At 71.7% G+C, this 47,494-nt stretch carries 48 protein-coding genes; 15 read left to right on the top strand and 33 right to left on the bottom strand.

What is annotated here, in order from left to right; translation table 11 throughout:
* Nucleotides 1-252, bottom strand: a 252-nt coding sequence (locus VMR86_10170) for a hypothetical protein (protein HTO07408.1), incomplete at its 3' end; no start/stop codon positions are given.
* A gap of 66 nt (nt 253-318) precedes the next feature.
* Between VMR86_10170 and VMR86_10165 the strand changes: the two genes are divergently transcribed.
* Nucleotides 319-903, top strand: a complete 585-nt coding sequence (locus tag VMR86_10165; protein ID HTO07407.1) for a hypothetical protein — start codon at nt 319-321, stop codon at nt 901-903.
* Here the strand turns inward: VMR86_10165 and VMR86_10160 are convergent.
* Genes VMR86_10160 through VMR86_10150 form a run of 3 tightly spaced genes read right to left on the bottom strand, consistent with a single transcriptional unit; the run spans nt 882 to nt 4,650 of the window.
* On the bottom strand, nt 882-1,691 hold the full coding sequence (locus VMR86_10160; protein ID HTO07406.1) for a glutathione S-transferase family protein: 810 nt from the start codon (nt 1,689-1,691) through the stop codon (nt 882-884). The two genes, VMR86_10165 and VMR86_10160, sit on opposite strands and share 22 nt — an antisense overlap.
* Nucleotides 1,688-3,949 (bottom strand): molybdopterin-dependent oxidoreductase, encoded by a 2,262-nt coding sequence (locus VMR86_10155; GenBank protein ID HTO07405.1) that lies wholly within the window; start codon nt 3,947-3,949, stop codon nt 1,688-1,690. Before VMR86_10155 ends, VMR86_10160 begins: the two co-directional genes overlap by 4 nt.
* Nucleotides 3,949-4,650 carry an SDR family NAD(P)-dependent oxidoreductase gene (locus VMR86_10150; GenBank protein HTO07404.1) on the bottom strand — a complete coding sequence of 234 codons (702 nt, stop codon included), beginning with the start codon at nt 4,648-4,650 and terminating at the stop codon, nt 3,949-3,951. Before VMR86_10150 ends, VMR86_10155 begins: the two co-directional genes overlap by 1 nt.
* 68 nt (nt 4,651-4,718) lie before the next feature.
* On the opposite strand from VMR86_10150, the gene VMR86_10145 reads away from it, so the two are divergent.
* Both VMR86_10145 and VMR86_10140 read left to right on the top strand, forming a co-directional pair.
* Nucleotides 4,719-5,180, top strand: coding sequence for a helix-turn-helix domain-containing protein (locus VMR86_10145; protein ID HTO07403.1), 462 nt, complete (start codon nt 4,719-4,721; stop codon nt 5,178-5,180).
* Between the two features lie 20 nt (nt 5,181-5,200).
* The gene (locus VMR86_10140; protein ID HTO07402.1) at nt 5,201-6,061 is read left to right on the top strand and encodes a PHB depolymerase family esterase; all 861 of its coding nucleotides are present in this window, start codon (nt 5,201-5,203) and stop codon (nt 6,059-6,061) included.
* Here the strand turns inward: VMR86_10140 and VMR86_10135 are convergent.
* From VMR86_10135 to VMR86_10110, 6 genes are read right to left on the bottom strand one after another with little or no spacing between them, the layout of a single operon-like run.
* A complete protein-coding gene (locus VMR86_10135; protein HTO07401.1) occupies nt 6,058-7,521 on the bottom strand; it encodes a CHAD domain-containing protein in 1,464 nt (487 codons plus the stop codon). The two genes, VMR86_10140 and VMR86_10135, sit on opposite strands and share 4 nt — an antisense overlap.
* A gap of 3 nt (nt 7,522-7,524) precedes the next feature.
* Complete coding sequence (locus VMR86_10130; GenBank protein HTO07400.1) at nt 7,525-8,025, bottom strand: histidine phosphatase family protein; 501 nt, start codon at nt 8,023-8,025, stop codon at nt 7,525-7,527.
* Between the two features lie 27 nt (nt 8,026-8,052).
* Entirely contained in the window at nt 8,053-8,439 is a 387-nt protein-coding gene (locus VMR86_10125; protein HTO07399.1) for a phage holin family protein, read from the bottom strand.
* Between the two features lie 9 nt (nt 8,440-8,448).
* Nucleotides 8,449-9,147, bottom strand: coding sequence for a pirin family protein (locus VMR86_10120; protein ID HTO07398.1), 699 nt, complete (start codon nt 9,145-9,147; stop codon nt 8,449-8,451).
* Between the two features lie 29 nt (nt 9,148-9,176).
* Nucleotides 9,177-9,950: a crotonase/enoyl-CoA hydratase family protein gene (locus tag VMR86_10115; protein HTO07397.1), complete on the bottom strand. Its 774-nt coding sequence runs from the start codon at nt 9,948-9,950 to the stop codon at nt 9,177-9,179.
* Nucleotides 9,947-10,564 (bottom strand): TetR/AcrR family transcriptional regulator, encoded by a 618-nt coding sequence (locus VMR86_10110; protein ID HTO07396.1) that lies wholly within the window; start codon nt 10,562-10,564, stop codon nt 9,947-9,949. Before VMR86_10110 ends, VMR86_10115 begins: the two co-directional genes overlap by 4 nt.
* A 76-nt stretch (nt 10,565-10,640) precedes the next feature.
* Here VMR86_10110 and VMR86_10105 point away from each other — a divergent pair, with 76 nt between their 5' ends.
* On the top strand, nt 10,641-11,750 hold the full coding sequence (locus VMR86_10105; protein HTO07395.1) for an SRPBCC family protein: 1,110 nt from the start codon (nt 10,641-10,643) through the stop codon (nt 11,748-11,750).
* A 23-nt stretch (nt 11,751-11,773) separates the two neighbouring features.
* Nucleotides 11,774-12,619: an SDR family NAD(P)-dependent oxidoreductase gene (locus tag VMR86_10100; GenBank protein HTO07394.1), complete on the top strand. Its 846-nt coding sequence runs from the start codon at nt 11,774-11,776 to the stop codon at nt 12,617-12,619.
* On the opposite strand, the gene VMR86_10095 is transcribed toward VMR86_10100, so the two are convergent.
* The 10 genes from VMR86_10095 to VMR86_10050 form a co-directional block, all read right to left on the bottom strand.
* A complete protein-coding gene (locus VMR86_10095) occupies nt 12,616-13,080 on the bottom strand; it encodes a hypothetical protein (protein HTO07393.1) in 465 nt (154 codons plus the stop codon). The two genes, VMR86_10100 and VMR86_10095, sit on opposite strands and share 4 nt — an antisense overlap.
* Entirely contained in the window at nt 13,077-13,715 is a 639-nt protein-coding gene (locus VMR86_10090) for a sulfotransferase (GenBank protein HTO07392.1), read from the bottom strand. Before VMR86_10090 ends, VMR86_10095 begins: the two co-directional genes overlap by 4 nt.
* A 21-nt stretch (nt 13,716-13,736) precedes the next feature.
* Nucleotides 13,737-14,111, bottom strand: coding sequence for a limonene-1,2-epoxide hydrolase family protein (locus VMR86_10085; GenBank protein HTO07391.1), 375 nt, complete (start codon nt 14,109-14,111; stop codon nt 13,737-13,739).
* On the bottom strand, nt 14,111-15,601 hold the full coding sequence (locus VMR86_10080; GenBank protein HTO07390.1) for an amidohydrolase family protein: 1,491 nt from the start codon (nt 15,599-15,601) through the stop codon (nt 14,111-14,113). The genes VMR86_10085 and VMR86_10080 overlap by 1 nt, the downstream gene beginning before the upstream one ends.
* Nucleotides 15,602-15,615: 14 nt before the next feature.
* Nucleotides 15,616-16,932 carry an FAD-dependent monooxygenase gene (locus tag VMR86_10075; GenBank protein HTO07389.1) on the bottom strand — a complete coding sequence of 439 codons (1,317 nt, stop codon included), beginning with the start codon at nt 16,930-16,932 and terminating at the stop codon, nt 15,616-15,618.
* 81 nt (nt 16,933-17,013) lie between these two features.
* Entirely contained in the window at nt 17,014-17,652 is a 639-nt protein-coding gene (locus tag VMR86_10070) for a response regulator transcription factor (GenBank protein ID HTO07388.1), read from the bottom strand.
* Nucleotides 17,649-18,836, bottom strand: a complete 1,188-nt coding sequence (locus tag VMR86_10065; protein HTO07387.1) for a sensor histidine kinase — start codon at nt 18,834-18,836, stop codon at nt 17,649-17,651. The genes VMR86_10070 and VMR86_10065 overlap by 4 nt, the downstream gene beginning before the upstream one ends.
* A gap of 21 nt (nt 18,837-18,857) precedes the next feature.
* Complete coding sequence (locus tag VMR86_10060; GenBank protein ID HTO07386.1) at nt 18,858-19,355, bottom strand: tetratricopeptide repeat protein; 498 nt, start codon at nt 19,353-19,355, stop codon at nt 18,858-18,860.
* A gap of 8 nt (nt 19,356-19,363) precedes the next feature.
* The gene (locus VMR86_10055; protein ID HTO07385.1) at nt 19,364-20,158 is read right to left on the bottom strand and encodes an alpha/beta hydrolase; all 795 of its coding nucleotides are present in this window, start codon (nt 20,156-20,158) and stop codon (nt 19,364-19,366) included.
* A 9-nt stretch (nt 20,159-20,167) separates the two neighbouring features.
* Nucleotides 20,168-20,719 carry a GNAT family N-acetyltransferase gene (locus VMR86_10050; GenBank protein ID HTO07384.1) on the bottom strand — a complete coding sequence of 184 codons (552 nt, stop codon included), beginning with the start codon at nt 20,717-20,719 and terminating at the stop codon, nt 20,168-20,170.
* A gap of 237 nt (nt 20,720-20,956) precedes the next feature.
* Here VMR86_10050 and ada point away from each other — a divergent pair, with 237 nt between their 5' ends.
* Nucleotides 20,957-22,030, top strand: a complete 1,074-nt coding sequence (gene ada, locus VMR86_10045; GenBank protein ID HTO07383.1) for a bifunctional DNA-binding transcriptional regulator/O6-methylguanine-DNA methyltransferase Ada — start codon at nt 20,957-20,959, stop codon at nt 22,028-22,030.
* Nucleotides 22,027-22,704, top strand: coding sequence for a 2OG-Fe(II) oxygenase (locus VMR86_10040; GenBank protein ID HTO07382.1), 678 nt, complete (start codon nt 22,027-22,029; stop codon nt 22,702-22,704). The genes ada and VMR86_10040 overlap by 4 nt, the downstream gene beginning before the upstream one ends.
* 12 nt (nt 22,705-22,716) lie before the next feature.
* Here VMR86_10040 and VMR86_10035 read toward each other — a convergent pair whose 3' ends face one another.
* The 5 genes from VMR86_10035 to VMR86_10015 all read right to left on the bottom strand — a co-directional run bounded on the left by VMR86_10035 (nt 22,717) and on the right by VMR86_10015 (nt 27,088).
* On the bottom strand, nt 22,717-23,721 hold the full coding sequence (locus tag VMR86_10035; GenBank protein ID HTO07381.1) for an LLM class F420-dependent oxidoreductase: 1,005 nt from the start codon (nt 23,719-23,721) through the stop codon (nt 22,717-22,719).
* Nucleotides 23,722-23,785: 64 nt separating this feature from the next.
* Nucleotides 23,786-24,136, bottom strand: coding sequence for a cyclic nucleotide-binding domain-containing protein (locus VMR86_10030; GenBank protein ID HTO07380.1), 351 nt, complete (start codon nt 24,134-24,136; stop codon nt 23,786-23,788).
* Between the two features lie 62 nt (nt 24,137-24,198).
* A complete protein-coding gene (locus VMR86_10025; protein ID HTO07379.1) occupies nt 24,199-24,771 on the bottom strand; it encodes a TMEM175 family protein in 573 nt (190 codons plus the stop codon).
* A complete protein-coding gene (locus tag VMR86_10020; protein ID HTO07378.1) occupies nt 24,768-26,000 on the bottom strand; it encodes a CoA transferase in 1,233 nt (410 codons plus the stop codon). Before VMR86_10020 ends, VMR86_10025 begins: the two co-directional genes overlap by 4 nt.
* Nucleotides 25,997-27,088, bottom strand: coding sequence for a CoA transferase (locus VMR86_10015; protein HTO07377.1), 1,092 nt, complete (start codon nt 27,086-27,088; stop codon nt 25,997-25,999). The genes VMR86_10020 and VMR86_10015 overlap by 4 nt, the downstream gene beginning before the upstream one ends.
* 92 nt (nt 27,089-27,180) lie before the next feature.
* On the opposite strand from VMR86_10015, the gene VMR86_10010 reads away from it, so the two are divergent.
* From VMR86_10010 to VMR86_10000, 3 genes are read left to right on the top strand one after another with little or no spacing between them, the layout of a single operon-like run.
* Nucleotides 27,181-27,756 (top strand): hypothetical protein, encoded by a 576-nt coding sequence (locus VMR86_10010; protein HTO07376.1) that lies wholly within the window; start codon nt 27,181-27,183, stop codon nt 27,754-27,756.
* Between the two features lie 33 nt (nt 27,757-27,789).
* Nucleotides 27,790-28,620 carry a hypothetical protein gene (locus tag VMR86_10005; protein HTO07375.1) on the top strand — a complete coding sequence of 277 codons (831 nt, stop codon included), beginning with the start codon at nt 27,790-27,792 and terminating at the stop codon, nt 28,618-28,620.
* Nucleotides 28,617-29,450: a hypothetical protein gene (locus tag VMR86_10000; GenBank protein HTO07374.1), complete on the top strand. Its 834-nt coding sequence runs from the start codon at nt 28,617-28,619 to the stop codon at nt 29,448-29,450. The genes VMR86_10005 and VMR86_10000 overlap by 4 nt, the downstream gene beginning before the upstream one ends.
* Here the strand turns inward: VMR86_10000 and VMR86_09995 are convergent.
* Nucleotides 29,398-30,576 carry a hypothetical protein gene (locus tag VMR86_09995; protein ID HTO07373.1) on the bottom strand — a complete coding sequence of 393 codons (1,179 nt, stop codon included), beginning with the start codon at nt 30,574-30,576 and terminating at the stop codon, nt 29,398-29,400. The two genes, VMR86_10000 and VMR86_09995, sit on opposite strands and share 53 nt — an antisense overlap.
* A 29-nt stretch (nt 30,577-30,605) precedes the next feature.
* Here VMR86_09995 and VMR86_09990 point away from each other — a divergent pair, with 29 nt between their 5' ends.
* Nucleotides 30,606-32,540 (top strand): YgiQ family radical SAM protein, encoded by a 1,935-nt coding sequence (locus VMR86_09990; GenBank protein ID HTO07372.1) that lies wholly within the window; start codon nt 30,606-30,608, stop codon nt 32,538-32,540.
* A 4-nt stretch (nt 32,541-32,544) separates the two neighbouring features.
* Here VMR86_09990 and htpX read toward each other — a convergent pair whose 3' ends face one another.
* Complete coding sequence (htpX, locus tag VMR86_09985; protein HTO07371.1) at nt 32,545-33,423, bottom strand: protease HtpX; 879 nt, start codon at nt 33,421-33,423, stop codon at nt 32,545-32,547.
* 79 nt (nt 33,424-33,502) lie between these two features.
* Between htpX and VMR86_09980 the strand changes: the two genes are divergently transcribed.
* Nucleotides 33,503-35,719, top strand: a complete 2,217-nt coding sequence (locus tag VMR86_09980; GenBank protein ID HTO07370.1) for a thioredoxin family protein — start codon at nt 33,503-33,505, stop codon at nt 35,717-35,719.
* Nucleotides 35,716-36,291, top strand: coding sequence for a redoxin domain-containing protein (locus VMR86_09975; protein ID HTO07369.1), 576 nt, complete (start codon nt 35,716-35,718; stop codon nt 36,289-36,291). The genes VMR86_09980 and VMR86_09975 overlap by 4 nt, the downstream gene beginning before the upstream one ends.
* 383 nt (nt 36,292-36,674) lie before the next feature.
* Here the strand turns inward: VMR86_09975 and VMR86_09970 are convergent, their stop codons facing one another.
* Entirely contained in the window at nt 36,675-39,116 is a 2,442-nt protein-coding gene (locus tag VMR86_09970) for a sodium-translocating pyrophosphatase (protein HTO07368.1), read from the bottom strand.
* A 150-nt stretch (nt 39,117-39,266) separates the two neighbouring features.
* A complete protein-coding gene (locus tag VMR86_09965) occupies nt 39,267-40,061 on the bottom strand; it encodes a class I SAM-dependent methyltransferase (protein HTO07367.1) in 795 nt (264 codons plus the stop codon).
* 80 nt (nt 40,062-40,141) lie between these two features.
* On the opposite strand from VMR86_09965, the gene VMR86_09960 reads away from it, so the two are divergent.
* Nucleotides 40,142-41,905, top strand: coding sequence for an ATP-binding protein (locus VMR86_09960; GenBank protein ID HTO07366.1), 1,764 nt, complete (start codon nt 40,142-40,144; stop codon nt 41,903-41,905).
* Here VMR86_09960 and VMR86_09955 read toward each other — a convergent pair.
* From VMR86_09955 to VMR86_09940, 4 genes are read right to left on the bottom strand one after another with little or no spacing between them, the layout of a single operon-like run.
* On the bottom strand, nt 41,902-42,999 hold the full coding sequence (locus VMR86_09955; protein ID HTO07365.1) for a 3-oxoacyl-[acyl-carrier-protein] synthase III C-terminal domain-containing protein: 1,098 nt from the start codon (nt 42,997-42,999) through the stop codon (nt 41,902-41,904). The two genes, VMR86_09960 and VMR86_09955, sit on opposite strands and share 4 nt — an antisense overlap.
* Nucleotides 42,996-44,651 carry a thiamine pyrophosphate-dependent enzyme gene (locus VMR86_09950; protein ID HTO07364.1) on the bottom strand — a complete coding sequence of 552 codons (1,656 nt, stop codon included), beginning with the start codon at nt 44,649-44,651 and terminating at the stop codon, nt 42,996-42,998. The genes VMR86_09955 and VMR86_09950 overlap by 4 nt, the downstream gene beginning before the upstream one ends.
* Nucleotides 44,652-44,667: 16 nt before the next feature.
* Nucleotides 44,668-45,750 carry an LLM class flavin-dependent oxidoreductase gene (locus VMR86_09945; GenBank protein ID HTO07363.1) on the bottom strand — a complete coding sequence of 361 codons (1,083 nt, stop codon included), beginning with the start codon at nt 45,748-45,750 and terminating at the stop codon, nt 44,668-44,670.
* Nucleotides 45,747-46,712: an LLM class flavin-dependent oxidoreductase gene (locus VMR86_09940; GenBank protein HTO07362.1), complete on the bottom strand. Its 966-nt coding sequence runs from the start codon at nt 46,710-46,712 to the stop codon at nt 45,747-45,749. The genes VMR86_09945 and VMR86_09940 overlap by 4 nt, the downstream gene beginning before the upstream one ends.
* Before the next feature lie 459 nt (nt 46,713-47,171).
* Between VMR86_09940 and VMR86_09935 the strand changes: the two genes are divergently transcribed.
* The coding region (locus VMR86_09935; protein HTO07361.1) for a hypothetical protein at nt 47,172-47,494 on the top strand (323 nt) is incomplete at its 3' end.

The raw sequence follows: 47,494 nt of genomic DNA, 5'->3' as shown, positions 1-47,494 counted from the left end.
GAACGCGAAGCACAGGCGCTGCTCCAGGTCACAGATGCCCGCGAGGCCGTCCTCACTCCAGCGGTAGGCGCGCGAGCGCGCCTGGTCGTGCGGAAAGTAGTGCCAGGCCCGGCCGTCCGCGCTGTAGTCCTCGCGCACCGTTCCCCAGGCGCGCTCGGACAGATACGGCCCGATCCGCTTCCAGGGGCCGGGGCCGGCGAGGGACGACGAGGCGAGACGGGCGTGTTCGGCCGTGGGCGGCTGGGGGGGCACGGGGCGTGATCGTACATCGTGGGCGCGGGGGTCAGCTCCCGGCTCCGACTTGCCGATCCGTCCCCCGTGACGGCATCCGTGCCCTCGATCAAGGCGACCGGCTTCCAGGGCGCAGCCGACGACCTGGCGCGGCTCCTGGACTCCGGGCGGCTCTCTCAGGCCGAGCTCGAGAAACGGCTCGAGCAACGCGACCTGCACTATCTCGGCAAACACCTGGCGGCGTCGAGCTGGGTCCCGATCGACACCTACGTGCGCGTGGGAAACATCCTGGGCGAGCTCGAGGCGCGCGGCGACGTGCCGGGTTACTTCCGCGCGCGCGGGCGGCGGGCCGCCGAGCGCCTGCACAAAGCCGGGCTGTACAAGCAGTTCGAGGCCACGGCCGAGAACTGGGGCAAGCGCGCGGGCAGGATCGCCACCACGCTGTCGAGTGTCTTGTACAACTTCACGCGCTGGACCTTCGAGACCCAGGAGGGCCGGCACCCGTTCCAGATCGTGATCGACGACGCGCGCGAGTTCCCGGAGCTGCTGCGCTTCGTGGGCGAGGGCTTCATCGAATACACCTCGCGCAATCAGTCGGGCGGGCGCGAGGTGCGCGTGACGAGCGCGCGCGTCAGCCCGGACCGGATCGTCTACACCGTCGAGATCGACTGAAGCTTGGCGAGATAGGGTCCGAGGTCGGGCGCGAACGCCGGGTGCGCGCACAGCCGGTCGAAGTGGGCGAGGGCCCGCGGGAAGCGCGTGCGCAGCTCGTCGCTCCACAGCGGGGGCAGGCCGGCCTCGTCGAGCAGCTTGCGGTTCGCGCGCTCTGCCGAGAAGAGCGTGAGCTCGGCCGCGAACACCAGGTCGGCCAGGCTGAGTGAGTCGCCGCAGATGAAGGGGCGGTCCGGCGCGAGCGCCTGCTCGATCCCGGCCAGGTAGCCGTCGCGCGCCTCCTGCGTGCGCTCGTGCAGCGGACGCTTGATGCGCCCGCCCGAGAGCTTCAGCAGGTAGACCTGAGCGTCGCGCGCGAACACCAGGCTGGCGTCGAGGAAGGAGTCGATGCGCGAGGCGGCGTACGGGTCCTGGCCGCCGTAGAGGCCCGCCGGGTCGCCACTCACGCGCACCACCGCGCGCAGGATGCTGTTCGACTCGAAGACGCCGGTCCGGCCGTCGGGGCTGAAGGCGGCGGGCACCGTGCCGAACGGGTGTGCCGCGAGGAAGGCGTCGGTCTTGTGCAGCGTGCCGGCGAAGCCGGTGCGCGCGCTGCGCGCGCTGGCTGCGGGCGACTCACCCGGCGCCAGCGGCCGTGCATCGAAGTCCCACAGCCAGCCGCCGAGCTCGCGTGGCGCGGCGCCGCGCACCTCGAGCTCGACCCCGCACAGACGCGCCGCGATCGTGGCCTTGGCCAGGCGCGGGTTCGGCAGATAGGAGAAGACGCGCAGGACCGGCGCGCGACTCACAGCGCCTCGATGCGCGCCGGCGTGTGCTTGTGCCAGGGCGTGCCCGCCAGCCAGTCGCGGTCCTCGCTGGCCGTGAGGTCGTTGGGCGCGACGCCGGTCTTGGCGCGCACCTCGCCGGTCGGGAAGTCCACGCCCAGGCCGTTCGGCAGCGACACGTGGCCCGGCAGCATGCGGTCGGAGAGCTCGACCGTGACTTCGGCGCTGCCGCGCTTGGTGGTGACGCGCGCGCGCCCGCCCTCGGCGACACCGATCCGTGTCGCGTCCTCGGGGTTCATGCGCAGCGCGCCGCCGCGGTCCTTCCGGCGCCAGTCGGGGTTGCGGAAGATGGTGTTGGCGGTGAACGAGCGGCGCTCGCCCGCGGACAGCACGAACGGGAACTCGGCGCTCGAGCCGGGCGGCGGCTCGCCGGCCAGCGCGTCGAGCTCGGGGAAGAGCTCGGGCACCGCGAGCTGGATGCGTCGGTTCGGTGTCGTGACCCGCGCGAAGCTCTCCTCCCAGTCGTCGATCGAGAACACCACCGCGCTCTTCGCCGCGAGCAGCGCGTCGAACAGCGCGTCGGCGGCGTCGGGCGCCTCGCCCAGGAAGCCCGCCCGGTGCAGTGACTCGAGCTGGCGCGGCGCCGCGAGCTGACACAGCGCCCACACGGCGGCGCCCTCCGCCAGGCCCTCGGGCAAGAGGTCTCCGATCGCGCGGTAGAGCAGCGCGGGCGCCACGCCGAGCAGCCGCGGATTGCCGCCCGCCAGCTCGAAGAACTTGTTCCGGAAGGCCAGCCGGCCTTCCTGCCAGGCCGCGCGCAGGGCAGTCACCGCGTCGGCGGGCAGCGCGCCCAGCGCCTCGCACAGGCGCGCGTGCAGCTCGGCCTCCGAGAACAGCCCGGGCAGCGGCGCCATGAGCCGCTTGCGCAGGTGGAAGTAGTTGTGGGGAAACTCGAAGTTGAAGAAGGTGGCCTCGGCCTTCTCGAACTGACTCGCGACCGGAAGCACGTAGTGCGCCAGCCGCGCGGTCTCCGTGAACGCCACGTCGATCACGACCACGCACTCGAGTGACGCGATCGCCTCGCGCATGCGCGCGCTGTCCGCCAGCGAGTGCGCGGGGTTCCCGCTCTCGACCAGGAGCGCCCGGAAGCGCTCTGGGTGGTCGGTCAGGATCTCGTCGGGAATCACGTTGCAGGGCGTGAGTCCGCCGATGATGCGCGCACCGGTGACCGGCGTGCGGCGCCCGTCGTCGCCCCCGCCTGCCAGCGCCACCAGCGTGCTCGGCCGGTAGTCGGCGCCCTGCTTGCCGAAGTTCCCGGTGAGCAGCACGAGCAGCTTGTGCAGGTACGACACGAGCGTGGAGTGCAGGCTCATCTGCACGCCCAGGTCCTCGAAGGTGGCCATGCTCTCGGCGGCGGCGATGCGCCGCGCGGCCGCGCGCACCTGCTCCTCGGGCACGCCGCTCTTCTGGGCGTAGGCCGCCACATCGAGTGACTCGAAGTGAGGCAGGACCTCGTCGAGGCCGTCGGCGTGGGCTGCCAGCCAGTCGCGCTTCGCCAGGCCCTCTTGCACGATCACGGCCACCAGCGCCGCGAGCAGGAACGCGTCGCCGCCCGGGCGCACGCGCAGGTGGATGTCGGCCAGCTCCGCGGTCTCGGTGAGCCGCGGGTCGATCACGACGAGGCAGCGCTTCGGGTCGTTCGCGATCTCGCGCAGCGTGACCCGCGCGCGCGGGATCGAGTGCGAGAACCAAGGGTTCTTGCCGATGAACAGCCCGACCTCGCAGTGCTCGAAGTCGCCGCGCGAGTAGCCGCCGACCATCTTCTGCGCGACCCAGAACTCGCCGGTCTTCTCCTGCGAGAGCGCGCTCGCCTGGTAGCGCATGCCCAGCGCCGACTTGGTCGAGCGCCCGTACGCGCCGGGCAGGTGATTCCCCTGGCCGCCGCCGCCGTAATAGAAGATCGATTCACCGCCGTGCGCGTCGCGCACCGCGGAGAGCTTCTGCGCGACCTCGCGGATGGCGGTGTCCCAGTCGATCTCCTCGAAGCTGCCGTCCGCGCGCCGGCGCAGCGGCTTTGTGAGTCGGTGCGGGCCGTTCTGGTAGAAGTCGAGGCGCGAGGGCTTCTCGCACGCGTAGCCCTTCGAGGCGGGGTGCGCATCGTCGCCGCGCACGCGCACCAGGTTGCGGCCCTCCGGTCCGCCGAGCTGGACCTCGATGCCGCAGTTGCACTCGCACAGGATGCACGCGGTCGACTTCCACTCACTCGTGTTCGCGGCTGCCACTACCAGTTCTCCTTGAAGGGTCGAAGGTCGAGCTCGAAGGTCCAGGCCGAGCGTTCCTGGTGCACCAGGTGGTGCACCGCGTCGGCGATGCCGGCGGGGCGGATGAAGAAGTCGTCGGGCCGGTCGGGATAGGCGCGGCGCGTCCAGGGCACATCGATCACCGCGTCGATCACCACGTAGGCCACGTGCACGCCCTGCGGCCCGAGCGCGCGCGCCAGTGACTGGCACAGGATGCGCTGCGCGGCCTTGGTGGGCGCGAAGCCCGCGAACGCGGCCTTGCCGCGCCAGGCCGAGGTGTTGCCCGTGGCCACGATCGCGCCGCCGCCCGCGGCGACCATGCCGGGCGCCAGCTCCTGGGCCAGCACCAGCAGCGCAGTCACGTTCACGCGGAAGCGCTGCTCCAGATCCTCGGGCCGCACCGTGTCGAACGCGCCGAAGCCGCCCGCGACGGCGTTGTGCAAGAGCACGCTGGGGGCGCCGAGCTCGGCCCGCACGCGCGCGAGTGAGTCGCGCAGCGCGTCCAGGTCCGCCACGTCGACCGGGTAGGGGGCCGTGCCCGGCACTTCGCGCGCCAGCGCCTCGAGCCGCGCCTTGTCGCGCGCCAGCATCGCCACGCGGTAGCCGTCGGCCGCGAAACGGCGCACCAGCGCCGCTCCCGTTCCCGGTCCCACGCCCGTGACGACGGCCGTTCGCTCCGCCACGGCCGGAATCTAGCCCGCCGTGGTTTCTTTATGCAACCGGGACGATTTTCGCCTACAATCCCGCCGGGATGGGTCGCAAGCGTTTCAGCCAGATGAACTGCGGCATCGCCCAGGCGCTCGAGGCGCTGGGCGACTGGTGGACGCTCTTGATCGTGCGCGACGCCTTCTTCGGCACGCGCCGCTTCAGCGACTTCGAGAAGAGCCTCGGCATCGCCAAGAACATCCTCTCGCGCCGGCTCGCGCACCTGGTCGAGCACGGCATCTTCGCGCACGACGGCGCCGAGTACCGGCTCACGCCCAAGGGCGAGGCGCTGCTGCCGCTCCTGACCGCGATGCGCGAGTGGTCCGATGAGTGGGTGTTCGGACCCGGCGGCGAGCCCGTGATCGTGCGCGACCGGCGCACGGGCCGCAGGCTGCCGCGCATGCGAGTCACCGACGCCGATGGCAACGAGGTGACTCGCCGCGACCTGCGCAGCGAGCCCGGGCCCGGTGCGTCGGCCGCGACCCGGCGCCTGCTCGAGCGGCGCTGACGCGCGGCCGATCCAGAGGCGTGCGGCTTCTCGCGCTCGCCCTCGTGTCGTTCGCCGCGGCCGCGCGCGCCGGAGACGCAGGCGACGCGCTGCGCACGCTGCACGCAGCCGGGCTGGAGCGCAGCTACGTGCTGCACGCGCCCGCGCTCTGGCCCGGCACGGACCTGCCGCTCGTGGTGGTGCTGCACGGCTCGGGCGGGAGCGCCGGGGCGATCGAGGCGCAGACCGGCTTCTCGGAAGAGGCCGACTGGCGCGGCTTCGCGGTCGCCTACCCCGAAGCCACGGCGCTCTACCAGCGGCGCTGGAACGCGGGAGTGTGCTGCGGCGCGGCGGACGACGTGGCCTTCCTGCGCGCGCTGGTCGACGACGCCGCGGCCGTGCTGCCGATCGACCGCCGGCGGGTCTTCGCCGCGGGTCTCTCGAACGGCGGCATGATGGCCTACCGGCTGGCGTGCGAGGCGGGTGACACGTTCGCGGCGGTGGGCGTGGTCGCGGGCGCGCTCGTGACTCCCGGCTGCGCGCCGGCCGCGCCCGTCTCGGTCGTGCACCTGCACGGCACGCGCGACGACTTCGTGCCGCTCGCCGGCGGTCCCGGGGCGCTGGGCATAAGCTACCCCACGACCGAGCGCGCGATCGACTTCTGGATCGAGCGCGATGGCTGCGATCCGACGCCCCGCATCGAGTCACCCAACCCCGACGTGACTCGCCGGCGCTACGCCTGCGGCGGCGGGACGGGCGTCGAGCTGTGGGAGATCGAGCGCGGCAAGCACACCTGGCCGGTGGCGAGCCGGCGCTCGCGGCTCCTGCCGCCCCCGCCCAAGAAGCTCGATGCGACGGGCGTGCTGTGGCAGTTCTTCGCCGCGCACCCGCGGCCGGGCTAGCCGGCGGCGATCTGGGCGTTGGAGTACTCGGCCTCGCCGGTGACTTCGCGCACGAGCTGGGGCTCGAGCCAGTCGGGCACGACCACCTCGGTGTCTTCGGTCGGCAGCTCGATCTCGGCCAGCACGAGCGACCGGTCGAGAAACTCGTCGATCTCCCAGGTGAGCGCGCCCTCGGGCACGCGGTAGCGGCGCTTGCGCAGGCGCGCCGACTCGGTGAGCGGCCACAGGCGCGCGAACTCGCCGGGCGAGATCTCCTCCTCGTACTCGGCGCGCACGCGGCCCGTGCCGACCTTCACGGTGCGCGTGCAGCGCGTGCCGCGCGGCCCGACCGCCCGCCGCAGCCGTTCGCGCACGGCGCCGCCCGGGAGGTAGCCCTGCTCGATCTCGATCGCCTCCGCCGCGTGCAGCCGCTCCGGCAGGCCGCGCAGCAGATACTTGCGCTCGATCTCCTGCGGCGGCGCGCCCATGCGGCGCAGTGACTCGACGATCTGCGCGAGCCGGGCCAGGAACGGGGCGTCCTTGCCCGAGAGCCACGAGGCCGCGAGCTCCGCGAACCCCGCGTCGCTCTCCTCGGCGGAGCGGCGCAGGAGCTCGAGCAGCGCCTTCTCCGTGCGCCGGGCGCGCAGCGCGCGCGCGGCGCGCTCGTCGTGGGCGCGCACCGCAGCGAACAAGCCCTGGGCCGTGGCCAGCGCCGCGCGCTCGAGCGCGCCGCGCAGGCGCAGCGCGAGCCGGTCGCGGTCGTGCCGGTCGCCGAGCACGTCCTGCAGGCGCTTGAGCTCGACCAGCACGTCCTGCCCCCCTTCGGTGAGTCGCCGCAGGGGCTCGAGCACGTAGCGCACGCGCTTGGCCGCGATGCGCGCCTGGTGCTCGGCGTGCGCGTCGTTCGGGCCGGTCACCGCCGCCAGCGCATGCTCGAGCTCGGCCGCCGCCGTGCGCAGCGCGTCGCTCGCGGCCAGCGCGAAGCGCGGCCCGGCCGGCGCGGGCCCGGCCGTCACGGGCGCGGCATAGGTCGAGAGACTCGAGCGCAGCTCCGCCTCGAGCTCTTCGAAGCGGTCGCCCAGGCCCTCGAGCGCGTGCGCGCGCTCCAGCCGGAAGGCCGCCTGGAGCTCGGCGCGCAGTGACTCGAGCGCGCTGCGGCGCGCGCGGGGCGCGTGCTCGAGCTGCCCCCCGAGCCAGGCGAGCCACACCTCCGAGTCGCGCGCGCCACCCATCTGACCTGCGATCTTGCCCGCGCGCGCGAGCGCGCCGCCGGCAACCTCGGCGTCGAGAAAGCCGCGGTACGCGGTGAGCGTGCTGCGCAGCCGACGCAGGGCGACGCGCACGTCGTGGATCGCCTCGTCGTCTTCGGGATCGCCCGCGCGCGCGACCGCGAGCCGCGCCTCGTCGAGCTGGCGCAGCGCCACCAGGCGCGCGCCTTCCTCGGCGGGTCGCAGCATCTCGGGGCGCTCGAGCTCCACCATGCGCTAGCCCAGCTTTCGCAGCTGGCCGGGACGCAGCAGCCACAAGAGCCGCCCCTGTCCGGGAGCGATGCGGTCGGGCAGCTCGATCAGACACGCGCCGCCCTTGCCGAGCTCGAGCCACGGCGTCGAGAGACCCGACACCAGCCAGGTCACGAACTCACTCAGGCCCGGCTCGTGACCGACGATCGCCGCCTGCTCGATGCCCTCCTGCTGGCTGAGCCAGCCGGCGAGCTCCGCCGGCGAGTGCCCCGGTGCGAGCGCGTCGGTCTCGGTGAGCTCCACGTCGTCGAGCTCGCGCGCCAGGGCTTCGGCGGTCTCTCGCGCGCGCCGCAGCGGGCTCGTCGCCAGGAGGTCGAGGTCGCCGATCAGCCGCGCCACGGCGCGTCCGGCGCGCGCCGCACGCTTGCGGCCCTCGCCGGTGAGCGCCCGCTTCGCGTCGGCGTCCGGTCCGGCACCTGCCTCGCGCGCCTCCGCGACGTCGTGGCGCAACACGAGAAGCTTCATGTCGAAGCAGTATAGGAGCCGGGCTGGCTAAGGCCGAGGGCGGCGCTCGACGACCAGCACCTCGAACCGGCCGGAAGGTCCGATCCAGGCCGACGCGGCCCACGAGACCACGCTCACGATGATCGCGCCGAGCAGCGCCGCGCCGAAGCCCGCGACGTGGAAGCCCGGCACGAGCGCGGCCACGAGCGCCAGCATGGCCGCGTTCACGACCAGCAGGAACAGGCCCAGGGTCAGCAGGGTGAGTGGGAAGGTGAGCACCACGAAGATCGGGCGAACCAGGGCGTTCACCAGGCCGAAGATCAGCGCGGCGAAGATCAACGAGCCCGTGCCGTCGATCGAAATTCCGTCGAGCAACAAATCGGCAACCCAGAGCCCCAGGGCGTTGACCGCCAACCGGATCAGGAATCCACTCATGAGGTCATCCTACGCGAGATCGAAGACCAGGAGCTGCGCGGCGTCGAGCGCCTCGAGCTCGAGCGCGCGCTCGCCCGAGACCGCGGCGCCGTCGCCGGCGCCGAGCGTCTCGCCGTTGGCGCGCAGCGAGCCGCGCGCGACCTGCAGCCAGGCATGGCGCTCGGTCGCGAGCGGGTGCGCGATCTTCGCGCCCTGCGGCAGCCGGCCCAGGTGGAGTGACACGTCCTGGTGCACGGTGAGCGAGCCCTCGCGGCCGTCGCGCGAGGCCACCAGGCGCAGCCGATCGCGCATCGGGCCCGAGCCGAAGTCACGCTGCTCGTAGCCGGGCTGCAGGCCCGGGGTCTCAGGCAGGATCCAGATCTGCAGCAGGTGCACCAGCGCGTCGCGCGAGGCGTTGAACTCGCTGTGAGTCACGCCGCGGCCCGCGGTCATGCGCTGCAGCTCGCCCGGCCGGATGATCGAGGTGTTTCCCATGCTGTCCTTGTGCTCGAGCGCTCCCTCGAGCACGCAGGTCACGATCTCCATGTCGCGGTGTGAGTGCGGCGGGAAGCCCTTGCCGGGCTGCACCCAGTCCTCGTTGATCACGCGCAAGGCCCGGAAGCCCATGAACTTCGGGTCGTGGTAGTCGGCGAACGAGAAGGTGTGGCGGCTCTCCAGCCAGCCGTGCTGCGCGTGGCCCCGCTCGTCGCTGCGGCGGACCTGCATCATGCGCCCAGGATAGTCCAGGGCGCGGCGACTTACACGCCGGGCTCGCGCCGCCAGGACCCGGCTGCGTAGCGCTCCAGACCCGCGAGTATCTCGCCGCTGCGCAAGCTGGCCATGCCGCGCTCGTACTCGTTGTGGAGCGCGTCGGGAAGCTCGCGCGACCACTCTTCGTAGGACGACAGACGGTCGTTGCGCAGCGCGGCCTGGGGCAGGGCGGCGAGCTGGTGCGCGAGCGAGAGCGCCCCCGCGAGCGCCTGACCCTTCGGCACGAGCCGGTTCACCAGGCCCATGCGCAGGGCCTCGTCACCCGAGACACCCCGTCCGGTCAGGATCAGGTCGAGGGCGTGGCTGTGGCCCAACAGGCGAGTCAGTCTCACCGTTCCGCCATCCATGAGTGGAATGCCGAAGCGCCGGCAGTACACGCCGAACACCGCGTCCTCGGCGGCCACGCGCAGGTCGCACCAGGCCGCGAGCTCCAGGCCCCCCGCCACCGCGTGTCCCTCCACGGCCGCGATCGTCGGCTTGCCGAGCAGGAAGCGCGTCGGGCCGATCGGGCCGTTGCCGTCGGGCCGTACGCGCGGGGCGCGCGCGCCGCCGGGCTCGCGCATCGACTTCAAGTCGTTGCCGGCGCAGAACGTGCCGTTCGCGCCCGTCACGACCGCCACGTGAAGTGAATCGTCGGCGTCGAAGCGCAGCAGCGCGTCGGCGAGCGCCGTGGCGGTGGGCAGGTCGATGGCGTTCCTCACCTCGGGCCGGTCGAGCGTGACCAGCGCGACCGGGCCATCGCTGGCGAAGTGCACGGTCATCGCTGGCCCCGAACCTCGAGCCCGACCGAGGCTGCGACTTGCCGCCACAGCAGCTCGACCACGCGCTCGGGCGACGGACGGGGCGTGCGAGTCAGCGCTTCGACCATGACCATGCGCATGGCGCCGAACATGGCGGCGCCGGCCAGGCGCGCGTCGACGCCCACCGGCAGCTCGCCGCGCCGCTGCGCCTTGCGGATGCTGCGCGCCGCGCGCTCGGCGATGAAGCGTTTGCGCGCCATCTCCTTGCGCGCGACCTCGGGCTCGCGCGCCAGCGGGCCGTAGATCACCGCCGCGATCGGCTCCGCGTAGTGGAAGCGCACGCCGAGCTCGAGCCGGATGCGCTCGTGCTCGGCCCACGTGCCGCGATCGTCGAGATTCACGTCGAAGACCGCGGCCTGCATGCGGTCGTAGTACTCGTCGACCAGCGCAGTCACGAGCCCCGCCTTCGAGCCGAAGTAACGGTGCACGAGGCTCGGCACGACACCGGCGGCCTGGGCGACCTTCGCGAGCTCGACGTCGCCGTCGCTGGCGAGCGCGACGCGGCGCGCCACGTCGAGCAGCCGCCGGCGTGTGGCGCGACCTTTCGGAGTCGCGGGCAGGGCCACGGTTGACATGGCGCACAGGCTGCCGGAAAATAGAATTGAAGTCAATTCTAAATCAGCCCTGGGGGGGCATTTGGAGGACGGAACCGTGTTGCTGGACGACCGAGCCGTGGCGGAGCGCGTGTTCGAGCACATCGAGCGGGGCACGACCGACGCGAGTGACTCGCTGTGGCGCGAGCCGGTCGCGAACTACCGCTCGCAGCCGCGGCTCGAAGCCGAGCTGGCCGTGCTGCGCCGCCTGCCGGTGCCGTTCTGTCCCTCGAGCGCGCTGTCCGAGCCTGGCTCGTACCTGGCGCGCGAGGCCGGCGGCACGCCACTGTTCGCGGTGCGCGGCGCCGACGGAGTGACTCGCGCGTTCCGCAACGCCTGCCGCCACCGCGGCATGGCGCTGGTGTCGGGCGCCGGCTGCGCCAAGGCCTTCGCCTGCCGCTACCACGGCTGGACCTACGGCCTGGACGGCAGCTTGCGTCACGTGCCGCACGAGGACGGCTTCCCCGGCCTCGAGCGCCGCCGGCACGGCCTGGTGGAAGTGAGCGCGCGCGAAGCCGGCGGCATCGTGTTCGTGGCGCAGGACCCGCGGCCGGGCGACCTGGACTCACTCGACGGACTGCCCGAGCTGATCGGCCCCGAGCAGAAGCAGTTCGGCGGCCGCGAGATCCTCGTGCCCGCGAACTGGAAGATCTTCCTCGAGGGCTTTCTCGAGGGCTACCACATCAAGACCACGCACCCCACGTCGTTCCTGCCCTTCGGCTTCGACAACCTGAACGTGATCGAGCATTTCGGGCGCAACAGCCGGGTCACGTTCCCCTTCCAGCGCATCGCCAAGCTGAAGGGGCTTCCGCCGGAGCAGTGGAAGGTGGGTGGGGCGGTCACCTTCGTGTACCACCTGTTCCCGAACGCGCTGGTCACCGTGCTCTCGCACCACACGGTGATGATCGCGCTCGAGCCGGTGTCGCTCTCGGAGACGCGGCTCGTGACCTACCTGCTCTCGAACCGGCCGGCGAGCGATCCCGAGTCCGCCGCCGACGCGCAGCGCGACGCCGAGTTCGTGAACCAGACCGGCGGCGCCGAGGACGCCGCCATGGTCACCGGCATCCAGCGCAGCATCGCCAGCGGCGCGAACGAGTACTTCACCTACGGCCGCTGGGAGGGCGCGATCGCTCACTTCCACCGCGAGCTCGACCGCCTGCTCGGATAGAATGCCTCTCCAGGAGGCGAGTCATGGGCAAGCTCACGGGCCGGGTCGCGCTGGTGACCGGCGCAAGCCGCGGCATCGGCAAGGAGATCGCCAGGCTGTTCGCGCAGGAAGGCGCGCGCGTTGCGTGCACCGCGCGCACCCTCGACGAGGGTGACCATCCGCTCGAGGGGTCGCTCGCCACCACCATCGCCGAGATCGCGCAGGCGGGCGGCCAGGCCGTGCCGATCGCGGGCGACGTGTCGTCGTTCGAGGAGTGCGAGCGCATCGTGCGCGAGGTGCGGGGCGCGTTGGGTCCGATCGACGTGCTGGTGAACAACGCCGCGCTCACCTACTTCATCCCGATCGCCGAGTTCCCGCCCGCGAAGTGGCTGAAGTCATTCGCGGTGAACGTGCACGGTCCGTTCTTCATGACCCGGCTCGTGCTCGAGGACATGCTCGCGAAGAAGGCCGGCGCGATCGTGAACATCTCGAGCGGCGCCGCGATCGGGCCCGGCCGCGGCCCGTACAAGACGCCGCCCCTGCGCGGCGGCACGCTCTACGGCGCCGAGAAGGCCGCACTCGAGCGCTTCACGCAGGGTCTCGCGTCGGAGCTGTACGCGAGCAACGTCAGCGTGACCTGTCTCTCGCCCTCGCAGGTCGTCGCGACGCCGGGCGTGCTGTTCCACAAGCTGGTCGACCGGCCGGACTCGCCGCGCGCCGAGCCGATCGAGCACATGGCGCGCGCGGCGCTCCTGCTCGCCACCGAGCCGCTCGACAAGGTCACCGGGCGAGTCACCTACAGCCAGCAGATCCTGGCGGAGTTCGGCTGGATCGAGAAAGGGCGCGGCATCGGCATCGACGTGCCGGGCTCGGGCTACTCGCAGATCTAGGCGAAGGCCAGCGCGAGCTCGACGGCAATGAAGGCCGCGATGCCCGCGAGACACACCAGGTGGTCGCGGCAGATGCGGCGAGCGAGCGCAGTCTGGGTCGGGGCGTCGTCTTTGCGCGCTCCGAGCCGGACGGCGTCGGGCACCACGCGCGTGGCGGCGAGCGCCACCGGTCCCGCCAGCAGAGTCAGCGCGAGCAGCCGCAGCAGGAGCGCGCCCTGCCCGACGAACAGCGCCGTGACTCCCGCCAGGAGCCCGATGCCCATCACGGCCGCGATCAGCCGGCTCATCGGGAACGAGTCGGTGGTCGCGCGCTTGTAGTACGCGGCGATCGACGCCAGCACGGGCTCGGGCAAGGCGCCTTCCGCGTCGCGCTTCCGGCCCAGCACCTGGGTGTCGAAGATCAGGTCCATCCACAGGATCGCGAGCAGGAACCCGCCGCACGCGGCGAGCAGCGCGCTCACGAGCCGCCTGGAGGGGCGGGCGGCCGGGGCAGCGACGCGAAGCGCGCGAGCCACTCCTCGCGCGTGTTGGTCTTGGGGTAGGGCTCGTTCGGCACCGCCACGCCGAGCGCGTGGCACAGCGGCTCCCAGCCGTCGCCGGGCTGGTACTCGAGCAGCCGCTGCTTCGGCACGCGGGCGCGCACCTCGGCGTTGTGTCTCTCGTAGGCGGCGATCGCTGCCGCGCGGTCTTTGATGTTCGCCGTGAAGCGGTTCCTGAAGAGCGTGTCGATCATGTCCTTCCACACTCCCGGCGGCGCGTGCTCGAGGTTGCGGAAGATGGTCTCGTTGGCGCTGTTCCACCACGTCTCGGACGAGTCACGGGTCGAGAGCAGCACGATCGCGTCGGGGTTCGCCGCCGCGAGCTCGGGCCAGAACGCCGCCGACGGCCAGTCGACCGCGGCCACGTAGCTCTTCAGGAGCTCGTTCCAATCGGGCATCGACCCGCGCGCCGCGGCCAGCCAGTGGGGCACCTGCTCGGGATGCGCGAACAGCTCGAGCATGTGGTGACACGGCTTGCCGAGCAGCTTCTCGAGCGCGGTCTTGAGCGACAGGGTTCCAGTCCGGCCCAAGCCAGCACCGACGATGCGAAGTGACATGCGGTGCAGACTACTACAACGCTACAGCTTGAGTCCGCTCTGCCGCTCGAACGAGGCCAGGTCGAAGTAGTCGCGGAAGGAGGCGATCTTGCCGCCGCGCAGCTCGAACACGCCGTTGACCGGGAGATCGAAGCGCTTGCCGTCCATGTCGAAGCGGTCGATGCGCTCGGTGAAGACCAGGTTCCCCTGGGCGGCCGCGTTCACCACGATCAGCTCGATCGAGAAGGCGCCGAGGAAGCCTTCGAACACCTGGCGGATCTCCGCCTTGCCCTTCACCGGGGGCACCGGGATGTTGTGGTACACGGCGTCGTCGGTGAAGTAGCTCATCAGCTCGTCGATCTTCTTGCGCGGCCAGGCCGCGAGGAAGTCACGCACGGTCTTCTCGTTGTCGGGCATCAGGTCATCCTCCGTATGAATCCGTAAGCGGCGTTGCTGCGGTCGGTGCCGGCGGCCTCGTAGCCGCGCTTGGCCTCGGCGAGTGAGTCGCGCTGGCTCGTCTCGGCCAGCTTCGCCAGGTCGATCCCGTACAGCCGCGCGGCGTTCCCGGCCAGGATCGCATTCTTGACCGGGCCGTCGGCGGCGCCGAGCGGCGCGAAGCGGTGCTTCTTCTGCAGGTCCTCGGGGATCTCGATGCGCCGGAAGGCCTCGATCTGCCACTGCGGCGAGCCGTACCAGACCGAGTCGGTGCCCCAGAGCACGCGCTCGGCGCCCATGCCGCGGATCAAAGTGCCGAGCAGCGCCGCGGCGTGGCGCGGGTGCGTGACCGCCGAAGTCGCGAAGGCCGTGCCGAGCTCGGCGTACACGTTGCTGACTCCGTACTTCGCGGGAATCTCGGCCAGGTCGGTGACCCAGTCCATCCGCCCGGACGACTCGAACTGCGCCAGTGACTCGTCGGGCTCGGTCAGGAATGGCTTCAGGCCCGAGTGATAGATCACGAAGCTGAGCTGCGGCCAGTCCTGCGCGGCTTTGCCCACGTCGTCGACCTTGGCGTGGCGCCAGTGTTTGGTCGAGGTCTCGTAGTCGGCGGGCAGGAGACCCTTGTGCACGCACACGATGCGCCGGTCGGACTTCGCGATCTTGGCCCAGCCCGGATAGGTCGTGTGCTCGTCGTCCATACGCCACGGGAACTCGGACGGCGCGAGCGGGTCGCCGACCGTGTAGCCCTTCCACGAGTCGGGCTGCCACTCCGCGAGCGCGCGGTCGATCTCGTCCAGCCAGCCCGGCTGGCCCGGGCGCAGGATCGAGTGCGAGAGCATACGCCGCGAGCCCGCGACCGCGTTCAGCACGTTGCGCGCGCGCGCCAGCTCGGCGCTGCCGATCACGCCATGACTCGGGTCGTCCGAGGGCGCGCCGCTCACCAGGCCGATGCGCGTCTCGCTGTCGAGGAAGACCTCCTTCACGAAGTTCTCGAACTTGTAGCGGCGCAGAGTGACTCCCTCGCGCTCGAGCACCGGGTTCCAGCGCTTGGCCCACTCGCCCAGCGAGAGGATCCCCTCCCAGGCGAAGTCGTCGCGCACGAAGTGGAGCTGCACGTCGATCACCAGCTGCTTGCGCAGGGCGGCCAGCCGCTCGGCGGCCGCCGCGGGCTCCGCGGCTTCGGCCACGCCCACGTCGAACAGGGCGCCGTACACGCGGTTCATGGCCAGGAACGCCGCGGCCATGCCCGACGCGGTCTTCAGGAACTGGCGCCGGTCGAGGCCCTGGCGGCGGCCGTGGGCGTCGGCGAGCTCGGCCAGCACGAACTCGACCTGTCTCTGCTGCGCGCTCTGCGGGCCGGGCAGATACTCGCCGTTGGAGACCACCTGGGTCGGGATCGGGCTGCGCAGGGCCGCCCGCTCCGCCGGCGCGGTCTGCGCGAGCTGCGCTTCGGTGAGCCAGTGAGACACTCCGCAGCCTCCGTTCAGAGCGCGGTCAGCGCCCGCACGGCGACGCGCGGGTGGAAGAGGGCGGAGGGCCTCCGCACCAGGTGCATGACCTCGAGGAAGCGCTGGGCGGCGAACGGATCGCGCCAGGTCAGCTCGTGCACGCGCGCGGTGTACCAGCCGAGCAGCGGCATCCAGCTCGGACGCGGACCTTCGGCCTTGGGGCTGCGGAAGTCTTCGCCGGTCGCGAGCAGCCAGGGTGAGTCGGTGACCCGGGCCAGGCGCGCCTGGAAGCGGCGCGAGAAGCCGGGCCGCTCCGCGCGGCCTTCCTCGGCCAGGAGTGAGTCGAGCGCGGCCGCGCCGAGCGAGGCGGTCGCCATGCCCTGCGCGTACACCGGGTTGAAGCTGCACGCCGCGTCGCCCAGCACGGCGAGGCCGTCGGGCAGGCGCGCCAGCCGCTCGTAGTGGCGGCGGCGGTTGGAGGGGAAGCGGTGAGTCGCGATCTCGGACACGGGCTTCGCGTCGCGCACCGCCTGCCACAGGTCCGGCACGGCCAGGCTCCTGGCCCAGGCGAGAAACGCGCCCTCGTGGGCGGGTGGGTGGTCGCCGAACCAGCCCACCAGCGTGAGCATCCAGCGCCCGTCCTCGATCGGCAGGAGCACCCCGCAGCGCGTGTCGGGATGGCGCGGGTGACACAGGAGCGCGGTCCAGTCGCGCGGCGCGGCGGTGCGCTCGTAGAAGCGCGTGGCGTAGCCGACGTCGACCTTCACCTCGGACTCGGGTGGCGCGCCCACGCCGAGTGACTCGAGCCAATGCGGCATGCGCGAGCCGCGGCCGCTGGCGTCGACCACGAGATCCGCGGCGAGCGTCTCCGACACGCCCTCGGGCGCCCCACGCCGGCGCAGCCGGACGCCGCGCACACGCTCGGGCGTGGCGTCGAGGCCGTGCACGTCGCCCGCCACGAGCTCGGTCGTGGCCAGCGCGGCAACCCGCCGGCGCAGCGACCACTCCAGGAGCGCGCGGCTCTGGCTCACCATCTCGATGCCGCTGCGGAAGCGCGCCTTCCAGCCGCCGTAGTAGAACCAGCGCGCGTCGCCGGCCGTGTCCACGCGCTGCCCGCCGCGCGCCACCAGCTCTTCGAACAGCCCGGGGAACAGGCGCTCGAGCGCCGCCTCGCCCTGCTTCAGGAGCACGTGCACGTGGCGCGCCTGCGGCGTGCCCTTGCGCACGGCCGGTGACTCGGGGTAGTCGTCGCGCTCGACTAGAGTGACTCGCGCGAAGTGGCGCGCGAGCGCCCCCGCTGCGGCCAAGCCCGCAATGCTGCCCCCGATCACGACCGCCCGCGAGCCCGCCATGTCGCTCACGATACGGCGCGCCGGGTCCCCGGCTCAATCGAGCAGACGGGGGAAGCGGCGCATCCCCTGGATGGGGGAGAGTCAGTCGATCAGCTGCTGGCGCAGCGCGATCGCCACGGCCTGGGCGCGGTCCGACACGCCCAGCTTCTCGAACAGGTGGCGCAGGTGCGTCTTCACGGTCTCGTCCGAAATCGCGAGCTGCGCCGCGATCTCCTTGTTGCTCTTGCCTTCACCGACCAGCTCGAGCACCTGCAGCTCGCGCGCACTGGGCGGGTTGCGGCCCGCGCCGGTACGCGACTCGAGCGCAAGTCTCTGCAACAGGGGCTTGGTGATCTCGGCCTGCAGGAAGCCGGCGCCGCCGTGCACGGCGCGCACGGCCTTGAGCAGCTCGTCCTTGCTGGCGCTCTTCAGCACGTACGCGCTGGCACCGGCGTGCGTGGCCTCGTACACGTAGGCGGGGTTGCCGTACATGGTGAACGCGATCACCGCCGTCTCGGGTGACTCGGCGGTGAGCTGGCGGATGGCGCCGAGTCCGCTCGTGCCGGGGAGCTTCAAGTCCACGATCGCCACGTCGGGCCGCAGCTGCGCGACCTCGCGCACGCCGCTCTCGGCGTCGCCGGCCTCGCCCACCACGGTGAGTCCCTCCTCGGCCTCGAGCATGACCCGCACCGCCTGGCGCAGCACGGTGTGGTCGTCGATCAGATAGATGGAGATGCTCACGACGCCGCTCCGGCCGGCACCACGGCGCGCACGCGCGTGCCGCGGCCGTGGGCGCTAGTGAGCTCGAGCGTGCCGCCGCAGGCCTCGGCGCGCTCGCGCATGGTCATGAGCCCGTAACGCCCGCGCGCGGGCGTGCGCGCGTCGAAGCCGCAGCCGTCGTCGCGCACCGTGAGCACGAGCGTGGCGGCCTCGCGCGCGAGACCGATCTCGAGCTCACTCGCCTCGGCGTGCTTGCGCGCGTTCAGCACGGCTTCCTGCGCGATGCGGAACAGGGCGACGTTCGCCTCGGGGCGCGCGGCGTTCGCCTCGGGATCGATCTCGAGCTTCACGCGCAGCTCGCTGTGCGCGGCCTGGAGCGCCATGCCGTACTCGCGCAGCGCCTCGCTCACGCCGAAGTCGTCGAGCACGGTGGGCCGCAGCTCGTTCATGAGCTCGCGGATCTCGTCGCCGCAGGCGCGCGCGTCGGCGCCGAGCCGCGCCAGGTGCACTTCGGCCTGCGGCCGGTCGGCGCCCAGCGCGGCGCGGGCGCGGTCGATGCCGTACGAGAGCTCGAAGAAGCGCGCGCCCATGCGGTCGTGCAGCTCGCCCGCGATGCGCTTGCGCTCCTCGTCCTCGGCATGGATGAGCCTGCGCAGCAGACTGCGCGCCCGGTCGCGCGCCGCGCGCGCGGCTTCGAGCGCGTCGGCGGCCTCGCGGGAGAGCGCGCTGCCGAGCAGCACCGCGAACGAGAGATAGAACACCCGCAGCGCGAGCGCCCCCCAGCCGGGCGCCGCGGCAGCCGCAGGCGCAGCCAGGAACAGCGCGCCCGAGAGCGCGGAGTTGAAGGCGAACATGGCCAACGCGGGGCCGGGGCCGAAGCGGATCGAGACCGCGATGGTGGTCAGGTAGAAGTACGGATAGAAGTCACTCGCGATGCCGCCCGTGCCCCAGCAGATCGCGGCCACGATCATGGCGTCGCCCACGGTGGTCGCGATCGCGCCCGCGCGCACCGCACGTCCGCGGCGCACGACGAGCCAGGTGAGTCCCGCGTAGACCACGCCGACCGCGAATACGGCGTACACCCGCGGCGCGGGCAGCGTGAGCTCGGCGTGCTGCAGGATCGGGAGCCACGACGCCATGCCCCAGGCGCGCAGCTTCACGAGCAGGCGCTCGGCACGCTGCAGGTGAGCCAGGTCGCTCGTCATTCGGGCAGGATACGCAACTGGCTAGCGCCGCGGGACCTTGCGCAGCTCGGCCAGCTGGCGCCGAACCGTCTCGGTGTAGGGGCCCAGGTCGTGGTGGGCGAGCATGTCCTCGACCAGCGCCACGACCGCCTCGGCCGGCTTGCCCGCGCGCGCCGAAGCCAGGGCCAGGAAGGCGCGCAGCGGCACGTGCTCGGGGAAGCGGCGGCTCCCGCCCGAGAGCACCTCGAGCGCCTCGGCGTGCCGGCCCAGGCTGCCGAGCGAGCTGCCCAGCCCGAGATAAGCGCGGGCCAGGAGCTCGCCGGTGGGGCGCAGCCGGATCGCCTCGGCGTAGACCGGGATCGCCTCGGCTTCGCGGTCGGCGCCGTCGAGCGCGCTGGCCAGCGCGTACTGCGTGCGTGCATCGCGCGGAGCCCGAGCCACCAGCGCACGGAAGTGCTGGAGCGCGTTCTCGGTGAGGCCGGCGTCGAGCAGCATGTGACCCGCCGCGATGTCGGTCTCGATGGGATCCTGTTCCGCCAAGGGCCGCCCTAGAGGAGTTCGTGACTCGCGAGAAACTCTCGCAGTTTCGGCCAGGGACGCGGGCAGTCATTGTGTCCGCAGTCACGGAAGATGACCAGCTCCGACTGCGGCAGCGCGTCGTGCAAGGCGCGCCCGTGCGCGACCGGCACCACCTCGTCGCGCTCGCCGTGCACGATCAGGGTCGGCCCGCGGAAGGCGGCCAGGCGAGAGACACTGTCGAAGGGGTCCGGCACCAGGAAGCCGGGCACGCGCAGGCTCTTGGCGATGTCGCGCACGCTCGTGAACGTGGACTCGAGCACGAGCGCCGCCAGCGTGCGCTGCGCCGCCAGCACGCTCGCGGCGCCGCCGCCCAGCGAGCGCCCGTAGGCGATGATCCGGCCCGGGTCGACCTCGGGCCGCTTCGCGGCCGTGTCGTAGGCGGCGAGTATGGTCGCCGCGATGCCCGCCTCCGAAGGGCTGCCACCGGAGCGCCCGTAGCCGGGATATTCGACCAGGAGCACCGACAGGCCCCAGCTTCGCGGCTCGTCCCAGGCGCTCGCCCAGTCGTCGATCAGCTCGCCGTTGCCGTGCGTGTAGATCACGAGCGCCGCGGGCGCGGACCGGCCGGCGCGCGCGGGCAGGAGCCAGGCCTCGGTGCGCGCGCCGCCGGCGTCGAGCCAGAGCTGCTCGCCGCCCGCGCTCGCGAGCAGCGCGCTCGCGTCGCCGGCGCGCCGCGCGGGGAACAGGATGCGGCGCTCGGCCGCGCGCGCGAGCCAGGCCGCGACACCGATCAGTGTCACGACCAGCAGGAGCACGAGCCCCACGCGCCGCACTCACCCGGCCTCGAGCGCGCGGCCCATGCGCACGATCGGCAGCACCTGCCCGCCGGGCAGCGGCACGTCGACCCGCTCGAGCTCCCGGAAGCCGAAGGCGCGGTACAGCGGCACGCCGGGCAGCGTAGCGCCGAGCTCGAGCGTGCTGAAGCCTGCCGCGCGGGCGGCCTCGAGGCAGGCGTTCATGAGCCGCGTGCCCAGACCGCGGCGCGAGAAGTCGGGATCGACGAAGAACGCGCGGATGCGCGCCGGCTCGAGCGCCGGATCGACCAGCGGGTCCGACTCACCCTTGTGCTGGTCGCCGCCGTAGAGCGTGCGGCGCCGGCTCCAGCCGCCGCAGGCCACGATGCGCTCGCCCGCGAGCACCACGAAGTAAGTGCCGTCGGCGATCAGCTGCGTGTCCGGGCCGAACACGTGCACGATCGAAGCCTCGATCTGCGCGTCGCTGTAGTGCGGGCGCGAGAGGCCGCGCACGGAGCGCGGGATGAGCGCGCGCAGGGCGGGGAGGTCGTCCCCGGTCGCCAGCCGCACGCGCAGCGCCTCGCCTGCCATCGCGCGACAAGATAGACGAGCCGCAGGGCGAGCTCCTGCCGTCGATCGGCATCATTGCGAGCGTCGAGACCGAGTCAGGTCTCGCCCCACGGCGTCGCGCGCAGCATGGCCGGGCCGGGTCACGTCAGCGTTCCGAACCCGAGGCATTCGGCGGGCGAATTGGAAAGCAAGGCTCGGATAGAATTGTGCCGGGTCGGCGCCGATCCTCGCGTCCAACACGAAGCAGGAGACCTCGAAATGCTCGACCCCAAGAAGTGTTGGCAGTCTCTGACCCGGCGCGATCGCAGGGCCGACGGGACGTTCTGGTACTCGGTGCGCACCACCGGCGTGTACTGCCGGCCGAGCTGCGCCTCGCGGCTGCCCCGGCGCGAGAACGTGGCCTTCCACGAGAGCCCGCAAGCCGCCGAGGCCGCCGGCTTCCGGGCCTGCAAGCGCTGCCGCCCGACCGAGCGCACGCCCGTGGAGGCGCAGCTCGCCGCGGTGGCGAAGGCGTGCGCGATCCTGACGCAGTGTGAGTCAGCGCCGACTCTGCGCGAGCTCGCGGCGGCCGTGGGAGTGAGTCCGTTCCACTTCCACCGCCTGTTCAAGCAGGTGGTGGGAACGACCCCGCGCGAGTACGCGCGCGCCGAGCGTGCGGCGCGCCTGGGCAAGGCGCTCGACGCGGGCGAGCCGGTGGCGCGCGCGGCCTACGGGGCCGGCTTCGGCTCGGCCTCGGGCGCCTACGCGGAGGGCTCGGGCCTGGGCATGACTCCGGGCGCGCGCCGGCGCGCGGGGCGCGGTGAGGCGATCCGCTGGGCCGTGGCGAAGACGGCCCTGGGCTGGGTGCTGGTCGCGGCGACCGCGCGCGGCGTGTGCGCGGCCGAGCTCGGTGACTCGCGCGAGTCACTGGTCGCGGGCCTGCACGCGCGCTTCGCCGCGGCCGAGCTGCGCGAGGACCGCGCCGGCCTGCGCGAGTGGCTGGCGCGCATTGCCGGCTTCATCGCCTCGCCCGACCACGCGCTCGAGCTGCCGCTCGACGTGCGCGGCACCGCGTTCCAGGCCCAGGTCTGGCGCGCGCTGCAGCGGGTCCCGCCCGGCAAGACCATCACGTACACGGAGCTGGCGCGCGCGCTCGGCCGGCCGCGCGCGGTGCGCGCCGTGGCGCAGGCCTGCGCGCACAACCCGGTGGCGCTGCTGGTGCCGTGTCACCGCGCGCTGCGCCTCGGCGGCGGGCTCGCGGGCTACCGCTGGGGTCTCGAGCGCAAGCGCGCGCTGCTCGCGCGCGAGGCGGCCGCCGCCGCGCGCCCGGGCGGGCGGGCCGCCGCGCGATGAAGCCCGAGCTGCACGAGTCACTCGACGCGCGCGGCTTCGCGCTGCTGCCCGGCCTGCTGGCGCCGCGCGACTGCGCGGCGCTCGGCGCGCTGTGGAGCGACGCCTCGCTCTTCCGCAAACGCGTGGTCATGCAGCAGCACGGCTTCGGGCAGGGCGAGTACCAGTACTTCGCCTACCCGCTGCCGCCCGCGGTGCAGCGCCTGCGCGAGTCACTCTACGCGGAGCTCGCGCCCGCGGCGAACCGCTGGCGCGAGCAGCTGCGCCAGCCCGCGGACTTCCCGGCCGACCTGGGCTCGTATCTCGAGCAGTGCCACGCCGCCGGGCAGACGCGGCCCACGCCGCTCGTGCTGCGCTACGAGGCCGGCGACTACAACTGCCTGCACCAGGACCTGTACGGCGAGCTCGTGTTCCCGATCCAGGCCACCGTGCTGCTCTCGGATCCGGCGCGCGACTTCAGCGGCGGTGAGTTCCTGCTGGTCGAGCAGCGCCCGCGCGCGCAGTCGCGCGGCGAGGTGGTGCCGCTGGGGCAGGGCGACGCCGTGGCCTTCGCCGTGCGCGAGCGCCCGCGCCGGGGCGCGCGCGGCTTCCACCGCGTGCAGATGCGCCACGGCGTGAGTCGCCTGCGCTCCGGCCTGCGCTTCACGCTCGGGCTGATCTTCCACGACGCGGCCTGAGGCCGCGCTCGCTCAGCCGTGGAGCTGCGCGATCAGCTCCTGCACGGTCGACTTCGCGCCCGCGGCGAAGCCCAGCGTGGTGCGGTCGACCGCGTCGCCGTAGCGCGCCTTGAAGCGCGGAACGATCTCGTCGGGCGTGCCCACGACCGCGAACTGCTCCAGGATCTTGTCGTCGATGAGCGTGCCCATCTTGTCCCACTGGCCTTGCTTCGAGAGCGCATTGAGCTCGGTCTGCAGGCCGCCCCAGCCGTGCAGCTCGAGCACGGGCCGATAGGCGGGCGTCGAGCCGTAGAACGCGATCTGCTTGCACACCCCGCGGCGCGAGTCACTCCAGGCCTTCTCGTCCTTGCCGGTGACCACGAAGCCCGGGAACGAGACCTGGAAGTCGGAGCGCTTGCGGCCCGACTTCGCGAGCCCGCGCTCGATCGCCGGCAGCGTGACTTCGCGCATGTACTTCTCGGTGGTGAACGCGTGGCAGATCACGCCGTCGGCGACCTCGCCCGCGACCTCGGTCATGAGCGGGCCCACGGCCGCGAGAAACACCTTCGGCGCACCGTACTGGGTGTCGGTGGGCGTGAACATGGGAGTCATCAGCGTGTGGGTGTAGAACTCGCCACGGAACTCGAGCTTCTTGCCCTTGTACCAGCAGTCCCAGATCGCGCGCATGGCCAGGATCAGCTCGCGCATGCGCGCCGCCGGGTGCGACCAGGGCATGCTGAAGCGCTTGGTGATGTGCGGCGCGATCTGCGAGCCCAGGCCGAGCACGAAACGCCCCTTCGAGTAGGCGTTCAGGTCGTGACCCAGGTTGGCGAGGGTCATCGGGCTGCGCGCGAAGGCGACCGCGATCGCAGTCACGAGCTCGATGCGCGAGCTGTGCTCCGCCGCGAGCAGGAGCGGGAAGAACGGATCGTGCGCCGTCTCGGCGGTGATCGCACCGTCGTAGCCCAGCGCCTCGAGCTCGCGAATGGCCTTCGGAACGTCGGCCAGGCCACCCATCAACCCTGCATCGACTCGCATGTGGAGCCCTCCCGGCGCGATCCTATCAGCAAGGGAGGGGCGCCTGCCCCGAGGGCCCTCGGGCTCAGGGCCTCCAGCGCCGCAGCCGCTCCGCCATGATGCTCATGACCTGCAGCGCGAAGAACGGCGTCTCCTGGATCATGCCCTGGAACTGCTTGGCGTTGATCGGCACCAGGCGCGTGGCGCTGCGCGCGACGGCGGTCGCGCTGCGCGTCGAGTGATCGATCAGCGCGAGCTCGCCCAGCGTGCTGCCGGCCTCGGCCAGCTCGATCAGCTTGCCGCCGGCGTGGATCTCGACCTCGCCTTCGAGGATCACGTACATGCAGTCGCCGGGGTCGCCCTCGGCGAAGATCGTCTTGCCGGGCTCGAAGCCCAGCCACTTCTCGGTGTGCCGGAACAGCTCGATTCGCGCCATGGGGTGAAGAATGCGACGGCCCGCGCAACGGGACCATGCGGAAACGGTGGAGATTGGGTGAGCTAGCGCGCCGGGCGCTCGAAACGGCGGTCCGGCACGAACCAGAGCAGCGCCACGGCCACGTAGATCGCCTGTGAGAGCAGCGGCGCCACGAAGGCCAGGACGACCGCCCCCGCGTACGCGACCACCGACAGCCACTCCTTGCGGGTGCCGCCCAGGGCCCGGGCCAGCTGCGAGTCACGGCCGTGGTGAGCCACCAGCGTGGACTCGAGCAGCTGGTACGCGGCGCCGGCCATGAACAGCACGCCGCCGTAGAGCGCGGTCGGCAGCGACGCGCCGTGCGCCTCGCCCAGCCAGGCGGTGGCGAACGGAAACAGCGACAGCCAGAACAACAGATGCAGGTTCGACCACAGCACCCAGCCCGTGACCTCCTGCGCGGCGTGCAGCAGGTGGTGGTGGTTGTTCCAGTAGATGCCCACGTAGACGAAGCTCAGCACGTAGCTGAGAAACAACGGCGCGAGCGGGCGGAGTGACTCGAAATCGCTGCCGTGCGGCGGGCGCAGCTCGAGCACCATGATCGTGATGATGATCGCGACGACGCCGTCGCTGAAAGCCTCGAGCCGGCTCTTTTTCATCCCTCGCGCGCGCCGATGGGCGCGTCGCCGATGATGCCGGCCGCCGCCAGCTCGCCGAGCTCGCGCTCGGAGTGACCGAGCAGGCCGCACAGGATCTCGCGGTTGTGCTCGCCGAACAGCGGCGCGTGCCGGCGCGGCAGCGGCTGGGCTTCGACCAGGCGCCAGGCCGAGGCCGGCTGCTTCCAGGTCTTCATCTTCGGCTGCGGCAACTCGACCCAGGAGCCGCGCGCGGCCAGGTGCGGGTCCTGGTGGATCGCGTTGCAGTCGAGCACGGGCGCGGCGGCGACGCCGGCGCGCTGGAGTGACTCCGCCGCTTCGCGCGGCAGGAGCGCGCGGGTCCAGGCCTCGATGCGCCGGTCGAGCTCGTCGTGGCGTGCGCGCCGCACGTCGAGCTCGAGTGACTCGAGCTCGGGCGCGCCGATCGCGCGCGCCAGCGCCCACCACTCGCGCTCGTCGCGCGCCGAGATCGCGACCCACTGGTCGCTGCCGAGGCACGGGTACAGGCCCTGAGGCGCGAAGCGCGGATCCCGGTTGCCGCGGTGCACGGGCGCGGCGCCGCGCAGCGAGGCGGCCGCGAAGGCCGGGCCGAGCATCTGCGCCATGGTCTCGCGCTGCGCGAGGTCGATCCACGCGCCCTGGCCGGTGCGGCGCCGGGCGATCAGCGCCAGCGCCACGGCGCCCGCCGCCGCGATGCCGCCGATCGGGTCGCCGTACGAGATGCCGGTCTTGTACGGCACGCCGTCGTCGCCGTAGCCCGTGGTCGAGGCCATACCGGCCATCTGCTCGATGATGGGGCCGAAGCCGACGAAGCCCTTCTCGGAGCCGGTCTTCCCGAAGCCGGCCATGCTGATCAAGATGATGTCGGGCTTCGCGCGGCGCAGCGCGTCCCAGCCGATGCCGAGCTTGTCGAGCACGTCGGCACGGTAGTTCTCGATCACGCAGTCACAGCGCGCGATCAGCTCGAGATACAGCTCTTTCCCGCGCGGCTGCGACAGGTCGAGCGTGAGTGACTTCTTGTCGCGGTTGTAGTCGTTGAAGTAGTACGACGTGTTCCAGGGCTCGGGCGCGCCCGGCTGCGGCAACAGCGTGCGCACGTTGTCCCAGGCGCGCGGTGACTCGATCTTGATCACCTCGGCGCCCATCTCTCCGAGCAGGCGCGTGCAGAACGGGCCGGCCCACATCATGGAGAGGTCGGCCACGCGGATGCCGGCGAGCGGCAGCTCTTTCACGCGCGCGCTCCCAGCCAGTCCGCCGCGACCGCGTCCGTGTCGGCGGCCGGCCCGTGCAGCGCGCCCGCGCGCCAGGCGAGGCCGAGATAGGGCCGGCCGGGCACGCGCGCCTCGCCTGCGGGCGTGTTCACGACGTCGAAGAACCCGCGCTCGTCGAGACACGCGTTGCCCAGCAGATCGAGCGGCGTCATGACCGCGCCCATCGGCACCTTGTTCGATTCGCCCATTTCGAGCAGGTCACGCTTCTTCTTGTCGCGGAACCAGCGGGCCACGAGCTCACCGATCTCGGCGTCGTGCTCGAGCCGGTACGCAGGCTCGAGGAAGCGCGGGTCGGCCAGCGCCGGGTCGCGCGTCATGGCCAGGAACGCCGGCGCCTGGCGCTGCAGCGCGCACACGCCCGCGAACCCGTCGGCCACCGGGAAGATGCCCCAGAGACAGTTCACGCGGTTCCCGAGCCGCACGGCCGGGGTGTGGTCGAAGGCGGCGCGCGGGCCGTAGTACTCGAGCATGCCCGCGGCGCACTCCTGTGCGGAGATGTCGAGCCAGTCACCTTCGCCGTGCAGCAGTGACCCGAAGTAGGTCGTGAGCGCCGCCGAGGCGCCGTTCAGGCCGAGCAGCATGAACGCCTGGTTGCCGCCGTTCTGCAGCGGCGCGCGCGTGGCCACGCCGGTCAGCGAGAGGATTCCGCCGGCCGCGTGCGCGACCAGATTCGAGGCGCGCCAGTGCGCCGCCGGCCCGGTCTGCCCGAACGGAGTCAGTGACACGACCACCAGCGCGGGCTTCTCGCGCCGCAGCGCCCGCGGGTCGAGCCCGCGCGCCGCCAGCGCACCGGGCACGCCGTCCTCGACCACGATGTCGGCCGCGAGCGCGAGCTCGCGCAGGCGCGCATCGCCCACGCCGACGCGCCGCTTGCTCGCGAGCAGGGCCGCCTGCTCGTCGCGCGTGAGCGTCTCGCTGCCCGCGTCGCTGCGCACCACGTCGGCGCCGAAGCCGGTCAGCCAGCGCGTGGCGAAGGCGGCCGCGAGCCCGCCGCCGATCTCCAGCACGCGCACCCCCGCGAGCGGCAGATCTTCGCTCTCCGTCCCCATCGGGTCGGGATCATGCGGCAGTCGGCGGAGCCGGGGCAAGTTACAGTGCTGCCGTGTCCGGCGATGCCATTGCAGGCGAGCTGCGTTCCCAGATGGAGACGACCCTCCGCGACCTGCTGCGCCACGCGCGCTCGCGCTCGGACGCCGCCGACTGGGCCCGGGCCGTGGCGCTCGATGCGCTCGAGGACGACTTGAGCCACGACGTGGTGTGCGCGCTGCAGGCCGCCGATCGCTGCGAGGGAGACCTCGATCGGACCGGGGCGCCTTACTTCATCCGCGATGCGGACCTGCGCGAGTGGCTGGCGTGTCTCCGGGGTGAGGACCTCGATGAGTCGACCGCGCGCGGGCTGCGGGTCCTGCGGGCCCACCAGATGCGGCCGCTGTCCGACTATCTGGCCGCGCTCGACTGCAAGCTCGCCGACCTGGCGGCGCGCGCCGGTCTGCGGTCGTTCCGCGGCTGGGACGATCTCGACTTCTACGAAGCGGTCCTGGTCGAGCTCCCGTCGGGTCACCAGGTCACGCTCATCGACCACGCCCGGTCGACCTTCACCCTGGTTCACCTGGAGCGGACCGTGCGTGACACGGAATCCGCGCTCGGCTCCCTGCTCTCGCTGCTCGAGCTGGACCGCGCGTGCGTGGTCTGGACCCGCGAAGATCTGGGCTGGTGAGCGTTGACGCCTGGTGAGTGGTCGCTCACAATCGTGCGCGTGTCGCGGTCACTCGCCCTCGTTTGCCTTTCGCTCGCGCTGTGTCTCGGATCTCGCGCCGCCGCGCAGCCGCCGAACGGGAGCTACGACGGGCTCTCGATCGGGGGCGCGAACGAGATCTTTGTCCCGGGCGGCGAGAACACCTTCTGTCCGCCCCCGACCGAGGCCGGTGACTCCGCCTGCATCCTCACCGACCTCTCCACGTCGGCCGTGGGGCTGGTCAGCGGCAGCGGGAACTTCCAGCTCCACCTGGTCGACCTGTTCGATGGCAACACCCCGTTCCAGGTGGCGGGAATCATGTCCGGAACGCCGGCGGCGCCCAAGGTGAAGCTCGAGCTGCACGGCGACTCGCAAGGCACGTTTCACGGCAGCGGGTTCGACCTTCCCGTACCGGCAGCGATCGACGGCAAGTTCAAGTGCGAGAACCCGTCGCCGCACGCGCCGCTGTTCACGTGCAAGGGGCGGCTCGAGCTGTGCTTCCTGGCCTTGGGCCAGCGCTTCTGCGCGGGCGGCCGGGTGCCGATCGAAGTCGCGGCACAGGGCGGGCCGTGGCTGCTCCAGATGAACGCCACGACCGACGGCAAGAATCGAGTGACCGGCAGCGCGAATCTGCAGCTCTCCAACACCAGCGCGGATCTCTTCCAGGTCACCGGGAAGTACAACCCGAAGACCGACCAGTCGAGCCTCAAGCTCGTGTCGACCACGCCGGGCAATCACGACACGACCCGCTTCTCCAAGATCACGGTGTCGGGGACCTCGATCGTGTCCGGCGACTTGAAGTTCAAGCTCGCCCACTTGAAGGGCCAGACGAGCCTCGTGCCATGAAGCTCGCGCGCGCGGCCGCCGCCGTCTGCGCCCTGCTGTGCCTCGCTGCGCCCGCGCGCGGCGCGCCTCCGGCCGGGCCCTATTCGTATCTCATCGGGGGAGACAGCGAGATCTGGTACCCGAGCGGCGACGCGGAGTTCTGCGAGCCCGACGCGCCCGGATCGTCGTGCCTCGACACGAGTGTCTCGACCGGCGGCACGGGCGCGGTCCTGGGCACGGGCGTGTGGCACGCGCACATCACCGGCCAGGCCGACGGCGACGTGGGCTTCACGATCGCGGGGCAGCTCGCGGGCTCGACGCGCGTGCCCAAGCCGAAGATCGTCGTGGAGTTCGCCGGAGACATCACGCTGCACGTGGAGGGCGTCGACGTCCCGCTGGCAGTCACCGGCACGGGCAAGTTCACCTGCAAGAACCCGTTGCCTCACGGGCCCACGTTCCAGTGTCCGGGTCACGCCAAGCTGTGCGGAGTCGCGCTCGGCCGGAAGAAGTGTTTCGGCACCGGGAGCGTGCGCATCGACCTGGCGGCGGCCGGCGGGCCGTGGCGGCTCGATACCGACCTGCTGACCGACCCGAACACCGGCGCGATCAGCGGGGACGGAGCCGCCACGCTGCAGAACACGAGCTCGCAGGCCTACGTCGCGAAGGGGAAGTACAGCGCGAAGAGCGATCTGTCGAAGCTCACGCTGACCCCGCTCGACCCGACCAGCAAGAATAAAGTCACCTTCTCCGACACCTTCGGCGCCTACGTTCCGGGCGGGCCGTCGAAGAAGATCAAGTTCAAGGTCGCGGGCGTGTCGGGGGTGTTCCTGATCCCGATCCCGCCGCCCTGAAGACGGCCAGCGTCTCGACGTGCTCGGTGTACGGGAAGAGGTCCCAGGCCTCGAGCGACGCGAGCGCGAAGCGGCCCGAGCCCACGAGCGCGCGCGCCTCGCGCAGGAGTGACTCGAGTCCGCAGCTCACGTAGACCAGCGTTCCGGGCCGGTGCGCGAGCAGCGCCTCGAGCACGGCGCGGTCGAGCCCGCGCCGCGGCGGATCGACGAGGACCGCGCCGGCCTCCGCGATGCGGCTCGCGTGACTCGCGGCGTCGCCCGGCAGCACACGGGCGCGCCCCCGCTCCGGCTCGGGCCGCGCCGCGATGCCGAGCTCGAGCCCGCGCACGCCGTGCGGCGAGAGCTCGTTCAGCTCGACCGAAGTCGCGCGCCCGAGCAGCCCCAGCCCGATCGCGCCCGCGCCCGCGTACAGCTCGAGCACGCGCGCGCCGTCCGGCACCGCCGCGCGGGCCGCCAGCGCGAGCGACTCGAACAGCTCCGGGTGACTCTGGCCGAATGCGCCGGGCGGGTGGAACACGTCGACCCCGCCCAGCGGCTCGACCAGCGCCTCCTCGCCCGCGATCCGTTCCCAGCGCGGCCCGAGGATGGCGTTGCCCCGCGCCGTGTTGCCGTTCCAGAACAGACCCTGCAGCCGCGGCCCGAGCGCGCGTTCGAGCGCCGCGAACACCCCGCGCAGCGGCTCGGCTGACTCGCCGTTTCCCACCAGCACCACCTGCGCCCGCGGCCCGGCGCGCTCGACCGCCACCTGCAGGTAGCGAAGCTCGCCGCGGTGGGGCTGGTCCGCGTACGGAGTGACTTTCGTCTCGCGCACGGCGTGGCGCAGCGCCGCCGCGACCTCGTTCACCAGCGGGTGATGGATGCCGCAACGCGGGATGTCCGCGATGCGGTGGGTGCCCGTCTGGAAGATCCCCACCTTGGGCGAGCCCGCGCTGCCGCGCACCGCGAGCCGGGCGCGCGTGCGGAAGCCGAGCGCGCTGCCGGACCGTACACGCGGTGGTGTCAGGCCGCCCAGCGCGGCCAGCTCGCCCAGGCGCGCCTGCGCCGCCGGGCCCGGTCCGCGCTCGCCGTAGCGCGGGCAGCCCGGGCACGTGGGTCGGTGGGGGCAGGGCGGAAGCTCGGGGTACACGGGCCGCGAAGCTATACTCCGCGCCGACCATGCGCCGCTCGCCTGCGCCCCCCAGCGACTCGTTCCTGCCCACCACGGCAGACGAGATACGAGCGCGCGGCTGGGACGCGGCCGACGTGGTGCTGGTCTCGGGCGACGCCTACATCGACCATCCCTCGTTCGCCGCCGCCATCCTCGGTCGCTGGCTCGAGAAGCACGGCTTTCGCGTCGCCGTCCTGTCGCAGCCCGACTGGCGCAGCGCGGAGCCGTGGCGCGCGCTGGGCCGGCCGCGCCTGTTCTACGGCGTGTCGGCCGGCAACATGGACTCACTCATCAATCACTACACGGCGAACAAGAAGCGCCGCAACGCCGACGCCTACTCGCCCGGCGGGCGGATCGGGCTGCGGCCCGACCGCGCGACCGCGGTCTACGCGCAGCGCTGCCGCGAGGCGTTCGCCGGCGTGCCCGTGATCGCGGGCGGAGTCGAGGCCTCGCTGCGGCGCATCGCCCACTACGACTACTGGTCCGACAAAGTCTGGCCGAGCATCCTGGTCAGCTCGAAGGCGCACCTGCTCGTGCACGGCATGGGTGAAGTGCCGATCCTGGAGATCGCGCGCCGGCTGGCCGCCGGCCGTCCGGTCGAGGATCTGCGCGACCTGCGCGGCGTGGCCTACCTGCTGGGCAAGAGCGAGTCACTCCCGGCGCACCGCTGGGACGACGCGAATTGCCCGAACGAGGACGTGACCCTGCCGAGTCATGAGCGGGTGGTCGAGGACAAGCTCGCCTTCGCCGAGATGACGCGCGACCTGCACCGCGAGACCAACCCGCTGAACGCGCGGCGCCTGCTGCAGCCCCACGGCGAGCGCATGCTGGTGGTGAACCCCCCGACCCTGCCGCTCTCGGAGCCCGAGATGGACGCGCTGTACGACCTGCCGTACACGCGCCGGCCGCACCCGAGCTATAGCGAGGAGGTGCCCGCCTGGCAGACGATCCGTGACTCGGTGCAGATCATGCGCGGCTGCTTCGGCGGCTGCACCTTCTGCTCGATCACCATGCACCAGGGCCGCGCGATCCAGTCGCGCTCGCCCGAGTCGATCCTGGGCGAAGTGCGCGCGCTCGCCGCGACGCCCGGCTTCTCGGGTCACGTGTCGGACCTGGGCGGGCCCACCGCCAACATGTACCGCATGCGCTGCACGCAGCCCGAGGTCGAGGCCGTGTGCCGGCGGCTCTCGTGCATCCATCCCACGGTGTGCAAGCTGCTCGGCACGAGTCACGAGCCCACGCTCGAGCTCTTGCGCGCGGCGCGCGCCGTGCCCGGCGTGAAGCAGGTGCACGTGGCCTCGGGCATCCGCATGGACCTCGCGCGCGAGTCACCCGAGTATCTCGAGGAGCTCGCGCGCCACCACGTGGGCGGCCACCTGAAGGTCGCCCCCGAGCACGTCTCCGAGCGCGTGCTCGGGCTGATGAAGAAGCCCGCGCAGCACACCTTCGAGGAGTTCGCCGAGCGCTTCGAGGCGGCCTCGCGGCGCGCGGGCAAGGAGCAGTATCTCGTGCCCTACTTCATCGCGAGTCATCCCGGCTCGACCGTGGCCGACATGATCGAGCTCGCCCTGTTCCTGAAGCAGCGGGGCTACCGCCCGCGCCAGGTGCAGGACTTCATTCCCGCGCCCATGGACGTGGCCACATGCATGTACTGGACGGGCCTCAACCCGCACTCGATGAAGCCCGTCGACACCGCGAGGAAGCTGCGCGACCGCAAGGTCCAGCGCGCGCTGCTCCAGTTCTTTGCGCCCGAGAACTACTTCACCGTGCGCGGCGCGCTCGAGGAAGCCGGCCGCGCCGACCTGATCGGCGACGGACCGGAGTGTCTCATTCCGTCGCGCCCGCCGCGCGAGGCGCTGGACGCGCGCCGCGCGCAGGCCAACGAGACGCCGGCGCGCCCCGGCTACCGCCGTCCGTCGCGCACGCGCGGCGAGCGGCGCTAGCGACTCAGTAGGTCATCGCGCGCAGCGCGGCGATGCGCTCGTCGAGCGGCGGGTGACTCATGAACAGCCGTCCGAAGCGCGAGACCGCGTCGCCTGCAATGCCGAAGGCCTGGAGCTGCTGGGGCAGCGGCTGCGGCTCGCGCGCCTTCAGGCGCTCGAGCGCGGCGATCATGTTCTCGCGTCCGGCCAGGCGCGCACCGCCGGCGTCGGCTCGGAACTCGCGCCCGCGCGAGAACGCGTAGACGATCAGGCTGGCGGCGATGCCGAACACGATCTGCAGCGCGATCACGGTCAGGAAGTAGCCGATCCCGCCGCCGTGACGGCCGCTGTCGCGGTCGTTGCGGAACACCGCGCGGTCGACGATCTCGCCGACCACGCGTGAGGCGAAGATCACGAAGGTGTTCACCACGCCCTGGATCAGGGTCAGCGTGACCATGTCGCCGTTCGAGACGTGCGTGATCTCGTGGCCCAGCACGCCCTCGATCTCGTCCTGCTTCATGCTCTCGAGCAGGCCGCTCGAGACCGCCACCAGCGCCGCGTCGCGGCGGGCGCCGGTCGCGAATGCGTTGGGCTGCGGGGAGTCGAAGATGGCGACCTCCGGCATGCCGATTCCGGCCGCCTGCGAGAGCTTGGTCACGGTGTTCACGAGGAATTGCTCGGTCTGCGTGCGCGGCTCGGTGATCACGCGCGCACCGGTCGCCATCTTGGCCGTCCACTTCGAGATCAGGAGCGAGATCAGCGCGCCGCCCATGCCGAACACGGCGGCGAAGGCCAGGAGGCCGCCGTACTGGGTCGGATCGTTCACGCCGACCAGGCGCGCGACGACCGATAGGACGAGCAGAACGGCAATGTTCGTGGCGAGGAAGAGGAATACGCGTTTCATGGCGCTAACGATCTGGGCCCCCGTGCCAGTGTCAAGTCTGACGCGCCCAGGCCGGGGTCCGTTCGGTAGAGTCTCGGCCATGCCGCGGCTGCTGCTCTTCTTGCTCGCGCTCGTGGCCGGTGCCCCCCAGGCCCGCGCCGCGCTGCCGGAGTCGGCGCACGGAACCACGGCGTCTGACCGGGGAAATCCGCGCCTCGAGGGCAGCTTGCTGGTCGACCGCGACGCGGTCCGCCCGGGCGAGACGCTTCACGTGGGTCTCCTGCTCGAGATGGACCCGCACTGGCACGTGTACTGGCGGAACCCCGGCCAGTCGGGCGCGGCGCCGCAGCTGCATTGGAAGCTCGAAGGCGCCGACGTCGGCCCGGTCGCCTGGCCCTTCCCCGAGGTGTTCCGCCAGAGCGACGGCTTCATCACGACCTACGGCTACACCGACCAGGTGCTGCTCGCGAGCCCGGCGGCGTTTCGCGCGGGCACCGGGGGCACGGTCGAGGTGCGGCTCGACGCCGACGTGCTGGTCTGCGAGATCCAGTGCATTCCGGGCGAGCTCCACCTGTCGCGGCCCGTGCGGGTCGCGGCCGACGCGGCGGACTCGCCGACCGCCGACTTCGAGACCTTCGAGCGCTTCGCCGCGCGCGTACCCCGGCCCGCCGGGGACGCGGAACTCGGCCTCGAGGCGCTGTACTCACAGTCGGCGATCCGGCCCGGTGACTCGTTCCGCGCCGCGCTCTCGGTGCGCGAGCTCGGACCGGCCACGCGCGCGCTCGAGGACGCGTTCGTGCCCGACCGGGTCGACGGGGTGGAGTGGCTCGCCACGGGCGGGCAGCGCCCGCCGTTCCTCGGCGGCGGCTTCCTGGTGACCTTGAAGGGCTCCGCGCCCGCGGACGCGAGTCACGGCGACTCGCGGCTGCGCGGCGTACTGGCCGTGAGCCGGCGCGGCGCGCAGGAGTTCGTCGAGGTCGACCTGCCGTTGCCGCGCGCTGCGGCCGGCGCGGCCGTGACCACGCTCGATTCACCCTGGCTCGAGCCCGCGCCCGCGGCGAGTGACTCGAGCGGGGGCGGCATTTCGCTGGGCCGGGCGATCGCGCTGGCGCTGCTCGGCGGCCTGATCCTGAACGCCATGCCGTGCGTGCTGCCGGTGCTGGCGATCAAGGTGTTCGGGCTGGCGGAGCTCGCGCAGCACGGCCGGGGGGAGATTCTGCGCCACGGCCTCGCCTACACGGCCGGCGTGCTCGCCAGCATGGCGGCGCTCGCGGGGATCGTGGTGGCGCTGCGCGCGGCCGGGACCTCGGTCGGCTGGGGCTTCCAGTTCCAGGAGCCGCTGTTCATCGCGGCCATCGCCGCGGTGCTGGTCGTGTTCGCGCTGTCGCTGTTCGGCGTGTTCGAGTTCCGCTTGGACGCGACCCGGCTCGCGAGCGCGGGCGCGGAGGCGACCGGCGCGCGCCGCAGCTTCTTCGAGGGGCTGCTCGCCGTGGTGCTGGCCACGCCCTGCACCGCGCCGTTCGTGGGCACCGCGGTCGGCTTCGCGTTCGCGAGCTCGCCGGCCACGATCTTCGCGATCTTCCTCGCGATCGGCGCCGGGCTCGCGGCGCCGTTCCTGGCCGTGTGCGCGGTGCCGGCCTGGGCGCGGCTCGTGCCGCGCAGCGGGCCGTGGACCCTGCAGCTGCGCGCCGCGCTGGGCTTCGCGCTGCTGGGCACCGTGGTGTGGCTGCTCTCGGTCCTGGGCCGCTCGGCGGGCGCCGACGCGCAGATCGCGCTGCTCGCCTACCTGTGCGCGCTGGCCGCGGGGGTCTGGATCTTCGGCGCGCTGCAGCAGCTCGAGCGCGTGAGTCCCGCGCGCATCGCGGGCATCGCGCTCCTGGCGCTGGGCCTGCTCGGCTTGCGCGCGCTGCCGGTCAGCGAGTCGCAGGCCGCGCCGCAGGGCACGCAGTCGGAGTCCGAGGGCCGCCGCTTCAGCGCGGCCGACGTCTCCGCGGCGCGCGCCAGCGGCGCGCCGGTGTTCGTGTATTTCACCGCGGACTGGTGTCTCACCTGCAAGGTGAACGAGCACGCGGTGCTCGAGAATGCGCGCGTGCGCGGCGAGCTCGAGCGGCGCGGCTTCGCGATCTTCAAGGGTGACTGGACGCGCCGCGACGAGGCGATCCGGCAGGAGCTCGCGCGCTTCGGCAAGGCGGGCGTGCCGCTGTATCTGGTCTACGGTCCGTCGGGTCAGCCGATCGTGCTGCCGGAGCTCCTGACGGTCGACCTGTTCATCGACGCGCTGCAGCGCGCAGCGCCGCAGACGGAGGAGAAGACATGAAGCGCATCGCACTGGCCCTCGTGGCCGCCGCCCTCATGGGCGCGATCTCGACCCCGAAGATCGGCGACAAGGTGCCCGACTGGAGCGCGAAGGACGAGAACGGCGTCGAGCACAAGCTGAGTCAGTACGCGGGTCACGCGCTCGTGCTCGAGTGGACCAACTCCGAGTGCCCGTTCGTGGAACGCCACTACCAGGCCGGCACGATGAAGCAGCTCGCCGCCGCGCTGGGTGCGAAGGACGTGGTCTGGCTCGCCGTGAACTCGACCTACACGAACACGCCCGACGACACGAAGGCCTGGAAGAAGGAGCAGGGCTTCACGTACGCCACCCTGCAAGACTCCGACGGCAAGCTCGGCCACCTGTTCGGCGCTCGCACCACGCCGCACATGTTCGTGATCGACGCCCAGGGCGTCCTGCGCTACCGCGGCGCGATCGACGACGATCAGTACGGCCGCGCCGAGAAGCCGACCAACTACGTCGACACCGCCGTGCACGCAGTGCTCGCGAGCGCCTCACCCGACCCCACCGAGACCCAGCCCTACGGCTGCTCCGTGAAATACCGCCCGGAGTAAGTGGACCCGGAGCATCTCGGCGCGGCGCGCGGCGGGGCGAAACCCGCCGGTCGCTGCTTCGGGAGTACCCTGCAGACGCTCCCTCTGGGTTTGCCCCCCCGCGGGCGCGCGAACTACGGAGTGTCGTTCCCCAACTAAAGGAAAGTCGCGTCGACGCGTTCGCCACTTCCACCATCCGGTCCGCGTTCGCAATGCCATCGGGCGCGGACTGCATGGTCTTCGAGGCAACGAACGTCGACGCGTTTCTTAATTTTGGGGAAGCGGAAGGATCTGATTCGCGCGCGCGGCCGGCGCAATTCCCAGAGGGAGCGTCTGCAGGGTACTCCCGAAGCAGCGACCGACGGGAATTGCGCGGAGCGCAGCGCGCAACGATGCTCTTACTCCTACTTCGTCGCCGCGCCCTCGATGCGCATGGCGTAGAAGGACCGGTAGACGAACACGGTCGAGATCAGGAAGAAGCCCAGGGCCAGGCCCTTCGTGAGTGTCGGGTTCGACTTGTTCAGCTCGACGGCCAGCTCGACGGCCAGCAGGCCGAAGAGGGTCGTGAACTTGATGACCGGGTTCATGGCGACCGAGGACGTGTCCTTGAACGGGTCACCGACCGTGTCACCGACCACCGTCGCGTCGTGCAGCGGCGTGCCCTTCGCGCGCAGCTCCGTCTCGACGACCTTCTTGGCGTTGTCCCAGGCGCCGCCCGCGTTGGCCATGAAGATCGCCTGGTACAGGCCGAAGATCGCGATCGAGAACAGGTAGCCGATGAAGTAGAACGGCTCGGTGCAGGCGAAGGCGAGCGTGCCGAAGAAGATGGCCAGGAAGATGTTGAACATGCCGGCCTGCGCGTACTCGGTGCAGATGCGCACGACCGCGCGGCTGTCTTCGATCGAAGCCTTCGTGACTCCTTCGAGGCGGATGTTCTGCTTGATGAACTCGACCGCGCGATAGGCGCCGGTCGACACCGCCTGCATCGAGGCGCCCGAGAACCAGTAGATCACCGCGCCGCCGGTCACGAGCCCGAGCAGGAAGGGCGCGTGCATGAGCGACAGCTTGTCCAGGTCCGTGGTCATGCCGTTGGTGAGCAGGAAGATGATCGAGAACACCATGGTCGTGGCGCCGACGACCGCGGTGCCGATCAGCACCGGCTTGGCCGTGGCCTTGAAGGTGTTGCCCGCGCCGTCGTTCTCCTCGAGGAACGCTTTGGCCTTCTCGAATGCCGGCTCGAAGCCGAAGTCGCGCTTCAGCTCGGCCTGCACGTTGGGCACGTTCTCGATCAGCGACAGCTCGTACACCGACTGCGCGTTGTCAGTGACCGGGCCGTAGCTGTCGACGGCGATCGTGACCGGGCCCATGCCCAGGAAGCCGAACGCGAAGATCGGTGAGGCGTCGATCGAGGAGCCTGCGATCGGGAACAGCACCCCGAGGCCCTGCGTGGAGATCAAGAACGCGATCCCCATCAGCATCACGATCACGATGCCCATCCAGTAGGCGCTGAAGTTGCCCGCGATCAGGCCCGAGATGATGTTGAGCGACGGTCCGCCCTCGCGCGAGCTGGTCACGATCTCGCGCACGTGCCGCGAGTGCACCGAGGTGAACACCTTCACGACCTCGGGGATGATCGCGCCCGCCAGCGTGCCACAGGTGATGATCGCCGAGAGCTTGAACCACATGAACGCGTCGCCGCCGAGCTCGCCGATCAGGAGCTTCGACACGAGGAAGGTGAGCGCGACGGAGATGAACGAGGTGAGCCACACCAGGATCGTCAGCGGGTGCTCGTAGTTCATCTGATCCGCGTTGCCCCAACGGGAGCGGGCGAACACGTCGTTCAGGAGGTACGCGCCCAGGCTCGCGAGCACCATCATGATGCGCATCGAGAAGATCCAGACCAGGAGCTGCACCTGCGTGGTCGAGTCGTGCGAGGCGAGCAGGATGAAGGTGATCAGCGCGACGCCCGTCACGCCGTAGGTCTCGAAGCCGTCCGCCGAGGGGCCGACCGAGTCACCCGCGTTGTCGCCCGTGCAGTCCGCGATCACGCCCGGGTTGCGCGCGTCGTCTTCCTTGATCTTGAACACGATCTTCATCAGGTCGGACCCGATGTCGGCGATCTTGGTGAAGATGCCGCCCGCGATGCGCAGGGCCGCGGCGCCGAGTGACTCGCCGATGGCGAAGCCGATGAAGCACGGGCCCGCGAAGCTGCCCGGCACGAACAACAGGATGCCGAGCATGATCACGAGCTCGACCGAGATCAGCACCATGCCGATCGACATGCCCGCCTGCAGCGGGATCGCGTAGGTCGGGAAGGGCTTGCCGCGCAGGCTCGCGAAGGCGGTGCGCGAGTTGGCGAAGGTGTTGACCCGGATGCCGAACCACGCCACGCCGTAGCTGCCGGCGATCCCGACCAGCGAGAACAACAGGATGATCACGACCCGGCTCGCGTTCATGTCGGGGTCGTCGACCAGGAACCCGAAGTACAGGACGATCACCGCCCCGATGAACACCCACAGGATCGCGATGAAGCGGCCCTGCGTGACGAGATACTCCTTGCAGGTCGCGTAGATCAGCTCGGAGATCTCGAGCATGGACTGGTGCACCGGCAGGTTGCGGAGCTGCATGTATTGGAACAGTCCGAACGCCATGCCGAGCGCCGAGACGCCCAGGCCCCAGATCAGGATGCTCGCGCCGCTCGTGGTCCCCCCGAAGAACAGCGGGTCCGAGAAGCTCGGCAGCTTCAGCGAGGCCTCGCTCGCGACTGCGGGGTGCGCCCCGCACAGGGCCGCGGCAAACGTGGCCAGCGCGAGGAACCAGTGACGGCGGACGAGTGTTGACGGCATCGCAGAGCTCCCTCCCTCAGTCTGGGCGGCCGGTCTAGTAGCACAGAACGAGCCCCGGGGTCGACTCATGAGGACTCCCGCGCCGGCCGCGCTCGGGAGCGCAGCCGGGGAGCGGATCTGCCCACCATCACCGTGAGCGGGGCCCCTGACTCAAGCGCGCGTCTGCCGCGGCACGCCGATCGCGTAGCTCACGGGGATCGGGAAGCCGGGGTAGCTCACCTGGCCGATGTCCCAGTCGTAGCCGTCGCCTGCCTGGCGCGCGAGCTCGCCGATCTCGTCGAGCGTGTAGCTGCGCAGGCACGAAACCACGCCGTCGAACGTGACCAGCGCCGGGATCAACGGCACGAGGTACGTGAACAGAAGGCGTGAAGTTTTGAACGGCCGGATGCCCGGCGTCAGCAGCATGACGAACAGCCACGAGAAGCAGGCGAGGAAGATCGAGAGGGGCGTGCGCTGGGTGGGCTCGAAGATACCGATGCCGCGCCGCTGGCGGACCGCGTCGCGGAGGATCTCGCCGGCCTCCTTCGGGCGGAAGTGGTGGAACGCCGCGAACAGCGTCCGGAAGCCGGGCAGGTCCTTGGGCACGTTGCGCGCGTCGACCGGCTGCGGCACCGGGCGGATCACGCCACGCGAGCTCTCGACCGCGCGCGCCCACGCTTCGGGGCTGGTGCGCTGGTCGGACAGCCGCACCTCGATCGGGCCGCCGCCGGTCTTCTCCCAGGCGGAAAGCAGCGGCACCCACGGCCCACCCGCGCCAGAGCACAAGTCGAGCACGCGCTCGTCGCCGGTGCGCGCCAGCGCCGCTTGCAAGCGCGGCAACGCCGGGTCGTAAGGGCGCATCACCGATTCCGCGTGTCGCAGGTAGTCAGTGAGTCCGTCGCGGAAGAACTTCGGGCACCAGGGCTGATCTGCGAGCTCGAGCAGGTGCAAGCGCGGAATCGCCACCAACGCGCATCTCGCCGGATTCACGCGCGGAAGTCAAACGAAACGGGCGTGACGCCGATAGCGCTGAACAGGTTCCACCGATGGCCGAAGTCGCACCGAAACGCCGCACTCTCGCGGAGCGCGTCGACGCGCTGCTCGCATGGTTCGTGCGCGAGGCGGAGAATCCCGCCGAGCTGCGCCGGCGCAAGATCGTGGTGGGCTTCACGCTCTCCATCCTGTCGTGGAGCCCCGCCTACGCGTGGTTCTACAGCAAGTATTTCCCCAAGCCGTACTCCGAGATCGCGCTGGGGTGTCTCGCGAGCGGCATGGCGCTGGTCGCGGCCGTGCCGTTCCTGATCCGCTTCGGGGGCCACGTGCGCACCTGCGTGGCGCTGCTCGGAGTGAGTCTGGGGGGGCTGCTCGGGCTCGTGTGCGAGCTCACCGGCGGCTACCGCTCGCCGCTCCTGCCCTGGATGGTGGCGCACCCGCTGCTCGCGCTGGGCTTCGGCGGCGTGCGGCTGTCGTTCATCTGGACCGCGCTGATCTTCGCCGAGCTGGCGGTGCTGTATTTCGCCGAGCCGCTCGGGATCCCGACCTTGAACCTGCTCACGCCCGAGGCGTCGGGCCGGCTCTGGGGCGCCACGCTGGTGACGCTCACGCTGACGATCCTGATGGTCGGCTGGGTGTACGAGTCGATCAAAGATCAGACGATCCGCGAGCTGCAGCGCGCGAGCGACGCGAAGAGCGACTTCCTCGCGCACATGAGTCACGAGATCCGCACTCCGATGACCGCGATCCTGGGCTTCGCGGAGGAGCTCGAGCACCGCGGCGTGGCGCCCGAGCAGGCCGACGACCTGCGCACGATCCGGCGCAACGGCGAACACCTGCTGGTGGTGATCAACGACATCCTCGACCTGTCGCGGGTCGAGGCGGGTCACCTGGACCTCGAGCTGGGGCGCACCTGGCCCGACCGTGTGCTGCGCGAGGTCGCGGCGCTGATGGAGCCGCGCGCGCGCGAGAGCGGGCTCGAGCTGCGGGTCGAGATCGATCCCGCGTCGGCGCAGCCGATCCGCTCCGACGCCACGCGGCTGCGCCAGATCCTCACCAACCTGGCCGCCAACGCGCTCAAGTTCACTCACTCGGGCCACGTGCGGCTGGCGGTGCACGCGCCGTCCGGCGGCGCGATCTGCTTCGAGGTCGAAGACAGCGGCATCGGCATCCCGCGCGAGGAACTCGCGAACATCTTCGAGGCCTTCACGCAGGCCGACGCGTCGATGTCGCGGCGCTACGGCGGCACGGGCCTGGGGCTGGCGATCTCGCGCCAGCTCGCGCTGTTGTTCGGCGGCGACCTCACGGTCGAGTCCGAAGTGGGGCGCGGCAGCCGTTTCCAGCTGCGCATCCCGTGGCAGCTCGACGTGGGCGGCAAGTCGCGCACCCCGGAGCGAGACACTCCGCTCCCGGCGCTCGCCGACCTCTCCGGGCGCATCCTGCTCGCCGAGGACAGCCCCGACAGCCGGCGCCTGATCGTCCGCCTCCTGCAGCGCTGGGGCGCGCAGGTCGACGTGGTCGAGAACGGCGCCGCGGCCGTCGAGCGGGTCACGAAGGCCATGGAGCGCGGCGAGCCTCACGACCTCGTGCTGATGGACATGCAGATGCCCGAGCTCGACGGCTACCAGGCGACGCGCCAGCTGCGCGCGGCCGGGTTCCAGGGCTCGATCGTGGCGCTGACCGCGCACGCCATGGCCGGCTCGCGAGACATCTGTCTCGCGGCGGGCTGCAACGACTTCCTGACCAAGCCGGTCGACCGAGCGCGCCTGCGCGAGACCGTGACTCACTGGCTGACGCGCGAGCGCGACGCGCGCTAGCCGGCCACGTTCCCCACGCCGCCCAGCCCCACGTTGCCCCAGCGCAGGAGCGCAGCGCCCGCGCTCGAGACACTGCCCACCGTGTACAGCAGCACCAGGTTGCCCGGCCGGAGCAGCCCGCTCTGCGCCGCGCGCAGCAGGTTCACGGGCATGAGCGCGGGGCCGATGTTCGCGTACTCGGGGTAGGTGTCGACCGTGCGCTCGCGCGGAACGCCCAGCGCGCGCGCGCAGAAGTCGGCGTACCAGGCGGTCGGCGTGTTGAACACGAAGCAATCGACCTCGGAGAGCTTCGCGCCCGCGGCCTGGACCGCGGCCTCGCAGCACTCGCGCAGGTACGGCTCCGCGGTCTCGTACAGGATCTTGCCCGTCTCGGGCGTGCAATCCATGCGGATGCGCGCGCCGCGTTCGGCGTCGGGCACCACCTCGTAGAAGAAGGTGTTGCAGGTCTCGCCCGTGTGGCGCGCGCGGCCGGTGAGATAGGATGCAGCGCCCGGCGAGTCACTCACCACGAACGCGCCTGCGCCGTCGCCCAGGAACCAGCACATCGTGTCGTCCTCGTCGGCCACGCGCGAGTAGGTGCACGAGATCACCACGAGGGCATTGCGGTGCTGGCCGACGCGGATCAGCGCCGAGGCGTTCTGCAGGGCGACCAGCGCGCTCGAGCAGGTGGTCTCCACGTTCCACGCGGCGCAGCGCAGGCCGAGCGCCTTGGCCAGCGGCGTGGCGTTGCCGACGCCGACCTGGTCGGGCAGGAACGAGCAGCAGATCAGGAGGTCGATGTCTTTCGGCTCGAGCTCCGCCGCCGCGAGCGCGCGGCGCGCGGCGTCGAGCTCGATCGACGCGGCGCGCTGACCCGGCGCGAGCACGCGCCGCTCGCGCGCGCCGCGGAAGGGGTCGGAGAGATAGGGCGCCATCGCCTGCTCGAACGCGTCGAGCGGCCCCGCCTGCTTTTGCTGCGACCGGAACAGGCGCGCCAGCGTGCGGCGCTCCTCGTCCTTCACCAGCTCCGGGTAGCGCTCGCGCCAGTAGTCGTTGCCGCGGATCGCCGCGGGGAACGAGGCGGCCAGCGATCGGATGCCTGCGGTTGCGCTCATGTCTGGACCTCCTGGGTGGTGTGAGTGGTCTGTCGGATCAGGCTCTGCACGCGCTTCAGGAACGGCGCGGGCTCGGTCGGGTCTACGCGCACGTCGATCACCAGCGGGCGAGTCAGTGACTCGATCCGGGCCAGCGCGCCGTCGAGCTCGCTCTCCTGCTCGACGCGAATGCCGCCGGCGCCCTGCGCGCGCGCCCAGGCCGCGAAGTCGGTGTCGGGGATCGTGGTCTCGAGCGGGCGCAGGCCCTGCGCGCGCATGCCCTGGGCGATCATCCCGTAGGCGCCGTCGTTCAGCACGATCCAGGCCGCGGGCACGCCGTAGCGCACCGCGCTCGAAACCTCGGACTGCATGAGCATCGCGCCGTCGCCGACCAGTGCGACGGCCACCCCCTGGCGGCCCTTGGCCGCGCCCAGCACGCCGCTCGTGGCGTGACCCATCGCGCCCCAGCCGGTGCTCGTGCGGTAGCTGCCCGGGCGGCGCACGCGCAGCGAGTGACTGCCCCAGGCGAAGGCATTGCCGGCCTCGGTCAGCACGGGCGCGCCGGCGCGATCGACCACCCAGCGCTGCACGGCGTGGAGCAGGACTTCGGGCCGCACGGGGCCGGCGGCGCGCGGCGGCGGCAGGGGATCGCGCGCGGGCGGCCCCCAGGTCGGGCGGACCACGCGCTGCGGCATGCGCTCGACCAGCGCCGCGAGAAACGCGCGCACCTCGGCTTGGATCGCCAAGGTGTTCGCCTGCGGAAACGCGGCGCCGGGCACGCCGGGCTCGAGGTCCACGTGCACGAAGCTCCCGCTCGGCACGAACGCCGGGTCCCAGAAGGAGGTGAACTCGCCCAGGCGCGAGCCCAGCACCAGGATGTGGTGCGGGTGGAACGAGGCGAGATACTCCTTCACCTGCGCGTGGCCGCCGAAGCCGGTGACTCCCACGTACTGCGGGTGGTCCTCGGGGAACACACCCTTGCCGCGCGGCGAGCACATCACGGCCGCGCCGGTGTGCTCGGCCACGCGCCGCAGCTCGTGCGCCGCGCCGCGCGCGCCGAAGCCGGCCCAGATCGCGAAGTCGGTCCCGCCCAAGAGCGCCGCGCAGTGCTCGACGTGGCGCGGGTCGAGCGCGGGCTCGAGCTGGCGCAGCGACACCGCCACCGGCTCGCAGGGCAGGAGCTGGACGCCGATCGGCACGGAGAGATGCCCGACCCAGCCCTGCGGGCGAGTGAGTCCGCGCGCGATCTCGCCGGCGATGGCCGGCAGGTCCTGCGCGCGCTCGAGCCGCCACGCGCCGTCGAAGATCGGGCCGGGGCCGAACAGGCCGCCCTGCGGCAGCGTGACCGAGCTCGTCTCCTGGAACGCGCGCCGGCCGACCTCGGGCTGCGAGGTCGAGGCCGAGACCAACAGCACGCGCCCGCCCTCCCAGCGCGCGGCGCACAGCCCGGTGAGCGCGTTGGTGATGCCCGGGCCGGTCGTGACGAACACGGCGGCGGGCGCGCCGCTGGCCAACGAGTCCTCGAGCGCCGCGAATGCCGCCCCGGACTCGTGCCGGCAGTGCAGCGCCTCGAGCGTGCTCGAGCGGCCCAGCGCGTCGCAGATCGGCGCGATCGGACCGCCGGTCACGCCGTAGGCGCGCCGGAAGCCGAGTGACTCGAGCAGCCCGCGCACCGCGCCAGCGATGTTCTCAGTAGCGGGCAATGATCTGTTCTGCGAAGTCGCGGTAGATTTCGCGCGCGTGCTCGATCGGCGGCAGGAACGCGATCTCGCGCAGCCCGGCGCGCTCGCGCTGGCGCAGCATGGCGATGATCTCGTCGGGCTCGCCCACGTAGCCGCGCGCGGCCCGGATCACGGCGGGAGTCACGAAGCGCCGCTCCGACGCGACCTCGTACGTGCAGTGTCCGTCGTGGAGCTCGACGTAGCGGCGGTCCGCCGGCGTCTCCATCTTCTCGACGTGCTCCTTGAACTCGTTCCACTCGGTCCGGATCTCGGCGGGAATGAGTGAGTCGTCCCGCGACTTTCGGTACCACTCGTACCAGTAGCGCAGGTAGGCGACCGACATCGGCCCGACCTGGTCGATCACGCGCTCCGAGCGCAGCGTCTCGCCCGGCCGGAGCACGCACACGAACGCCAGCGTGGCGGTGTGGTAGTCCGGCGGCAGCTCGCGGCCCGCGGCGCGCGCCGCCGCGCGCACCAGGCCCATGCTCTGCGGCATGAGCTCGGCCGGCTCGTTGTCGGCCGACACCCGGCCGTCGCCGAATTCGCCCGCGACCTGCAGCGCGCGCGGCCCGTTCGCGGCCACGTAGATCGGGATCTTGTGCTCGATGTCGATCACGCCGAGCCGCCGGCACATGAACTCGACGTGCCGCGACTTCCCGCGCCAGTGGAACTCGGCCTGGCCGCCGCGCAACAGCTCGCGCACCACGCGCACGTAGTCGCGGAACTCGCTCGGCCCGACCGGGTCGAAGCCCATGGTGCGCATGGCCGTGTGACCCGTGCCCAGCCCGAGGAAGACGCGGCCGGGCGCGAGGCGGTTGATGGTGGCGATCGACGCGGCGGTGACCGGCGCGATGCGCGTGCTGGCGATCGATACCCCCGTGCCGATCCGGATGCGCGACGTGTTCACGGCGGCCAGCGCCATCACGGCGTACACGTCCGAGGCGATCATGTGCGAGTCGGGGATCCAGAGTGAGTCGTACCCGAGCCGCTCGATGTCGCGGGCCAGGTCGAGGTCGTCGATCACGGGCTGGATCATCGCGCCGAATTTCAAGGGAGCCTCCTTTGCGCCGGGCGCCGAACGGGTTGCGTGCGCAGCTCGGCACACAGGCCGCCGAGCGCCTTGAACGCCTCTTCGAGCTCCTTCTCGGGCTCGAGGGCGGGGTGCAGCGTGACCATCAGCTCGTCGACGCCCGCGCGCTGGATGGCACGCAGGCGGTCGACGATCTGCCCGGGGGTACCCCAGACGAAGAGTGAGTCGATCAGCGCGTCCGGCGGGACGCGGAGGTCGGGGATCGAGAAGCCCGCGGCGCGGAACATCTCGACGTAGGCGGGCGCCGCCAGGTACGTGCCGAGCGCCGCGCGCGCAGCGGCCCGCACCGCGGCGCCGTCGGTGCTCCAGACCACCGGCACGTTGCCGACCAGCGGCGGCCGCGGGCGCCCCGCGGCGCGCGCGCCGCGCTCGAGCTCGGGCAACGCGGTGCCCAGCAGATAGGGGACGGGGCACCACGCGGCGAGCGCGCCGTCCGAGATCTCGCCGGCGAGGCGGAACATGCGCGCGCGCAGCGCCGAGACGGCGATCGGCACGGGCGCGGTTCGGGCCGCCAGCTCGGCGTGCACGCGGAAGTACTTGCCCTCGAAGTCGGTATGGCCGCGCTCGAGCAGGTCGCGCACCACGGTCAGGTACTCGCGCAGGTGCTCGAGCGGCGGGTGGAACGGGATCCCGAGCATGCCCTCGACGATGAACGGATGACTGTTGCCGATGCCGATGCGCAGCCGGTCGCGCGCGAACGGCGCGAGCGCGAGCACCTGCGAGACGAGCACCGCGGGGTGACGCGGATACGTGGGCACGATCCCGGTCCCGATCGTGATGCGGCTCGTGCTCGCCGCGATCGTGCCGAGCAGGGTCAGCGGATCGAAGGCCATCGGCAGCGCGGGCAGCCAGACCGCGTCGATCCCGGCGCGCTCCGCCGCAACCGCCGCGCCCACCGTCGACGCTGCGTCCGGCTGAAACACAGCGACGCTCAGCGAGATTGCTCTCACTCGCCTTCCCCCTCGACGCGATCATAGCCGATCGGAACGAAAGTGACTCAACTTATTGCGCGCTTTCTTTGCGCGCTTCGGCCCCGCGCGCCGAGTCACAAGCGCATCGAGCGCACGCACACGCGAATTTTTCGCGCCGCGCTGCACGGACACGTGACCTGAGTCGCAACATACTGGTACGACCTCGAGTGACTCGCGGATGCGCGGCGTGCACGCTTCGAGGGGAAATCGCGCCGGTAATGAGATCAGTGCGATCAGCTGGCCGGACCGATCCGGCCCGGGCCTGCGTCCAAACGACATCGCACGTTCGGCGCCCACTACCGGCCGTTCGGCGGCTGCGGTGGCCCCGCAACGCCGGCAGCCGCGGTCGGTTCCACCGCAGGACAGGAGATCGCGATGCCCGAGCTCGTTCGTGAAAAGACTGGCCTCCCGGTGCTTTGGCGCGCGACCTGCGCGCTCCTGGGGGCCCTGGTGGTGCTGGCCGGAGCCCCTGCCGCGCAGGCGGGCAGCCCGCCGCCACCGCCGCCGCCCCACAGCGCCCCGCAGAGCTCCAACCCACATCCGCCACCGCCGCCGGGCGCGCCACCCCCGCCGCCCCCCAGCGTCTACTCGCCGCCGGTGATGGTGCCCGTCGCGCCGGCGCCGCCGGCCCCGCTGCCGCTCCCGATGCGGATCATCTACGCGCCGTTCTACGCAACCGGGCTCGTGCTGCGCTACGGGTTGTACTACGGGATCGTCGCGCCCTTCGAAGTCCT

Source organism: Myxococcota bacterium (assembly GCA_035498015.1).
GTDB lineage: Bacteria > Myxococcota_A > UBA9160 > SZUA-336 > SZUA-336 > VGRW01.
The sequence above is the reverse complement of the archived record's forward strand: the minus strand, read 5'-3'. Positions and strand labels throughout refer to the sequence as shown.

What these genes read in the sequence shown, in the direction of transcription:
- VMR86_10040 (HTO07382.1), top strand. Translation starts at nt 22,027, where the DNA reads ATGAAGCCCGAGCTGCACGAGTCACTCGACGCGCGCGGCTTCGCGCTG.
- VMR86_10145 (HTO07403.1), top strand. Translation starts at nt 4,719, where the DNA reads ATGGGTCGCAAGCGTTTCAGCCAGATGAACTGCGGCATCGCCCAGGCG.
- VMR86_10010 (HTO07376.1), top strand. Translation starts at nt 27,181, where the DNA reads ATGGAGACGACCCTCCGCGACCTGCTGCGCCACGCGCGCTCGCGCTCG.
- VMR86_10000 (HTO07374.1), top strand. Translation starts at nt 28,617, where the DNA reads ATGAAGCTCGCGCGCGCGGCCGCCGCCGTCTGCGCCCTGCTGTGCCTC.
- VMR86_10050 (HTO07384.1), bottom strand. Translation starts at nt 20,719, where the DNA reads ATGGCAGGCGAGGCGCTGCGCGTGCGGCTGGCGACCGGGGACGACCTC.
- VMR86_10025 (HTO07379.1), bottom strand. Translation starts at nt 24,771, where the DNA reads ATGAAAAAGAGCCGGCTCGAGGCTTTCAGCGACGGCGTCGTCGCGATC.
- VMR86_10075 (HTO07389.1), bottom strand. Translation starts at nt 16,932, where the DNA reads ATGGCGGGCTCGCGGGCGGTCGTGATCGGGGGCAGCATTGCGGGCTTG.
- VMR86_10065 (HTO07387.1), bottom strand. Translation starts at nt 18,836, where the DNA reads ATGACGAGCGACCTGGCTCACCTGCAGCGTGCCGAGCGCCTGCTCGTG.
- VMR86_09970 (HTO07368.1), bottom strand. Translation starts at nt 39,116, where the DNA reads ATGCCGTCAACACTCGTCCGCCGTCACTGGTTCCTCGCGCTGGCCACG.
- VMR86_10110 (HTO07396.1), bottom strand. Translation starts at nt 10,564, where the DNA reads ATGTCAACCGTGGCCCTGCCCGCGACTCCGAAAGGTCGCGCCACACGC.
- VMR86_10030 (HTO07380.1), bottom strand. Translation starts at nt 24,136, where the DNA reads ATGGCGCGAATCGAGCTGTTCCGGCACACCGAGAAGTGGCTGGGCTTC.
- VMR86_10130 (HTO07400.1), bottom strand. Translation starts at nt 8,025, where the DNA reads ATGAAGCTTCTCGTGTTGCGCCACGACGTCGCGGAGGCGCGCGAGGCA.
- VMR86_09975 (HTO07369.1), top strand. Translation starts at nt 35,716, where the DNA reads ATGAAGCGCATCGCACTGGCCCTCGTGGCCGCCGCCCTCATGGGCGCG.
- VMR86_10015 (HTO07377.1), bottom strand. Translation starts at nt 27,088, where the DNA reads ATGGGGACGGAGAGCGAAGATCTGCCGCTCGCGGGGGTGCGCGTGCTG.
- VMR86_09980 (HTO07370.1), top strand. Translation starts at nt 33,503, where the DNA reads ATGCCGCGGCTGCTGCTCTTCTTGCTCGCGCTCGTGGCCGGTGCCCCC.
- VMR86_10035 (HTO07381.1), bottom strand. Translation starts at nt 23,721, where the DNA reads ATGCGAGTCGATGCAGGGTTGATGGGTGGCCTGGCCGACGTTCCGAAG.
- VMR86_10125 (HTO07399.1), bottom strand. Translation starts at nt 8,439, where the DNA reads ATGAGTGGATTCCTGATCCGGTTGGCGGTCAACGCCCTGGGGCTCTGG.
- VMR86_10135 (HTO07401.1), bottom strand. Translation starts at nt 7,521, where the DNA reads ATGGTGGAGCTCGAGCGCCCCGAGATGCTGCGACCCGCCGAGGAAGGC.
- VMR86_10085 (HTO07391.1), bottom strand. Translation starts at nt 14,111, where the DNA reads ATGCCCGACAACGAGAAGACCGTGCGTGACTTCCTCGCGGCCTGGCCG.
- VMR86_09955 (HTO07365.1), bottom strand. Translation starts at nt 42,999, where the DNA reads ATGAGCGCAACCGCAGGCATCCGATCGCTGGCCGCCTCGTTCCCCGCG.
- VMR86_09960 (HTO07366.1), top strand. Translation starts at nt 40,142, where the DNA reads ATGGCCGAAGTCGCACCGAAACGCCGCACTCTCGCGGAGCGCGTCGAC.
- VMR86_10100 (HTO07394.1), top strand. Translation starts at nt 11,774, where the DNA reads ATGGGCAAGCTCACGGGCCGGGTCGCGCTGGTGACCGGCGCAAGCCGC.
- htpX (HTO07371.1), bottom strand. Translation starts at nt 33,423, where the DNA reads ATGAAACGCGTATTCCTCTTCCTCGCCACGAACATTGCCGTTCTGCTC.
- VMR86_10120 (HTO07398.1), bottom strand. Translation starts at nt 9,147, where the DNA reads ATGATGCAGGTCCGCCGCAGCGACGAGCGGGGCCACGCGCAGCACGGC.
- VMR86_09990 (HTO07372.1), top strand. Translation starts at nt 30,606, where the DNA reads ATGCGCCGCTCGCCTGCGCCCCCCAGCGACTCGTTCCTGCCCACCACG.
- VMR86_10115 (HTO07397.1), bottom strand. Translation starts at nt 9,950, where the DNA reads ATGACCGTGCACTTCGCCAGCGATGGCCCGGTCGCGCTGGTCACGCTC.
- VMR86_10090 (HTO07392.1), bottom strand. Translation starts at nt 13,715, where the DNA reads ATGTCACTTCGCATCGTCGGTGCTGGCTTGGGCCGGACTGGAACCCTG.
- ada (HTO07383.1), top strand. Translation starts at nt 20,957, where the DNA reads ATGCTCGACCCCAAGAAGTGTTGGCAGTCTCTGACCCGGCGCGATCGC.